This window comes from Pseudohaliea rubra DSM 19751 (genome assembly GCF_000764025.1).
Taxonomy (GTDB): domain Bacteria; phylum Pseudomonadota; class Gammaproteobacteria; order Pseudomonadales; family Halieaceae; genus Pseudohaliea; species Pseudohaliea rubra.
This window is the reverse complement of sequence record NZ_KN234747.1, coordinates 1-57,671: the sequence shown is the minus strand read 5'-3', so window position 1 is coordinate 57,671 and position 57,671 is coordinate 1. Positions and strand designations below refer to the sequence as shown.

Below are 57,671 nucleotides of genomic sequence, written 5' to 3'. Positions count from 1 at the left end.
GGCAGCCCGGCCGGCTCCCCGCCCTCGTCCCACGCGCGGACCAGCAGTGACACCGTCAGACGCGGAGCCAGATGCCGCGCCAGCGGCGCGTAGCTGAGGTGCCAGCGCTCCGGGGCGACGCCGCCCCGGTCTACCGCATAGGGGCGGTAGAAGCCGTGACTGCCGCCGGCGGCCATGCGTTCGTCCAGCCAGCTATGCAGCGGATCGAAAACGCCGCCCGGCGCGACCTCCGCTGGCGTCAACGCCGGTTTCTGCCCGGCCGGTAGCGCCGACGCATCGTAGATATCGAGGTCTGTTCCCCAATGGTGCCGCGAGGTACCCGGCAGCGCCGAGAAGCGCAGCACCGCCGCGAGCTGCTCACGCGGCGCCAGCTCCCGAAGCGCCAGAGGCCGGCCGCGGTCGTCGTGGAGCGATCGCTCACCGGCCAGCTTGCCGTTCCAGATCGCCAGCTGCCGCGCGTAACCGCGCCAGGCGCTGGCGACGGCGAGGTCGAAGCCGGCGGCGCGCGCCTCGACACACAGGGCTGCAAAGGCAGCGGCCGCCGCCGGATGCAGGGCACCGCCCCCGGCCACAGGCACCAGGTGGCTGTCATCGAGACCGGCGAGCTGGCGGTCGTCGGGCAGGCCGCCGGCCCCGGTCGGGCCCGCGGGACGGGACCTGTGCGTCGCTGGTGCCATGGCCGGCATTGTGACACCGCCCCCCTCCGACGGCTAGCCGGGGCGCCAGTGCACCCGGGTGAGTGCAGGATAGTTCTCTCCACCGCGCCTCGAAAGACGCTTTGTGAGAGAACGTTCCCGTCCACCCCTCGCGTCTCGCATACCTCCGGGGACGAGGCGCCCCGGCAATCGGCGAAGAACCATTTTTTGCTGGAACGGCCCGGCGATATCTGGTAGCTTCTGCGCGCTTCGGTGCCGGCCCTCCGCCGCGGGGGCTCGCCAGGGACCACGTCACTACGTCGATGGAACAGACCATGCCGACCAAAACCGCTCCAAAGAAGCCCGCAGCCACAAAGAAGACGGCCGCCAAGAGCAAGGCGCCCGCCAAGGTGAAAAGCAAGGCCCCCGCCAAGAGCAAGGCAGCCGCCGGCACCAAGAGCCCGGCCTCCGCCCGGAGCAAAGCGCCGGCGAAGCGCAAGACACAGGCCGTCACCTCCGCAAACAGCCAGTTCAAGAACTTCGAGCCGTACCAACCCAAGCGCGGCGAGGAATACATGAGCGACGCGCAGCTGGAGCACTTCAAGCATATCCTGATGAAGTGGAAGTCGGAGTTGATGCAGGAAGTGGATCGCACCGTCACCCACATGAAGGATGAGGCCGCCAACTTCCCGGACCCGGCAGACCGCGCCACCCAGGAAGAGGAATTCAGCCTCGAGCTCCGCACCCGGGATCGGGAGCGCAAGCTCATCAAGAAGATCGACTCGACCATCGAGCGCCTTGAGCAGGAAGACTACGGCTTCTGTGATGCCTGTGGCATCGAGATCGGCATCAAGCGCCTGGAGGCACGGCCCACGGCGACCCTGTGCATCGACTGCAAGACCCTGGCCGAGATCAAGGAACGGCAGGAGCTGGGCTGATCCGGCCCGCCTCTCCCGTTACGGCATGACCCGGGGCGCCGGCTCCTACTGCGGGCGCTTCGCCCCCTCCCCGACCGGCCCCCTTCACCTCGGCTCCCTGCTCGCAGCACTCGCCAGCTATCTGGACGCGCGGGCCCACGGCGGCCGCTGGCTGTTGCGGCTGGAAGACATCGACCCGCCACGCGAGCAGCCCGGTGCAGCGCGGGCCATCATCGCCAGCCTGCGGGCCCACGGCCTTGGCTGGGACGGGTCGGTCTGCTACCAGCACACCCGCAGCGACGCTTATGAGGACGCCCTTGCCGCCCTGGACCGCCGGGGGCTGCTGCGGCGCTGTTATTGCCCGCGGCGGGTGCTGGGGCCGGATGGCGCCTGCGAGGGACGCTGCGGCGGCGCGGGCGATGGACCAGCGGCCCTCCGCGTGCGCGTAGACCCCGCCTGGCCGACTGCCTTTGAGGACCGCTTCCAGGGCACCATTGCGGCCACCCCGCTGCCGGCGGACTTCGTCGTCCGCCGGCGCGACGGCCTCTACGCCTACCAGCTCGCCGTGGTCGTAGACGACCATGCCCAGGGCATCAGCGATGTAGTACGCGGGGCCGACCTCCTGCCCGTCACGCCGCGGCAGCGCTACCTGCAGACCTGCCTCGGCTACCCGTCGCCACACTATGGCCACTGCCCCGTTCTTCTCGGCAACGATGGCCGCAAACTGAGCAAGCAGAATCACGCTCCGGGCCTCGACGACAGCAACGCCGCTGAAAATCTCCGCCGGGGCCTTGCCCTCCTCGGCCAGCCGGTGCCACCGGCGTCCGCCCGGGCCCCGGAGCAGCTGCTGCAGCACGCGGTACAGCACTGGGCGCCTGCTGCACTTGCCGGCACGATGGCGCTGCCGGCAGCCCGGCTTTACCCTCCCCCGGGCATTACGTAGTATCACCTCAGGCCAACGGGATTCACCGCCATGTACCTCGATCGCGGCCTGCTGCTCGCTGTCGCTCTCACTGTCATCCTCTTCCCGGGAATTGAAAGCTGGATGTTCGCCGACCCGGAGCACTGGTATCGGCCCTTCATTGTCTGGGGGGCAGTCATTGCCGGAGTCTACTGGAACCAGCGGCGCCGGAACTTCGATGAGCTTTAGCCCGGACCAGGTCCTCCTCGCCATTATTGCCTACCTGAGCGTTCTGTTCCTGGTGGGCTATTTCGGCGATCGGGGCGCGATTCCGGCGAGGGTTATCGAGCACCCGGCGACCTATGTCCTGTCTCTTGGGGTCATCGGCGGCGGCATGGCCAGCAACGGTGTCTTCACCCTCGCAGCGCTCTACGGCCATCACTACCTTCTCTACTACCTCGGCATTGCGCTCATGTTCCTGCTCGCGGTGCTGCTGCTGCGCCCGATTCTGCGCCTGTGCCGGGTACATCAGCTCGCGTCCCTGGCTGACCTCCTTGCCTTCCGCTTCCGCAGCCCCTGGGTGGGCGCCGCCGTGACCCTGGCCATGTGCGCCACGCTACTGCCGCTCCTGGCCCTGCAGATCCGTACCGTGGCCGACAGCATTCACCACCTCGCCGGCGGTCTGGACCTGCTCCCCGGCGGGGGCCGGCGCGACGGCCTGGCGCTGCTTTTCTGCGTCATCATCACGGTCTTCACCATCCTCTTCGGCACCCGCAATGCCACCAGTCCCAACCGGAACCCCGGGCTCGTGGCCGCTATCGCCTTCGAGTCCCTGGTCAAGCTCGGGGCCCTCATGCTGCTCATGGCGGTCGCCCTGGGGCCGGTCTTCGGCGGCTTCGGCGGCCTCGGGCAATGGCTTCTCGCCAACCCTGGCGTCCTCGGCGGCGAGGAGTCGGCGCTGCCCGCCGGCGCCGCGCGCCTGCTACTGCTGCTGTTCTTCGCCGGCGCCGTGTGCATGCCGCATATCTTCCATATGGCCTTCGCGGAGAACAGCGACAGCCGGCACCTGCGCGCAGCCAGCTGGGGGCTGCCGCTCTACCTGCTGCTGCTGGCGTTACCGGTGCTGCCGATACTCTGGGGCGCGGTCGCCGCCGGCAGTACCCTGCCCGCCTCCTTTGCGGGCCTCGGGCTCGGCGCAGCCCTCGGCGCGCCCTGGGTAAGCGGTGTCGCTTTCGTCGCCGGTCTTTCGGCAGCCAGCGCGGTGATCGTCGTCGCCACCCTGGCGCTGGCGAACATGTGCCTGAACTATCTGGTGCTGCCGAACCGGCTGCTGCGCGCCACAGGCGACCACGGCCTGTACCGGCAGCTCAAGTGGTTCCGGCGGAGCCTGATCACCGCGCTCATCCTGGGCGGCTACGCATTCTTCACGTTCCTCGGCACGGGGCAATCGCTGCCCGAGCTCGGCTTCCTGGCCTTCAGTGGCACGCTGCAGTTCCTGCCGGCGGTCATCGCCACGCCCTACTGGCCCCGTGCCAACCGGGGCGGCCTCCTCGCCGGGCTGGCCCTGGGGCTGGCCATCTGGTTCCTGGCGCTCGTGCTCCCGGTGCTGTCCAACAACACCCTGGGCATCACCGCGAGCCACAGCGACGACTGGACCTTGCGCTGCATGCTCGCTCTCCTTGCCAATACCGCAGCCTTCATCATCGGCTCGCTCCTGACCCGGCGCTCCCGGGAGGAAGAGGTGGCGGCGGAGATCTGCTCCATGGATTCCGGCAGCCGACCGCACCGGCGGACCCTGCCGGTAAATGCCGCGGCGGACTTTGTGCCTGCGCTGGCGCGGGCGCTCGGCGAGGACACAGCGCGGGCGGAGCTGGACCGGGCGCTGCGGGAGCTGCGCTTCGAAGAGACCGAAAACCGCCCCTACGCCCTGCGTCACCTGCGCAGCCGCATCGAAGCGAACCTGTCCGGCATGCTCGGGCCGGCCCTGGCCCTGGAAATCGTCGACCGCTGCCTGCCCTACAGCAAGAGTTACCCTGGCGAGGCCGGGGACTTCGCCCTCCTCGAGCAACGCCTGGAGAAGGTCACCGGGCGCTTCACCGGTCTTGCTGCCGACCTCGACTACCTGCGCCGTCACTACCGCCAGACCCTCGAGGCGCTCCCCGTGGGGCTCTGCTCCCTGGGCGTGGACGGCGAGGTGCTGCTGTGGAATCGGCGCCTCGCCGAACTTACGGGAATCGCCGCGGCAGAGGCCGTCGGCGCGCGCTGGACAACCCTTGCCGAGCCCTGGCATGCAGTCTTCGCCGAGGCCCTGGCAGCGGAGCCCGGCACACTGCTCAAACGTGAGCTGGCCGGCGGCGCCCCGGCAGCGCCCCGCTGGATCACCCTGCACTGCAGCGCGCCGACGGCGGACGCCGACCGGCTGCTGCTGGTGGAGGACATCACCGACTACCAGCTGCTCCAGGACGAGGTGCTGCACAACGAGCGCCTCGCCTCCATCGGCCGCCTCGCCGCCGGTGTGGCTCATGAGATCGGCAATCCGATCACCGGCATCGCCTGCCTGGCGCAGAATCTTGCCGCTTCCTGCGACCCGGCGGAGGTGCGCGAGACCGCCGATGACATCCTCACGCAGACCGGCCGGGTCAGCCGCATCGTCGAGTCACTGGTGAACTTCTCCCACCTCGGCTCCGGGGCCGGCGATACCCGGCTCGAGCCCTGCAACCTGGCCGACTGTGTCGACGAAGCCATCAGCTTGCTCTCCCTGGACCGGGACGCGCGGCCGGTAGCCTTTGTCAACGACTGCCGTCGCGACACCCTGGTCCTCGCCGACTGCCAGCGCCTGCTTCAGGTCTTCATCAATCTTCTCGGCAACGCCCGGGATGCCTCCGGCGACGGCGCGGCTGTGACCGTCGGTGATACCGCGACAGGCGGCAGCGCGGTAGAGATCCACGTCGATGATTGTGGGCAGGGCATCGCCCCGGAGCTGCTGCCGCGGGTTTTCGAACCCTTCTTTACTACCAAGGAGCCGGGCCGGGGCACAGGGCTGGGCCTGCCGCTGGTCTACAGCATCCTCGAAGACATGGGCGGCAGCGTGCGCATCGAGAGCCCGGGCCCGACCGCTTCTGCGCGCGGAACCCGGGTCACCCTGGCCCTGCGCGCCGCACACTATGACGCCGCCTTTGCGGGGCTGGTCGACACTGCCGGGAGCCGGGTGACTGGATAATTCGTCGCCGTGCAGGTATGTTGTGGGGCTCGCCGGATAACGGGTCACGCGATGCAGCAGATTCTTGTCGTCGAGGACGAGGCGGTCATTCGGTCCGCCCTCCGCCGCTTGCTCGAGCGCTCGGGCTATGCCGTTGCCGAGGCCGGCTCTGTAACCGAGGCCGAAGGCAATCACGCCCTCGGTGAGTTCGACCTCATCATCAGCGACCTGCGTCTCCCCGGAGCGCCAGGCACGGACCTGATCCGCAAGGCAGGCAAGGTGCCCGTGCTCATCATGACCAGCTATGCCAGCCTGCGCTCTGCCGTCGACTCCATGCGTATGGGCGCCGTGGACTATATCGCCAAGCCCTTCGACCACGGTGATATGCTAAATGCGGTCAAGCGCATCATCAACGATCATCCCCGGCAGGACGCGACGGCCATGCAGACCGTCTCCGCCGGCACCGGGGACGGCCCGGCGATTGTCGGCGACTGTCCGTCCATGCAACGGCTGCTGGAACACGTTGCCAAGTTTGCGCCCACAGACTCCACCGTGCTCGTCCTCGGCGAGACCGGGACCGGCAAGGAACTGGTTGCGCGGGCCATCCACCGGCAGAGCAGGCGGGCCGGGGAAGCCTTGATCTGCGTAAACTGCGCCGCCATTCCGGAGACGCTCATAGAATCGGAGCTTTTCGGCTACGAGAAGGGTGCGTTCACCGGCGCCAACACCAACCGCATGGGCCTCATCGAAGCAGCCGACGGCGGGACACTGTTCCTCGACGAGATCGGCGAACTTCCCATGGAGGCCCAGGCGCGACTGCTGCGCTTCATCCAGGAGGGAGAAATCCGCCGCATCGGCTCCGTCCACTCGCGCAAGGTCAACGTCCGTCTTATCTGCGCCACGCACCGGGACCTGCAAACCCTTGCGGCGGAGGGGCGCTTCCGTCAGGACCTCTTTTACCGTATCAACGTCCTGCGTCTGAACCTCCCCGCTCTGCGGGACCGCGGCAAGGATATTCTTTACCTGGCCGAGACCCTCCTTGCCCGGCAGACCGAGCGTTTCGGTCGCGGCACCATGTACCTTTCGCCCCGGGCCATCCAGGCCATCACGACCTACCAGTGGCCAGGCAACGTGCGCGAGTTGGAGCACGCCATTGAGCGTGCGGTCATCCTCACCGAAGGGGAGGAGATCGACAACGAAACGCTGGGCATCGACCTCGAGCTGGTGAACATTAATCGCCTGCGCGGCGAACGCATCGGCAGCCCGAAAAAACGTCAGGCCAGCCACAGCAACTCCGATCCCCAGGAAGATCTGTCTCTCGAAGACTACTTCCAGCGCTTTGTCATCGAGCACCAGGACTCCATGAGCGAGACCGAACTCGCCCAGAAACTGGGGATCAGCCGCAAATGCCTCTGGGAGCGCCGCCAGCGCTTCGAGATCCCGCGCAAGAAGAGTGCCCCCCGCGGGAAAAAGGCCGCGTCCTGAACCTGCCGGGGGCGTTACCCAGCCCCCATTCTGTAACAAACCGTAGTGGCCAAAGGTAACAAACCAGCCCCTTGACCCATTACCGCCCTCCTCACAAAAAATCACAACTCATTGTTTATAAAAGATTTATTCATTGATGGCACAGGCTCTGCAATTCTACGGGGGCGCAACAATAAAAATAAAACAGCGGCAATAAGAATAAGCTCAAGAAAAAAAATGGACCTGGATGGGGAAGCACGCTTCCCCGTCGTTCATTTATGCCACCCATCCGGGTACTGGCCAGGCCGACCCGGTTGCGCCCGCTAAAAATAATGGTAATGATAAGAATAATTGTCCCGGGGTGGACGTGTGCGGGGGAGGTATCTCCCCCGATCTCCCCGGTTACTACGGGGACTGTGCTACCATCTCGCTTTTCAACCATGAGAGATGCTCGCGCTTGAAGGTCATTCCCCGGGACCAGCACTGCATTTCCCGCAAGAACATCAGTCCCAGTGCTCTGAAAGTCATGGCCCGGCTACGCGGTCAGGACTTCCAGGCCTATCTCGTGGGCGGTGCCGTGCGCGACCTGCTCCTCGGTGGGCATCCGAAAGACTTCGATGTCGCTACGGACGCAACGCCTGAAGAGGTGCACGGACTGTTCCGCAACTCACGGATCATCGGCCGGCGCTTTCGCATCGTGCATGTCCGCTTCGGCCGGGAGATCATTGAAGTCACTACCTTTCGGGGCCACCACGATGGCGAGGGCGAAGGCCGGCGCGGCGAAAGCGGCGTTCTCCTGCGCGACAATGTCTACGGCACCCTCGAGGAGGACGCGGTGCGCCGCGACCTCAGCATCAACGCCCTCTACTACAACGCCGGCGACTTCGCGGTCCATGACTATGCCGACGGCCTCGCTGACCTGCAGGCACGACTCATACGCATCATCGGCGACCCGCACGAGCGCTACCGGGAAGACCCGGTGCGCATGCTTCGTGTGGTGCGCTTCGCGGCCAAGCTGGGCTTTCGCATTGAGCATCACACCGCCGCGGCCATCAAGGAGTCGGCAGGGCTGCTCGATGCCATCCCCGCACCGCGCCTCTTTGACGAGATTCTGAAGCTTTTCCTTGCCGGTTACGGCGCGGCCACCCTGACGCTCCTGCGCCGGCATCACCTCCTAGAGCACCTGTTCCCGGAGGCCGAAGAGCATATGAAGCGGGATGTCCGCGCCGCAGATCTCCTGGCCGCGGCCATGGCCAGCACCGACCAGCGCGTGGCGGAAGACCGGCCCGTGACCCCGGCCTTCATCCTCGCAGCGCTGCTCTGGCCCGCGGCCAGCCTGCGCGCAGAGCAGCTCCGGGATCGGGGCGAGCCGCCCACACAGGCCATGCACAGTGCGGCCCAGCAGGTCATCGCCGAGGCCTGTCACCGGATCGCCATTCCGAAACGCTTCAGCCAGCCCATGCGCGAGATCTGGGAACTCCAGCACCGGCTGGAGAGTCCGCGGGGCAAGCGCGCAGCCGAGCTGCCCGACCAGCGCCGCTTCCGGGCCGCCTATGACTTCCTCCTGCTCCGCGAGATCGCCGGCGAGGACACCGGCGGCGTCGGCGAATGGTGGACGCGCTTCCAGGAACTGGACCTCGAGGCGCGTAGCCGCGAGCTGGCGGCCCGGGACCCGGGCGACGGCAAACGCGGCCGCCGGAGCGGGCGACGCCGACGCAGCCCCGATTAGCGCCCTGGCGCTCAGGACGACAGCGGTGCAACGCTGCTATATCGGTCTCGGTGCCAACCTCGGCGATCCGCCGGGTCAGCTCCGGGGCGCGATTCGCGCGCTCCGGGCCCTTGCTGACTGCCGGCTCGGGCCCCTGTCTCCACTTTATCGCAGTAGCCCGCTGGGTCCGCAGGATCAACCGGACTTCTTCAACGCCGTGGCCGCCCTCGACAGCACCCTCCCCCCGCTCGATCTCCTCGACGCGCTGCAGCGCATCGAGGCACAGGCCGGACGGGTACGCGGCCGGCGCTGGGGCCCGCGCACCCTCGACCTGGACCTGCTGCTCTACGGCAACCGCGCCATGGACACGCCCCGGCTCACGGTACCGCACCCGGGCCTCTATGAACGTGCCTTCGTGCTCTGGCCCCTGGCAGACCTCTGCGGCGAGAATTACCGGCTGCCCCGGGGCGAGGATATTGGTACATTGAAACGCGCCTGTCCCGGCCCCGCTCCGGTGCGGCAGGCGGAGGCGCTGGGGGCAGTGGAGGGGAGCGGCGAGCGTGACGGCGACAAGTGAGGTACTGAGCATTGACCTCAAGGGGCGGACACCGCCCGGCTATATTGCCGTGGAGGGGCCGATCGGCGTCGGCAAGACCACGCTCGCCAACCGCCTGGCCGCGACCTTCAACTACCAGTTGATGCTTGAGGACGCCGAGGAAAATCCGTTCCTCGAACGTTTTTACCAAAGCCGCAAGCAGGCGGCGCTGGCCACGCAGCTGTTTTTCCTCTTCCAGCGCGCTCAGAAAATCCAGGACCTCCGGCAGTCGGACATCTTTCAGCCCGTACGGGTGGCGGACTTTCTCATCGAGAAGGATCCCCTCTTTGCGCGCATCAATCTGGACCCGGACGAGTATCAGCTCTACGAGAAGGTCTACCGCCAGCTCACCATCGATGCGCCGACACCGGACCTTGTAATCTACCTGCAGGCCTCGCCGGATGTACTGCTGTCGCGCATCGAACAGCGGGGCATCGCCCACGAGCGTCGGATCGACCGGGCTTATCTCGAGCAGCTGAACGAAGTGTACAGCGAATTTTTCCTGTATTACGATGGCGCGCCGTTGCTGATCGTCAACGCCAGCGCCATCGATCTGGCCCAGGGGGAGCGCGACTACAGCCAGCTGGTCGACTATCTTCTCGACGTGCGCAGCGGGCGCCACTACTTCAATCCCACCTTTTTCGGATAGGTCTATGGGCAAGGTCACTATCAGCACCCTCGACAGGATGAAAGCGGCGGGGGAAAAATTCGTCTGCATCACAGCCTACGATGCGACCTTTGCCCGGCTGGTCAACGAGGCCGGCGCCGAGACAATTCTTGTCGGCGACTCCCTCGGCATGGTGCTGCAGGGGCACGACAGCACCATCCCCGTGACCGTTGACGACATGGCCTACCACACCGCCTGCGTTGCCCGCGCCGGCGGCGACGCTCTGGTGATCGCAGATCTGCCCTTCATGAGCTACGACCGGCTGGAGACCGCTCTCGACAGCGCTACCGCACTGATGCAAGCCGGTGCCCAGATGGTAAAGCTCGAGGGGGGCGTCTGGCTCTCGGACACGATCAGCGCGCTCGTGGAGCGCGGCATCCCGGTCTGTGCGCACCTCGGCCTCACCCCGCAGTCGGTCAACGCCTTCGGCGGTTTCAAGGTCCAGGGCCGCACCCCGAAAGAGGCCAAATCCATCCTCGCCGATGCGGTCGAGATCCAGGACGCCGGCGCCGCCGTGCTGGTGCTCGAGTGTGTGCCGGCACCCCTGGCCGCAGACATCAGCAGCAAGCTCGATATCCCGGTAATCGGTATCGGCGCCGGCGCCGGTACGGATGCCCAGGTCCTGGTACTGCATGACCTCCTCGGTCTGAGTCCGCGGGTACCCCGCTTCGTGCGCAACTTTATGACCGACGGGGCGAGTGTCCAGGGCGCCCTTGCTGCCTTCGTCGCCGCCGTGAAGGCCAGCGAATTCCCCGCCGAGGACCACACCTACGCCTAAGCCGGGATACCCTGCGGGCAGGCGCGGCGACCAGTCGCGGAGCAATCACTCACTAGTGGTATGCGTTTATAACCAAACCCTCCAGCAAGTGCTTCCTTTCGTAACAAAAAGGTGTGTTGTTGCGTGACACTTTTGTTGCTGGTCCCAGAACCATGGGGCATACTCGGTCTCCCTTGACGGGACCCGAGGGTCACCGAAGAGGGCCGAGCGTATAGACAAGAACCGCCGATAGCAGCGGTTCGTCCCTGACCGCAAGCGGGGGTGTACGTCATGAAGACAACCGGTGACCGGCAGCGGCTGCGTGCGCAGCTCGCCGAGTGTAGAGCGCGGGGGCAACGTATTGCCTTCGTGCCGACTATGGGCAATCTCCACGATGGCCATTTGCAGCTGGTGCGCCGCGGCCTTGAGCTGGCCGACATCGTCGTCGTCAGCATCTTCGTCAACCCGCTGCAGTTCGGAGCCGGCGAAGATCTGGACGCCTATCCCCGCACTCTTGCAGCGGACAAGGAAAAGCTCTTCGCCGAGGGGGTCAAGTTTCTCTACACCCCGGACGCCACCGATATCTATCCGGAAGGCCTCGAGCGGCATACGCAGGTGCTGGTGCCCGACCTGTCAGAAACCCTCTGCGGCAGCAGCCGGCCCGGCCACTTCAACGGTGTGGCTACGATCGTTGCCAAGCTATTCAACATCGTTCAGCCGGATGTCGCGATCTTCGGAGAAAAGGATTTCCAGCAGCTATCCATTGTGCGCAAGATGGTGGCTGATCTGTGCCTGCCCCTGGACGTTATCGGCGTCCCCACGGTACGCGACCGCGATGGGCTCGCCCTGAGCTCTCGGAACGGTTACCTGTCGCCGACGGAACGCCGCATCGCGCCCCTGCTCCATGAAACCCTGGGGAGCTGCCGCGATGCCATCGCCTGCGGGTTCGACAACTTCCTGCAGCTTGAGTCCCATGCCCGCATGCGCCTGCTTCAGGCGGGCTTCGAACCCGACTACTTCGCAATCCGCGACGCGCGGACCCTGCGCCAGGTCACCGAGGACACCGAGGAGATCGCCATCCTCGCCGCGGCCCGCCTCGGCAGCACGCGCCTCATCGACAACCTGCGGCTGAGCCTGAACCCGGCCAGCGACTGGGGTATGCTCGCCACGCCCTGAGCTGCGCGTGCCGGACGCAACCTAGACTATGGTCGCCTTGCCCTGCGCCGCGGCAGGGCTACCATCAGCAGCTAAGTCTGACGTTGCGGAGGTCCGTCCATGTCCGAATTCCCTATCCACCCGGTACCCGCGAACTTTGCCGATGCTCATATCGACGCGGAGCGCTACGCCGAGCTCTACCGGCGCTCTCTGGAAGAGCCGGAGGCGTTCTGGAGCGAACAGGCCGAGGCCTTCCTCGACTGGCTGGCTCCCTGGGAGACCGTCTGCAGCTACGACTTCACAACCGGTGACGCCAGCTGGTTCAGCGGCGGCAAGCTCAACGTCAGTCAGAACTGCATTGACCGGCACCTGCCCGCGCGGGCCGAACAGGCCGCTCTGCTGTGGGAGGGCGACGACCCGGCTGACTCCCGGACCATCACCTACGCCGAGCTTAAGGATGCCGTCTGCCGCCTGGCCAACGCGCTCAAAGCCCGCGGCGTCGGCAAGGGCGACCGGGTATGCATCTATATGCCGATGATCCCGGAGGCGGCTTTCGCCATGCTCGCCTGCGCTCGTATCGGCGCTATTCACTCCGTTGTCTTCGGCGGTTTCTCCCCGGAGGCGCTCAAGGACCGCATCATCGACGCCGACTGCTGTGCCCTCATCACCGCCGATGAGGGGCTTCGCGGCGGCAAGCCCATCCCCCTGAAGGCGAATGCTGACAAGGCGCTGACCCACTGCCCCGGCGTGCACAGCTGCATCGTAGTCCGTCGCACCGGTGGCGACATCGGCTGGGATGCCGAGCGCGATGCCTGGTACCACGAGCTGGTGGCGACGGCACCGGCCGAGTGCGAGCCGGAGCCCATGGATGCCGAGGACCCGCTGTTCATTCTCTACACCTCCGGCTCCACCGGTAAACCCAAAGGCGTGCTGCACACCACCGGCGGCTACCTGCTGCAGGCGGCCATGAGCTTCAAGTATGTCTTCGACTACCGCGACGGCGAGGTGTACTGGTGCACCGCGGACGTCGGCTGGGTGACCGGTCACACCTACATCGTATACGGCCCTCTCGCCAACGGCGCCATCTCTCTGGTCTTCGAGGGCGTTCCGACCTACCCGGACGCCGGCCGCTGCTGGGAAGTGGTCGACAAGCACAAGGTCAACACCTTCTACACCGCACCTACGGCGATCCGCGCCCTGCAGGCGGTAGGCGATGAGCCCGTCAAGCGCGCATCCCGGGAAACACTCCGACTCCTGGGCACCGTCGGCGAACCGATCAATCCGGAGGCCTGGGAGTGGTACTACCGGGTCGTCGGTGACGGCCGCTGCCCGGTGGTCGACACCTGGTGGCAAACGGAAACCGGCGCGCACATGATCACCCCCCTCCCCGGTGCCACGGCTCTGAAGCCGGGTTCCGCGAGCTTCCCCTTCTTCGGCGTGGAGCTCGCCCTCCTGGCCGAGGACGGCAGCGAAATTGAGGGGCCGGGTGCCGGCTACCTCGTAGTGAAGCGCTCCTGGCCGAGCCAGATCCGCAGCGTCTACGGTGACCACCAGCGCATGGTGGATACCTACTTCAGCCACTATCCGGGCTACTATTTCACCGGGGACGGCGCCAGCCGCGACGAGGATGGCTACTATTGGATAACGGGCCGTGTAGATGACGTGCTCAATGTCTCCGGCCACCGTATGGGCACCGCCGAGGTGGAGAGCGCCCTGGTGCTGCACGACAAGATCGCCGAGGCCGCCGTGGTAGGCTTCCCCCACGATATCAAGGGCCAGGGCATCTACTGCTACGTGACGCCCATGCAGGGCGTGGAGCCGGACGAACAGCTCAAGGCCGAGCTCATTGCACTCTGCGTGCAGGAAATCGGCCCCATCGCCAAGCCGGATGTCATCCAGTGGGCGCCGGGGCTGCCGAAGACACGCTCGGGCAAGATCATGCGCCGGATCCTGCGCAAGATCGCCGAAAACGAGCTGGACGGCCTCGGCGACACGAGCACCCTCGCCGACCCCGCGGTCGTCGACAACCTGGTCGAGAACCGCCCGGGCTAGGGCCCGGGCCAGAGACGGCGCTGCCGGGAGCGGGTAGACTGCGCCCATGGTGGAATCCGTCCAGGCCCTGCACCGGCGCGCCCAGCGCCATCTGAACCGGGGGGAGTACGCCCCCCTGGCGGCCTGCTGCAAAGCGATCCTCCGCCAGCAGCAGGACTTCGCAGACGCCTGGTTCCTGCTCTCTGTGGTCGCCGAGGCAGCCGGGGACCTGCCCAGAGCCCGTGACCTGCGCACCCGTGCCCTCGAACTTGACGAGGGCAACGCTGAATATCTTGCCCAGCAGGCGCGACTGCTATCCCGCCTCAACCACAGTGCCGAGGCCCTGGTGGCTGCCCGCGCGGGCCTCGCGGCGGGGCCGGCGAACGCCCTCGGCTTCGACACCCTTGGCGTGGTGTTCTCCCGCCTTGCCCGCTACGAGGAGGCGCGCGAGGCCCTGGCTGAGGCCGTGCGCCTGGCGCCGGAGAACCCCCAGTACCGCTTCAACCTCGCCGCCGCGGAGCAGTTTCTCGGTGACAGCGCGGCCGCCGAAACGCACTACCGGGCCGCCCTCGCCCTCCGTCCGGACTTCGCCCGCGCCTGGTGGGCTCTTTCCGAACTGCGCAAGACCGGCGCCACCGGGGATGTCTTGCCGACCCTGGAAGAGCAGGCCGCGCGGCCGGATCTGTCCGCCGAGGATGCGCTCTACCTGGGCCACGCGCTGGCCCGGGAGTATGAGCTGCGCGGCGCTTACACCGCCGCCTTCACCGCCCTGGGCCGGGGCAAGGCGGCACGGCGCGAACGCGCGCTCGCGGGGAAGGCGCGGGATGCGGCGCTCTTCCGTGCCCTGGGCGACGCCTTCCGCAGCGCGGCACCGGAGCGACCGCCGCGCAGCGTGGATGGCGGCACACCACTGTTCGTCGTTGGCATGCCGCGCACCGGAACGACCCTCGTGGAGCGTATCCTCACCTGCCATGAGGCGGTGCGCAGCCTCGGTGAAATCCAGGATCTGGCGCACGCGGTGCGGCGCAGCGCCGGCGACTGCGGTAGTGCGGACGTCCTCGATCCGGCCGTGATCGAGGGCGCCCTCGCGGCAACCGCGGGCACCGCCGCTGCGTACTATCAGCAAGCCACGGCCGAGCGGCTGGAGCAGGCGCCGGCCCCCGGCCATTACGTCCTCGACAAGATGCCCCTGAATGCCCTCTATATCGGCTTCATTCTTCGCAGCCTGCCCGAGGCGCGCATCGTCCTCCTGCGCCGGGACCCGCGGGACACCTGCCTCAGCAACTACCGGCAGCTGTTTGCCGTGGACTACTCCTATTACGACTACCACTACGATCTCGAGGCCACGGCACACTACGTCGCCGCCTTCGAAGAGCTGATGGCGCATTGGCTAGCGCTCTATGGAAAACGCATCCACAGCCTGTCCTACGAGGCACTGGTGGCGGAGCCGGAACGGGAAGTACGGGCACTCCTTGATTACCTCGAACTGCCCTGGGAACCGCGCTGCCTGGCTTTTCACCTGAACGCGGCGGGAGTGGCGACGCCGAGCGCCCTGCAGGTGCGCAAGCCCCTGTACCGGGATGCGCTCGAGCGCTGGCGACTCTATGAGAAGGAGTTGGCTCCGGCGACGGCGATCCTCGCCGCCGCCGGTGTCCTGCCACCGGCCCCCGGCGCCTGAGCACCGGGAGCCTCGGCTTCCACGACAGTCAGAAGCTGTAGGTGGCGCGGATGCCGGCGGTACGCGGCGCCCCGACAAAGTTGCCGTAGGACCGCACCGTGAAGCCGCCGATCTGCGTGCCCGGGCCGACGCCGTTCTGCAGGAAGCGGCGGGTGTTGCGGGTACCGGTGACGTAGTACTCGTCCCAGAGGTTGTCGACGAAGGCCTGCAGCGTCCACTGGTCCTTGCTGAAGGTGGCAGAGAAGTGGTGCACGTCCCACTCCGGGATCGCCTCACCACCGAAGTCCGCGGCAGCGCCGGTGGCCGGATCGATAAGCGCGCCAAGCTGGTCGCCGCCGGTGATGTTGTACACCTCGCTTGAGAACACGATGCCGTAATTCACCGCCAGGTCGATACCGTCGAGAACCATCGTGCTATACGTCACGTTGAAGGTGCCCTGGTGCTCGGCATGGCCGGGCAGGCGGGCGCCCTCGGTCCCGGTGAAGTCGTCCACCAGGCCCGGCGCGTCCTCCACCAGCTCCGCGTCCGTGTAGGCGTAGCTGAGCTGCACTTCCCAGTTCTCGTTGATCAGCCAGTTGCCCTGGAGCTCCAGGCCCTGACTCTCGGCCGCCGACCCGTTACCGACGATCGGCAGCTGGCCGAAGGTCGTCACCGTGTCGACCTGCAGGTCTGTCCAGTCGATGAAGAACAGGGCGGCATTCAGCGACAGGCGGCCGTCCAGGAGCAGGCCCTTGTAGCCGATCTCGTAGTTCTCGATCTGGTCCGGCGCGATGAAGACCTCGTCCGGCAGGGCGCAGAGGTTCTGCGTGTCGCTGGCCGACACGTCCGGCGGGCACGCGGGTACGGCGTTGACGCCGCCGTTGCGGTAACCCTCGGAGTAAGTGGCGTAGATCATGTTGTCGTCGTCGATATCGAAGGCGGCGTTCAGCTTGATCAGGTCGCCCTCGTCGTCGCCGACGTTCTCGCCGAACTCGATGTTGATGGCATCCTGCGGCTCGCCGAAGAAGACCGTCTCCAGCAGCGGCAGACCGAAACCACTGCGGTTATCAACTTCGAAGGTGTAGTCCCGGTAGCCTAAGGTGAGCTCAAGGCGGTCGAAGAGCCGGTAGGAGATCTCGCCGTACCAGGCCTCTTCCTTCTGGGTGTCGAAGCTCTGGGAGATATACTCGAGGCTGTCAGGCCGCAGCGCCACGCCGCCGAAGTTGTCCACGGCAAACTGGTCGAACCCCGGCGTGAACTCGCGGCTCTCGCTTTCGCTATCGATCTCGTTATTGAAGTAGCCGAGCACCCAGGACAGCGGGCCCTCGTAAGTCGACACCAGCCGGATCTCGATGGTCTCCGTTTCTTCCTCGGCAACTTCCCGGGTAAAGGAAGAGAAACTCGGGAAGGCCTCGTAACCGTACTCGAAGTTGAGCAGCAGGTCCGTCTGGTCGCGCTGGCCCTCCTCCTCGTACTCCGTCTCACCGTAGATGAAGGTCGCCTCGGCGAAACCGAGGTCCGCCTTCACTTCGAGGCTGTACAGCTCGTTGGTATATTCGTTCGGCTCCTCGTAGCGGTAGGCGGAGACATAGTCCCCGGTGCCGAAGGCCTGCTTGTGGTTGATCTGCCGACCCTCCGCCTCCGTGTCCTGGTAGAGCCACCACAGGTTCACATCGAGCCAGTCCGTGGGCAGCCAGCGCAGATTGGCGCGGGCGGCGAGAGTGTCCTCACCGTTGGCGTCTTCGACCCGGCGCAGGTTCGCGTTCACATCGTCGGGGTTGGCGAAATCGGGCTCGGGGTTGGACACGCCGGCCTCGCGGACCACAAAGTCGTAGTCGATGAAGCCCGGGTCGTCGACACGGTCGAGATTGACCCGCAAGGCGAGGGTATCGCGAACGATGGGCAGGTTGAGGGTAACGCCCACATCGTTGTACATGTCGTCACTTTCAAAATTCTGGCTCAGGGTGCCGCGGAGATCAACGCCGAAGGCTTCCGGATCGGCGCGGTTCGGCAGGTAGCGAATGGCGCCGCCCATCGTGCCCTGGCCGTAGAGTGTGCCCTGCGGACCGATCAGCACCTCGACGCGCTCGAGGTCGACGGGACGGATATCCAAGGGCAGGGGAATATCCCCGAAGTAGGTGGCAACCGTGTCACTGGTGTAGCCCGGGCCGAGCTGCGACGTGTTCAGACCGCGAACCAGAATATCCGGTACCTCGTCCCGGGCGCCGCGGTCGATGACCGTGAGACCGGGCACATAGCGCGCAATCTCGTTGATCCCCGTAAGGCGGTACTTCTCAATCTTCTCAGCGCTGACGGCGGAGATGTTGATGGGAATGTCCTGGACCGTGGAGGCGCGGCGGGAGGCGGTCACCATGACCTCCTCGAGGCGAGCACCCTCCTGGGCCAGGCTGGCGCCGGCGCCGCCGCCCAGCAGGGGCAGCGAAGCCAGGGCCACCGCCCGGGAGAGACGGGAACGCGGATAGTCAGACTGGTTGCATTGCATGATTCTTCCCCTCTTGGACGGCAGTCGCCGTCTTCTTGAATTGTGCGACCTATTGTCCGGTCCAGTTGCAATCGCACAATAGGAAATAATACCCAAGCAAAGTTCACACCAATGGCATCACAGAAAGCACCACAGAACGCGGCACCGGAAGCGCCCGACTGAAACGCCCGGCTCAAACGCTCTCCGCCGAACTGCCGCGCCCGCTACTGCACCAGAGCGGGGCACCGCAAGCCGCTTATGCACCCTCCAGGTGCTTGATGTTCCGCTCGATGACGTCATTGACGGCCGGCCCGAGGCCACCGAGGGCAAGGCATTCACGCAGCAGACCAAGGGCCCCGGAGCGATCCCCACGGCGCACGGCGAGGTTCGCCAGGTTGAGGCACAGGGAAGCTGTGCGGTACCCGTCGCGGTAGAGGCGCTGGTAAAGGTCGCCGGCCGCGCCGAAGTCACCATCGCGGTAGCAGGCCTCGGCGGCGCCCTCCAGGCACCGCTGCGGCTCGTAGCCTAACGCTGCAGCGCGTAAGAAATAGTCCTTGGCCCGGCGGTAATCACCCTTCGAATGCATGGCGCCGGCGGCGGCAATGCCGTAGAGCCGGCCGTCGGCATCGCCGGCAAGCTCGCGCTCGAGCATGGCCTGATAGCGCTCACCGCGCGCCCGACGGGGCCGCTCGCTGTTGGCATGGCAATAATGATGCAGCGGCACCGGGAGCTCGCTCCGGCGCCCCTCGGCGATGGTGCCGTCGACGATCTCGTGGATACGACCCTGGTAGCAGATCCCGTCCTTGCGACGAAAGAGCCGGAGAATCGGATTGATCGTGTAGCCACTGTAGCCGCGGGCCAGGGCCCTGTGCTCACCGACCGGGCGCCAGCCCCAGGCCGTCTGGTCATCGCCGTAGTTGTGCTGGGGCAGGTAGTAACCATCCACGGTATCGTCAGCCATGGCCTCGCGCAGCCGCGGGTAGTCGGCCGGGGCGATTCGCTCATCGGCATCGAGGACGAGGATCCAGTCGCCGGTGGCGGCGTCCAGCCCATGGTTGCGCGCGGCGGCGAAGTCATCGCACCAGCTGAAGTCCAGCAGCCGATCGGCGTGGGCCGCGGCGATCTCGCGGCTGCCGTCGACAGAGCCCGTATCCACCACCACCAGTTGGTCCACCTGCGGCCGCGCCGCGGCGAGGCACTCCTCGAGGATCCAGGCCTCGTCACGGACGATCATGCAAAGGGAAAGGGTCGCCATCGGTACCTCAACAGAAGCTGCGGGCCCACCTTAGCAAAGTCCCGGGGAAAACGGTCACCTGCTGACCGGGCGCATCGCAGCATGTCGGGGCGGCGGCGGGAGAGTGCCCCCAGTCGCTCCCCGATACACGCTTTGTGGGGGCACGCTCCAGCCGCCGCCCTACCGCCCTGGAAATGTGCGAGGCGGCAGGGGTGAGTACGGGAGACCTCTCTCACAAAGCGTGTATCGGGGAGCGACCCGGCCAGGTTAGGCTGAGAGAGGTCTCCCGTACTCACCCCGGAATTTGGCAACAGCCTCTCCAGAGAGACTCTCGAGGGAGAAGTAATAAAAAGGGCGCCGAAGCGCCCTTTTCATCAAGCCGCGGCGCCTTACTCCGTGGCTTCTTCATCCGCCGGGGCCTGCGCCTCGGTGACTTCCTCTTCGATTTCCTCGTCGAGGAGCTCCTTGATGGACAGCTTGATACGACCGCGCTGGTCCACGTCCAGGACCTTAACGCGCACCTCCTCGCCTTCCTTCAGGTAGTCAGAGACATTCTCGACACGCTCGTTGGCGATCTGCGAGATGTGCACCAGACCATCTTTGCCCGGAAGGATATTGACGAAGGCACCAAAGTCGACGATGCGGGCCACGCGACCCTCGTAGATCGCGCCGATTTCCGCCTCGGCGGTGATCTCCTCGACCATGGCGACGGCCGCGTCACGGGCCGCCTGATCCTGGCCGAAGATACGCACGGTGCCGTCATCGTCAATATCGACCGTGGCGCCGGAGGCTTCGGTGATGCCGCGGATCGTCGCCCCACCTTTGCCGATGATGTCGCGGATCTTGTCTGCGTCCACCTTCAGCGTGACCATGCTGGGCGCATTCTCGGAGGTTACTTCGCGAGCCTCGGAGATGACCTCGTTCATCTGCCCGAGGATATGCAGCCGCGCCTGCAGCGCCTGCTCCAGGGCGGTCTCCATGATCTGCTCGTTGATACCCTCGATCTTGATATCCATCTGCAGGGCGGTCACGCCGCCGGCGGTACCGGCGACCTTGAAGTCCATGTCACCCAGGTGGTCCTCATCACCGAGGATGTCGGTGAGCACGGCAAACTGGTTGCCGTCCTTGACCAGACCCATGGCGATACCGGCGACCGGCGCCTTCAGGGGCACGCCGGCGGCCATGAGCGCCAGGGAGCCGACGCAGACCGACGCCATGGAGCTGGAGCCGTTGGACTCGGTGATTTCGGAAACCACGCGCACCGTGTAGGGAAACGCCTCTTCACCGGGCAGTACCGCGGCGAGGCCGCGGCGGGCGAGGCGACCATGGCCGACTTCACGACGATTGGTGAAGCCAACGCGGCCCGCTTCACCGACCGAGTAGGGCGGGAAGTTGTAGTGCAGCATGAACGGATCGCGGCGCTCACCCTCGAGGGCGTCAATGATCTGCGCATCGCGGGTGGAGCCGAGGGTAACGGCACCGATGGCCTGGGTCTCGCCGCGGGTGAACAGGGCTGAACCGTGAGCCTTGGGCAGCACGTCGATCTCACAGGCGATGGGGCGCACGGTGCGGTTGTCGCGACCGTCGATGCGCGCTTCGCCATCGAGAATGCGCTTGCGCACGAGCTGCTTCTCGACGCTCTTGAAGACATCCTTGATGTCCTCCTCGCTCGGGCCGCCCTCTGCGGCCAGGGCCTCGACGCAGGCCTTGCGGACCTCGCCGACGCGCTCGTAACGGGCGGCCTTCTCGGTGATGCGATAGGCCTCGCCGAGGGCATCCTTCACCTGGGCCTCAACGGCAGCGATGAGCTCCCCGTTGACTGCCGGCGGCTGCCAGTCCCAGCGCGGCTTGCCCGCTTCGGCGACGAGCTCGTTGATGGCATGAATGACGGCCTGCATTTCCTGGTGCGCGTAGAGCACGGCGCCCAGCATCTGGTCTTCCGTAAGTTCGGCGGCCTGGGACTCGACCATGAGCACGGCATCCTTTGTGCCGGCAACGACCATATCGAGCTTGCTGGAAGCGAGCTGTGCATAGGTCGGGTTGAGGAGGTAGCCGTCCTGTTCCGTAAAACCCACGCGGGCACCGCCGATGGGGCCGTTGAAGGGGCAGCCGGAGATCGCCAGGGCTGCAGAGGTGCCGATCATCGCGGGGATGTCCGGGTCGATGTGCTTGTCCGCGGACATGACCGTGCATATGACCTGCACTTCGTTCATGAAGCCATCGGCGAAGAGCGGGCGGATCGGCCGGTCGATCAGGCGGGAGGTCAGCGTTTCCTTCTCGCTGGGGCGACCTTCACGCTTGAAGAAGCCGCCGGGTATCTTGCCGACGGCGTAGGTCTTCTCCTGATAATGCACGGCAAGCGGGAAGAAGGGCTGGCCCGGCTTGCAGGATTTTTCTGCGACCACGGTGCACAGCACCGAGGTGTTTTCGACGGTCACGAGCACGGCACCGCTTGCCTGGCGGGCGATACGCCCGGTCTCCAGCGTGACGGTCTGGCCGCCATACTGGAAAGTCTTGGTTACTGGGTTCACTGTCTTTCTCCGATTCTTTAAACGACAACCGGGGCCCTGGGCCCCGGTGCGGTTGGCCTAGCGGCGCAGGCCGAGGCGCTTGATCAGTTCCGCGTAGCGCGATGCATCCTTGCGCTTGAGATAATCAAGCAGGTTGCGGCGCTGGTTGACCATGCGAATGAGGCCGCGGCGGGAGTGGTGATCCTGCTTGTGCGACGAGAAGTGGTCCCGCAGCTGTTCGATATTTGCCGTCAGCAGCGCCACCTGGACTTCCGGCGACCCGGTGTCGCCCTCTCCGCGCTGATAATCCTTGACGATTTCCGCTTTCTTTTCGGCAGTCAATGCCATGTGATCATCCTCTTGTTAACCTGCGTGACCGCAGCGCTACCCGCGCGGCCTGTTCAAAAAAGAGCCTGTCCGTGCAGATTTACAGACAGGTTCGCGTCACCGCCTGGTGACCATCAGTCGACGCGGCGCGACGCGCCCATCGTCCAATATTTCGCCGACACCGAGCAATTCCCCGCTCTGCGCGGCGACGCGCACCATACCATCACAGGGCGCGTTTGGCACTAGTACCGCCTGGCCCTGACGCAGGTAGAAACCCGCGGATTCGCTGAGCGTTACCAGCGGCATGTCGGCGAGGGCGAGCTCCGCCGGGAGCAACTGCCGATCCAGCGCCGCCTCGTCACCGGCGTCCCGGAGCGCCTGCAGGGCTTCCAGCGTGAGGGCCTGTTCGATGCGGAAAGGGCCGGACTGGAGTCGACGCAGCCGCGACACGTGGGCGCCGTACCCCAGGGCCGCGCCCAGGTCCTCGGCCAGGGAGCGCACATAGGTGCCCTTGCTGCAGTGCACGCGGACATCGGCCTCGGCCTGCTCACCGGGCCGGAAGGCCAACAGCTCAAAGGCATGCACCGTGATCCGCCGCGCTTTGCGCTCCACTTCCACGCCCTGGCGCGCCAGTTCGTAGAGCGGACGGCCGCCCTGCTTGATGGCGGAGAACATGGAGGGCACCTGCTCGATCTCGCCGCGGAAGGGGACCAGGGCCGCTTCCACCTCGGCCGCAGCCAGGGCACCCGCATCGCTGCGGCCGGTCTCCGTGCCCTCGGCATCACCGGTGTCAGTGCTAACGCCAAAGGTAAAGGTGCTCTCGTAGACCTTGTCAGCCTCAAGAAGATACTGCGAGACCTTCGTCGCCTCACCGAAGCACAGCGGCAGCACGCCGGTAGCAAGGGGATCGAGGCTGCCCGTGTGCCCGGCCTTGGCGGCACGGTAGAGGCCCTTGACTCGCTGCAGCGCACGGTTTGAGGACAGACCCGGGGGCTTGTCCAGAACCAGGATGCCGCTGAGGGGGCGACCGTGTCGACGCCGGGCCACTTCAGCCCTCACCGTCCGACGGGTCATCGGCGCCTTCGCGCCCGGCGTCGAGGGCCCGATCTCGTTTACCGGCCTCGCGGATCAACTCTTCCATGTGTCGACCACGGCCGACGCTGCCATCAAAGACAAAACGGAGCCGGGGCACGCTGCGCATGGACGCCTCGCGGGAAAGCAGTGTTCTCAGGTAGCCGGCCGCGCCGTTGAGGGCGACGGCGGCCTCCCGTGCCTCTTCGGCGCTGTCGCTACCAAGGCGCGTAAACCAGACTTTGGCATGGGCCAGATCGCGGCTCACGTCGACGCCGGTCAGACTGACCATACCCACACGCGGATCGTCGACTTCCTGCTGAATCAGGAGCGCCAACTCCCGCTGCAGGTAATCGGCGACCCGCTGGCTGCGACTGAACTCTCGTGCCATGGCGGGCCGCTACAGGGAGCGGGCGACCTCCTTGACCTCATACACTTCGATCTGGTCGCCGACCTGCACATCGTTGTAGTTCTTCACACCGATGCCGCACTCAACACCGTTGCGGACCTCATTGGCATCGTCCTTGAAGCGACGAAGGGACTCGAGCTCGCCCTGGTAGATAACAACGTTGTCACGCAGGACGCGGATCGGCTTGCTACGGTAGACAGTGCCTTCCGTGACCATACAGCCGGCGATCTGGCCAAGCTTGGGCGAGTTGAAGACCTCGCGCACCTCGGCGATACCGACGATCTCCTCGCGCATCTCCGGCGCGAGCATGCCGGACAGGGCCTGCTTGACGTCGTCGATGAGGTCATAGATGACATTGTAGTAACGCAGGTCCACGCCCTCGCTCTCGACCAGCTGCCGGGCGGCAGCGTCTGCGCGGACGTTGAAGCCGAAGATCACGGCACCGGAGGTCATGGCCAGGGTGACGTCGGTCTCGGCGATACCGCCGACACCACCGGTGACGATGTTGACCTGCACCTCGTCGTTGCCCAGCTCCAGAAGTGCCGCCTGGATCGCCTCCAGGGAGCCGCGCACATCGGCCTTCACGACCACATTGAGGGTCTTCCGCTCGCCTGCCGTCATGCTCTCGAACATGTTATCGAGCTTGGCAGCCTGCTGCCGTTGCAGCTTGTTCTCGCGCATCTTCGCCTGGCGGTAATCGGCCAGATCCCGGGCCTGCTTCTCGTTTTCGACCACGGCAAACTGGTCGCCGGCGTCCGGCGTGCCGTCAAGGCCGAGGATTTCCACCGGGATGCTCGGGCCTGCGGTATCGACCGGCTTTCCGTTCTCATCAAGCATCGCCCGAACACGGCCATACTGCAGGCCAGCGAGAACAATCTCGCCCTGACGCAGCGTGCCGCTCTGCACGAGGAGGGAGGCCACCGGGCCACGGCCCTTGTCCAGCCGCGACTCAATAACGATGCCCTGGGCCGGGACGTCCCGCGGTGCCTTCAGCTCAAGGAGATCGGCCTGCAGCAGCACTGCGTCCAGGAGCGTCTCGATGCCATCACCCGTGATTGCCGAGACGTGCACGAACTGCGTGTCGCCGCCCCACTCCTCGGGAATGACCTGCTGGGCCGAGAGCTCGTTCTTGACGCGGTCGGGATCGGCCCCTTCCTTGTCGATCTTGTTGACGGCGACGATCAGCGGCACTTCCGCCGCCCGGGCATGCTGCACAGCCTCGATGGTCTGGGGCATGACACCATCATCGGCGGCCACCACGAGGATCACGATGTCCGTACTCTTCGCGCCGCGGGCGCGCATGGCGGTAAAAGCCGCATGCCCGGGCGTATCGAGGAAGGAGATCATGCCGTGGCCGGTCTCCACATGATAGGCGCCGATGTGCTGGGTGATGCCGCCGGCCTCACCGGACGCCACCTTCGCCTTGCGGATGTAGTCGAGGAGCGACGTCTTGCCGTGGTCAACGTGGCCCATGACGGTCACTACCGGCGCGCGCGGTTCCGGCGTGCCGCCGTGCTGGGCCAGGGTCTCCGTGAGATCCTCTTCCAGCGCATCGGCGCTGATGTACTTGGCCACGTGGCCGAGTTCCTCAACCACCAGCGTTGCCGTATCGCGGTCGATCATCTGATTGATGGTCGCCATTACCCCGAGCTTCATGAGCTCCTTGATCACAACGCCGGACTTCACGGCCATGCCTTCTGCCAGGCCGCCAACGGAGATCATGTCGGCGATCTCGACCTCATAGACCTTGCGCTCCGTGGGCATTTCGAAGCCGTGACGACCGTGTTCTTCGTGGGTCGCCTTCATCTTCTTGCGGCCACCGCGGCGACGCGTGCGCCCCTCGGCAGCGTCGAGATCGGAGAGGGACAAATTGTGTCCCCGCTGCTTGCCGCGGCCCAGGGAATCATTGCGGCTGAGCCGGCCACGGGTCTTGCGCTTCTGGTCGTCCCGGGGCGGCTGCTCCGCGGGCGCCGCATGCAGGCGCTTGGGCCGCTTGGGGGCTTCTTCCCGTGCCTTGGCGGCCGCCTCAGCGGCCTTGCGCTGCTCTTCCTCGGCCTGGCGCGCAGCGATGGCGGCCGCGCGGGCCGCGGCCTCTTCTTCTTCCTTTTGCTTCCGGCGCAACGCGGCACGCTGCCGGAGCACCTCCGGATCGAGGTTGGCGAGATCTTCCGGTTCTTCCTCTTCCTCCGGAAGGGGTTCGAACTCCGGCTCTTTCTTCGGCGCGGGTGCCTCTTCAACGGGTGCGGCCTCAACGACCGGCGCTTCGTCCGGTACCGTTTCCGGCAGCTCGGCGTCCGCGCTTGCGGCCGTCACCGCCAGCTCTTCTTCGGCCGGCGCTTCCGACTCCTCACGCTTCACGTAGGTGCGCTTCTTACGCACCTCGACGTTGACAGTCTTCTTGCCCGAAGAGCCGCCGGTGCGCAGCGTGCTCATGGTCTTGCGCTTCAGGGTGATGCGCTTCGGCGCCGCCGTCGACTCACCGTGGCTCTGCTTAAGGTAGGTCAGAAGCGTCTGCTTGTCCTCATCGGACACCGGTTCTGCGGCGTCCTTGTGGGGCAGACCTGCATCCCGCATCTGGTTCAAGAGGCGCTCTACCGATGCGCCTACGGACTTCGCCAGTTGCTCTACTGTCACCTGCGCCATGCAAATACTCTCCTAGCTACCCTGAATCCCTGCCTTACCGTGGTACTGACCAGTGCTTTCAGGACTGGGCTTCCTCTTCGGCAAACCAGGGGGCACGCGCGGTCATGATCAATTCACCGGCGCGCTCTTCTGTCATGTTCTCGATGTCCATCAGGTCGTCGACGCCCTGCTCGGCGAGGTCTTCCATGGTGACGATACCGCGGCTGGCCAGGAGGTAGGCGAGGTGCCGGTCCATCCCCTCCACGGTCAGCAGGTCTTCGGCGGGCTCATTGGCACCGAGCTGTTCCTCGGAGGCAATAGCCATAGTCAGCAGCGCGTCCTTGGCCCGGGCGCGCAGCTCCTCGGCGATGTCCTCGTCGAAACCCTCAATGGACAGCATTTCGTCGAGGGGCACATAGGCCACCTCTTCCAGCGTCGTGAAACCTTCCTCGACGAGGATCTCCGCTACGTCCTCGTCGATATCGAGCTGGTCCATGAACGCCTGGATGACCTGGCCCGCCTCGGCCTCGTGCTTTTCCGCGGCCTCTTCGTTGCTCATCACGTTGATGGTCCAGCCCGTGAGCTCACTGGCAAGGCGAACGTTCTGCCCCGCGCGGCCGATCGCCTGGGCCAGGTTGTCCTCGGACACCGCCACATCCATGGCGTGGGCGTCCTCGTCGACAACGATGGACTCCACCTCTGCCGGGGACATGGCGTTGATCACCAGCTGTGCCGGGTTATCGTCCCAGAGCACAATATCCACGCGCTCGTTGTCGAGTTCGTTGGAAACGGCCTGGACACGGGAACCACGCATGCCCACACAGGCACCGACCGGGTCGATACGCTGATCGTTGGTCTTCACGGCGATCTTGGCGCGGGAGCCCGGATCACGAGCGGCAGCGCGGATCTGAATTACGCCCTCGGCGATCTCCGGGACCTCGATCTTGAACAGCTCAATGAGCATCTCCGGACAAGCGCGGCTGAGGATGAGCTGCGGACCGCGCGTCTCGGTGCTGATCTCGATAAGAATGGCGCGCACCCGGTCGTTGACACGAAAGGTCTCGCGGCCTACCAGCGCGCCCCGGGGGAGCAGACCCTCCGCATTATTGCCAAGATCGACGATGATATTGTCGCGGGTGACTTTTTTCACGGTGCCGGCCACGAGTTCACCCACGCGGGTCTCGTATTCTTCAACGACCTGCGCGCGTTCGGCGTCGCGGACCCGCTGCACAATCACCTGTTTGGCAGTCTGCGCGGCAATGCGGCCGAACTCGACATTCTCTACTTGCTCTTCAAAAATATCACCGGGCTTGAGCGACGGATCCTTCTCGACGGCCTCCTCGGTGGTGAACTGGGTACCGAGCAGAGCAATCTCATCATCCGGCACCACAAGCCAGCGACGGATGGTGTCGTAATCACCGGATTCGCGGTCGATGGTGACGTGGATATCGGCGTCCTCGTCGTAGCGCTTCTTGGCGGCCGTAGCCAGCGCCAGTTCGATTGCCTCGAAGATAATGTCCTCGGAAACGCCCTTCTCGTTAGAGACGGCTTCCGCGACCATCAGGATTTCCTTGTTCATGAGCCTACCTTGCCTCGCGCCCGTCGTCGCCGGTCTCTGCCGGCAGTTCCACCCGCGCCTTGTCGATAGCGTCAAAGGGCAGGAGGTACTCGTGATCGTCGACCTGCACCACTACGTCCTCACCCTCAACTCCCTTGAGCTGCCCCCGGAACTTGCGCCGGCCCTCGAAGGGCATGCGCAGGCGCAAGTCAATGATCTCGCCGAAAAAACGGCCATACTGCGCCAGGGCGAAGAGCCTGCGATCCAGCCCCGGCGACGACACCTCCAGGGTGTATTCACCGCTTATGGGGTCCTCGACGTCGAGGACCGCACTGACCTGTCCGCTCACCAGGGCGCAGTCATCAACACTGATTCCCTCGGGCCGCTCGATGTACACCCGCAGTACGCTGTGGCGCCCCTGCGCCAGGTGCTCAACACCCCACAGCTCGAAGCCCAGGGCTTCGACGGTCGGCTCGAGCAAATCACGCAGCTTGTTTTCCCTGCCGCTCACGCGTCTCCCGCGAAAACTTTTCCGGTACAAACGAAAAAGCCCCAAAAAGGGGCTTTTCACGCCGCATCACCTTGTTTCGGAGCAGGTGATACGTATTTGGTAGCGGGGGCCGGATTTGAACCGACGACCTTCGGGTTATGAGCCCGACGAGCTACCAGGCTGCTCCACCCCGCATCAAAACGCTCATGGCAAGCTTGCTTGCCCGGAACACACCCTCAAGAGTGCCCCCAAAGAGGTCGCGTATTATAGATAGGCCTTAAAGCGCGGTCAACCACCTTCTTGCCTTTCTATCGGCCCGCACCCGGGCCTGTTTGGTGCCGAAGGGGGGACTTAACGCGCCCGGCCAGGGCCCCACGAGCACTCCGCGCAGCGGAGCATATCCCTCGACTTGTTGTGTTTGGTGCCGAAGGGGGGACTTGAACCCCCACGAGCATAGCTCACTACCCCCTCAAGATAGCGTGTCTACCAATTCCACCACTTCGGCTTGTTCAACTTGTCTAGTCTACCGTGCTACTTACGCTTCGGGAATGTCTGCGCCGGGGAAATCTCCCTCTGCCGGCGCCGCTGACGGCACGTCACCCGTCTCCACCGCCGGCAGGTCATCAGCGGGCGCATCCTCAAGCGCCGGCCGCTGCTGCGACGCCGGTACAACGATATCCACGTCGTTGACGCTTCGCGTCTTTCCCGTAGCGATGATCGCGAGACCGAAACTGGTAGCGAAGAAAGCCGCCACCAGCCAGGCCGTGGTCCGGGTCAGCACATTGGCGCTGCCCGTACTGCCGAGGAGCGTCTGTGACGCCCCGGCACCAAAGGACGCACCCATATCTGCGCCCTTGCCCTGCTGCAGCATGATCAGGCCGATGATGGCCAGCGCCAGCAGCAGATGCACGATCAGAACAATCTGTTCCATAACTCCCCTGCCCGTGTCCGGGCTTCAGTCTTCGGCGGCGGCGCAAACGATCGCGGTGAAAGCCTCCGCGTCAAGCGAGGCGCCCCCCACCAGCGCGCCGTCAATATCCGGACACGCAAATAAAGCTGCTGCGTTGTCGGCCTTTACGCTGCCGCCGTAAAGCAGCCGAACCGCCTGGGCGTTCTCCACAAGGTCGGCCAGGCAGTCGCGGATAAACGCATGCATGCCCTGCGCCTCGCCAGGGCTCGCGGTAAGCCCCGTGCCGATGGCCCACACGGGCTCATAGGCGATTACCAGTCCGGGTGCCCGGGGCTCGTCGGCCAGGGCACCCTCAAGCTGCGCGGCCACGACGGCTTCGGCTTCGCCACCCTCGCGCTGCTCCAGCGTCTCTCCGACGCAGACAATGGGCGCAAGGCCCGCCCTGGCTGCAGCGCTGAGCTTGGCAGCGATCAGCGGCGACGTCTCCCGGTGGTACTGGCGCCGCTCCGAGTGACCCAGGATCACCCAGCCACAGCCCAGGTCAGCCAGCATGGGGGCCGACACCTCACCAGTGTAAGCGCCTTCCGCCATATGGCTGCAATCCTGAGCACCAACGGCAAGGGCACCGCCGGCGCAGAGCGCAGCCACCTGCTGCAGATAGGCATAAGGCGGGCACACCAGCGCCTCAACGGCGTCCGGCAACCCGGCCGCTACCAGCCCTTCAAGCAGGCTACGGTTCGCCGCCAGCGACCCGTGCATCTTCCAGTTTCCAGCAACCAAGGAACGTCGCATCGCTAGCACCCGGCTCGGAAAGGGGCGCAATGGTACCCAAGACCACCTGGGGAGACAAGCGCGAATCCGCCCTCAGGCAAGGCCGCGCGCCACTTCCGCCGCCAGGCGCTCGCAAAGCGACGCCACCTGGGCCGCATCGCGGCCCTCGACCATGACCCGCACAACCGGCTCCGTACCCGACGGTCGCAGCAACACGCGACCCGCATCACCGAGCTCCGCCTCCACCGACGCCACGGCGGCGGCCACCCGGCCGTTGCCCTCGAGGGCACCGTCGCCTTCCCGGCGCACATTGACCAGACACTGGGGCAGGCGACTCATGCCGGCAGCGAGGGCCGACAGGGGCCTGTCGGCGGCGCGAACGGCCTGGAGCACCTGCAGGGCGGCCACGATGCCGTCGCCCGTAGTTGTCACGTCGCTGCAGATGATATGCCCGGAACCTTCGCCGCCCAGGTGCCAGCCCTCGGCGGCCATGCGTTCGCGCACGTAGCGATCGCCGACCGGCGTACGTGCGAAATCGAGCCCCGCAGCGCGCAGGGCGAGCTCCAGACCGAGGTTTGACATCAGCGTACCGACCACGCCGGCATCGGCCGTCCCCAGGGCGAGACGATGCATGGCGATAATAAAAAGAAGCTCATCACCGTCCACGACCGTGCCCCGCTCATCCGCGAACAGCACACGGTCGCCATCGCCGTCGAAGGCGATCCCGAGGTCAGCGCCCTGGGCGCGCACCAGGGCGGTGAGGGACGCCATGTCCGTGGAACCAACGCCCTCGTTGATATTGAAGCCATCGGGCGTGGCACCCATGGGCAAGACCTCGGCGCCGAGTTCGGCAAACACCGCCGGCGCAATCGCATAGGTCGCGCCGTGGGCGCAATCAACGGCAATGCGCAGACCGCGGAGGCTGAAGCCCTCGGGCACTGTACTCTTGCAGAACTCGATGTAGCGACCGGCGGCATCAACAACGCGCACCGCCTTGCCGATGAACCGCGGAGGCACCGTCTCCAGCGGCCTGTCGAGCATGGCCTCGATGGCCAGCTCCACGTCATCGGGCAGCTTGGCGCCCTCGGCGGAGAAAAACTTGATGCCGTTGTCTTCGAAAGCATTGTGCGAAGCGCTGATGACAATGCCCGCGTCGGCCTGCTGGGTGCGGGTCATGAGCGCAACTGCAGGGGTCGGCATGGGGCCGAGCAGCTTCACATCCACACCGGCAGCCACGAGACCGGCCTCCAGCGCCGACTCGAACATATAGCCGGACACCCGGGTATCCTTGCCGATGATGACCGTGCAGCGGCCCGGCCCGGGAGAGCGGTCCGAGAACACCCGACCACAGGCCCAGCCAAGCTTGAGCATGAAATCGGGCGTGATCGGTGCCGTGCCGACGGTACCGCGAATACCGTCGGTACCAAAGTAGCGTTTGCTCATGGGCCTCCTGCCTCTGCGAGCGCCGCCACCATGGCGAGCGCATCTGCCGTTTCTGCAACGTCGTGGACGCGGATGATCCGGGCACCGCGCTCTGCGGCAAGCACCGCGAGGGCGAGGCTGGCCGGCAATCGCTGGTCAACGGAACGGTCGAGGAGCTTAGCAATGAGGGACTTGCGCGACAATCCGACCAGGAGGGGGAAACCCAGCGATCCGAGACGCGGCAGCGCCTTTAACAGCGACAGATTGTGCGCTACGGACTTACCGAAGCCGAAACCCGGGTCGAGCAGGATGGCATCACGCTCAATCCCCGCCGCCAGGCATGCGGCTGACCGACGCTCCAGAAAGGCCTCCACGTCCGCGACCACGTCCACGTAACGGGGGTCAGCCTGCATCGTTTCCGGGGTGCCCTGCATATGCATCAGGCAGACCGGCAGGCCGCTCGCCGCAGCCGCTGCCAGGGCACCGGGGCGCTGGAGCGCGCGAACATCATTGATAAGGTGGGCACCTGCAGCCGCCGCAGCATGCATCACCGCCGCGGTGCTGGTATCCACTGAGAGCATGGCGTCGACGCGCCCGGCGAGAGCCTCGACGACGGGCACCACCCGGGCAAGCTCCTCGTCCTCGGACACTGGCGCGGCCCCGGGGCGGGTCGATTCGCCACCGATATCAAGCAAGGCAGCACCGGCGGAGACCATGGCCTCCGCTCGCCACAGGATTGCATCGAGATCAGCGCAACCCTCGCGATAAAGCTGGCCACCGTCTGAAAAGGAATCGGGGGTAACGTTCAGAATCCCCATGACGCGGGGACGGGCGAGGGACAGGCTGCGCCCCCCGCCGAGAAGTACCGGTGCGGTACTCACCGCCGCGCCGACGGGCTCACGGCCCCGGGGGGCCGATCAGTGCTCGCTCGCGGGGCCGCCTATGGGCGTGGTCGGCTTGTCACCATCCGTCGCGCGATCGTCACCATCGACGGCACTCGGGCCGCTGGGGCCGCCACTGCTGCCGCCCCAGCCCTCGGGCTCGCGCGGCTGCCGGCCGGCCATGATGTCATCGATCTGGCCCGCATCGATGGTCTCGTAGGTCATCAATGCCTCAGCCATGACATGCAGCTTATCGATGTTTTCCTCAAGAATCCGCGTCGCCGTGGCGTAGCACTCATCGATGATCGAGCGCACTTCCGCATCAATCTGCTTGGCGGTCTCGTCGGACATGGCGTTGTGCGGCTGCGCGGCACTGCGGCCGAGGAAGGGTTCATCGCCGCCCTCGTCGTAAAGGAGCGGACCCATCTTCTCGGACAGGCCCCACTTGGTGACCATGTTCCGGGCCAGCTCCGTAGCACGCTGAATGTCGTTGGACGCCCCGGTAGTAATCCCGTCCTTGCCGAGGGTCATTTCCTCGGCGATGCGGCCACCGAAGAGGCTGCAGATCTGGCTGACGATGTGCCGCCGGCTATGACTGTAGCGGTCCTCCTCAGGCAGAAACATGGTTACACCCAGCGCGCGGCCCCGGGGAATGATGCTGACCTTGTAGACAGGATCGTGCTCGGGAACAAGCCGCCCGACAATGGCGTGACCGGCTTCGTGATAGGCCGTATTCCGCTTTTCGTGCTCGGACATGACCATGGACTTGCGCTCGGCGCCCATCATGATCTTGTCCTTGGCGAGCTCGAACTGGGTCATGCCCACGGTACGGACGCCGGCACGGGCAGCAAAGAGCGCAGCCTCATTAACCAGGTTGGCGAGATCCGCGCCGGAGAAGCCAGGACAACCGCGGGCAATACGTGAGGCATCCACGTCTTCGGAAAGAGGCACCTTGCGCATGTGCACTTTGAGAATCTGCTCCCGGCCGCGGATGTCAGGAAGCCCCACGACGACCTGGCGATCAAAGCGGCCCGGGCGCAACAGCGCGGGATCGAGGACGTCCGGGCGGTTGGTGGCAGCAATAACGATGACGCCATCGTTGACCTCGAAGCCGTCCATCTCTACCAGCAGCTGGTTCAGCGTCTGCTCACGCTCGTCGTGGCCGCCGCCGAGGCCGGCGCCCCGGTGTCGGCCGACAGCATCGATCTCGTCGATGAAGATGATGCAGGGCGCCTGCTTCTTCGCCTGCTCGAACATGTCGCGTACCCGGGAGGCACCCACACCCACGAACATCTCGACGAAGTCGGAACCGGAGATGGAAAAGAAGGGCACCTTGGCCTCGCCTGCAATCGCCTTGGCAAGGAGCGTCTTACCGGTGCCGGGCTGGCCTACCATAAGCACGCCGCGGGGAATGCGACCGCCCAGCTTCTGGAACCGGCTCGGGTCACGCAGGAATTCAACGAGCTCCTGAACATCCTCCTTGGCCTCGTCGCAGCCGGCGACGTCGGCAAAAGTGGTGGTGATCTGGTCTTCACCCAAAAGCCGGGCCTTGCTCTTGCCAAAGCTCATCGGCCCGCCGCGACCGCCGGCGCCGCCCTGCATCTGGCGCATGAAGAACATGAACACCGCAATAATGATGAGGATCGGGAAGCTGGCGACGAGCAGCTGCGTCCAGACAGACTGCTGCTCCGGCTCGCGGCCCTCGACTTCGACGTTGTGGGTAAGGAGGTCATCGATAAGCTTCGGATCCTCGACCATCGGCCGGGTCGTCTCGAAGTAGGAGCCGTCATAGCGGGTGCCGTTGATCGTCAGGCCGTCAATGACCACCTTCTCAACGCGATCCTGCTGGATCTCCTCGATGAATTCGGAGTAGACGAGACGCTCCGTGGGGCTCTGCATATTGAAATTGTTGAAGATCGACAGCAGGACCGCCGCGATCACGAGCCACAGGAGCAGATTTTTTGCCATGTCGTTCAATGCCGTTACCTCTCGTTGCCGGCGCCAGCGGCGCCGCGCGGCGGGCACCGCCGCGTGATTTCCACCCCAGTATAGCGCATGAGCTGGCCGGCCCCAGCCGCCACCTGCAGTCTGTTGCTACGCATTTCAGGCCGCAGCGTCTCTGACCTCTATGATGTCGGGGCATCCAGCGGGTTTTCAATGGCGCCGATGGCCACGAGGTAAACTTCCCGCGAGCGCGGCCGGGACGCCGCCGGCTTGCGCGTATGCACCCGCTCGAAGCCGCTACGGGCGCTGGCAAGCAGCGTATCGAAGCCCTCGCCCTGAAAGACCTTGCAGGCGAAGGCGCCGCCGGGGCGCAGCATGCGCCGGGCGAGGTCAAGGGCCAGCTCGGCGAGCAGCATGGCCCGAGGTTGATCCACGGCGGTCATGCCGCTCATGTTCGGGGCCATATCGGAAAGCACAACGTCTGCCCCCTTGCCCGCAAGTTCGCCACAGATCGCATCAAATACCGCGTCTTCCGTGAAGTCCCCCTGGATGAAAGTCACGCCTGCCAGGTTGTCCATGGGCAGGATATCCGAGGCCACCACACGCCCGCTGTCACCGACCAGCTCCGCCGCCACCTGCGACCAGCCGCCCGGCGCGCTGCCGAGATCCACCACGGTCATGGCACGCCGGATGAGCCGGTCCCGCTGCTGGAGTTCAAGCAGTTTGTAGCAGGCCCGGGAGCGGTAACCCTCGCGCTGCGCGCGCTGGACGTAAGGGTCTTCCCGATGTTCCCGCAGCCAGGCCTTGCTCGACGAGCGCTTTTTAGCCATCAGCGGCCACCCTTTCCGTCGTGGGCGCGGCTCGTGTAGACTGCGCCGCCCCGGCGCGAGAGACCTCCAACGATGGCAACGCCTTCACCCAGCAAGCAGCAGCTGCGCCAGTGGCGCGCCCTCGGGCACCGGCTGAAGCCCGTGGTCACGGTGGCCGGCAAGGGCGTGAGTGACGGTGTTCTGGCGGAGCTGGAGCGCGCTCTGGCTGACCACGAACTGATCAAGGTCAAGGTCGCCGCCGGCGATCGGGATGCCCGGGCCGCTGTTGCGGCTGCGCTCTGTGAGGCCAGCGGCGCCCTGCTCGTGCAATCCATCGGCAATGTCCTGCTGCTACTGCGGAAGAACCCCGAGGCAGATCCGCGCCTCTCCAACCTCCAGCGCACACTCTGACGAGCGCACGCCACCGGCCGCGGTGCTGCGCCCGGCTGGCCCGGGCCTCAGACGTGCCGGACCTCGTCGATCTCGTACTCGATATCGCCGCCCGGCGCCCGCACCACGACCACATCGCCCTCCTCTTTGCCGATGAGGGCCCGGGCGATCGGTGAACTCACAGAGATGAGGTTCTGCTTCACGTCTGCCTCATCGTCGCCGACGATACGGTAGGTAACGGTGTCGTCGCTCTCGGTGTTGATCAGGGCAACGGTGGTACCGAAGAGGACCTTGCCGGTCCGGGGGAGTCTGGTCACGTCGATGACCTGAGCGTGAGAGAGCTTGTCCTCGATGTCCATGATCCGACCCTCGACGAAGCTCTGCTGCTCCCGGGCCGCATGGTACTCGGCGTTTTCCTTGAGATCACCGTGTTCCCGGGCCTCGGCAATAGCCTGGGTAATGCGTGGACGCTCGGTTTTTTTCAGGTGCTCAAGCTCCGTGCGCAGCGCCGCCTCGCCCTGGACGGTCATCGGTACCTTGTTCATCGGTGCATGCTCCCGTGGAGATCCTGCAGCCGCCGCACGGCCTTGTCACTCCCCTGCTTCAGCGCCAGGCAGATCGCTTCGGCGGCCGCAAGCGTCGTCGTGTAGAAGACCCGGTGCGCCTCGGCGCTTGCCCGGATCGGTGCCGAGTCGGCGATGGCCCGCCGACCCTCGGTCGTGTTGATAATAATGTCTGCCTCGTCGTTCTTGATCATGTCGACGATATGCGGACGACCCTCGAGGACCTTGTTGACGCGGCGCACTGTCAAACCCGCAGCCTCCAGGGCGCGGGCGGTGCCGCCGGTGGCAACAAGCTCGAAACCGAGCTCCGCCATCTGCCGGGCCACTTCCACAGCGCCGGGCTTGTCCACGTCGCGGACACTGACCAGCAGCGTGCCACTGCGCGGCGGCGGATCACCCGCGGCCAGCTGGGCCTTGGCGAAAGCGCCGGCGAAGGTCTCACCGGTGCCCATGACCTCCCCGGTGGACTTCATCTCCGGGCCCAGAATCGGATCGACGCCCGGGAATTTGTTGAAGGGCATTACCGCCTCCTTCACGCTGAAGAAGGGCGGCACGATCTCCTCCGTGAAACCCTGGTCGGCGAGGGAGGTGCCGGCCATACAGCGAGCTGCCACCTTGGCCAGAGACACGCCGATACACTTGGAGACAAAAGGCACCGTCCGCGACGCGCGCGGGTTGACCTCAATGACGTAACTCTCGCCATCCTGCCACGCGAGCTGAACGTTCATCAAGCCGCGCACCCCGAGTTCCAGCGCCATACGCCGCACCTGCTCGCGCATCGCGTCCTGGACCGCCGGCGGCAGGCTGTAGGGCGGGAGAGAACAGGCGGAATCCCCCGAGTGCACGCCGGCCTGTTCGATGTGCTGCATGATCGCGCCGATCACCACCGTCTCCCCGTCGGAGACCGCGTCGATATCCACCTCGATGGCCGCGCTGAGGAAGCTGTCCAGCAGTACCGGCGAATCGTCGGACACGGATACCGCGTCCTTCAGATAACGCAGCAGGTCCTCCTCCCGGTAGACGATCTCCATGGCGCGGCCGCCGAGCACATAGGAGGGCCGCACGACCAGCGGGTAGCCGATGCGTTCCGCCGCGGCCAGCGCCCCGTCGACGCTGCGCACGGTGGTATTGGCCGGCTGGCGCAGGTCCAGCTTGGTGATCATCTGCTGGAACCGCTCCCGGTCCTCAGCGCGGTCGATCGCGTCCGGTGTGGTGCCGATGATCGGCACGCCCGCCGCCTCCAGGGCGCGGGCCAGCTTGAGCGGCGTCTGGCCACCGAACTGCACGATGACTCCGGTCGGCCGCTCCAGCTGGACGATCTCCAGCACATCCTCGAGGGTCACGGGCTCGAAGTAGAGCCGGTCGGAGGTGTCGTAGTCCGTCGATACGGTCTCCGGATTGCAGTTGACCATGATGGTCTCGTAGCCGTCTTCGCGCATGGCGAGTACGGCGTGCACGCAGCAGTAGTCAAACTCGATACCCTGGCCGATGCGGTTCGGGCCGCCGCCAAGCACCAGGATCTTGGGCCGATCCGAGGGCGCCGCCTCGCACTCCTCCTCGTAGCTGGAATAGAGATAGGCGGTGGCCGTGGCGAACTCGGCCGCGCAGGTATCGACACGCTTGTAAACGGGGCGCACGCCCTGCTCCTGCCGGTGATTGCGCACCTCCGCCTCGCTGACGCCAAGCAGCACCGCAAGGCGCGCGTCGGCGAAGCCCTTGCGTTTGAGGGCAAAGAGCCGCGCGGCGTCGAGGTCACGCAAGGCCTCCGCCTTCAGGCTGTTTTCCGTACGGACGATATCCTCGATCTGCACCAGGAACCAGGGATCAACGCCGGAGTAGCCATGGACCTCTTCCACAGCCATGCCCGCGCGGAAAGCGTCGCCCAGGTACCAGATTCGATCCGGGCCCGGGTTGGTCAGCTCGCCGATGAGTTCGTCACGCAGGTCCGGATTGTCGACGTCGATGCGGTGCTCAAAACCAACGGAGCCCACCTCGAGACCGCGCAGCGCCTTTTGCAGGGACTCCTGAAAGGTGCGCCCCATGGCCATGACCTCACCCACAGATTTCATCTGCGTGGTCAGCCGCGAATCCGCGGCGTTGAACTTTTCGAAGGCGAAGCGAGGGATCTTGGTGACAACGTAGTCGATAGAGGGCTCGAAGGAGGCCGGCGTGGCGCCACCGGTGATCTCGTTCTGCAGCTCGTCCAGGGTGCAACCCACGGCAAGTTTGGCAGCCACCTTCGCGATGGGGAAACCGGTGGCTTTGGAGGCCAGCGCGGAGGAGCGGGACACCCGCGGGTTCATTTCGATCACAACCATGCGGCCGGTTTTCGGATCGAGGCCGAACTGTACGTTGGAACCGCCGGTTTCCACGCCGATCTCGCGCAACACCGCGAGGGAGGCGTTGCGCATGATCTGGTATTCCCGGTCGGTAAGCGTCTGCGCCGGCGCCACGGTGATGGAGTCACCGGTGTGCACGCCCATGGCGTCGAAGTTCTCAATAGAACAGACAATAATGCAGTTGTCCTTCCGGTCCCGGACCACCTCCATCTCGAACTCTTTCCAGCCGATAAGCGACTCGTCGATGAGCAGTTCGCTGGTCGGTGAGAGGTCCAGGCCCCGGTTGCAGATCTCCTCGAATTCGTCGCGGTTGTAGGCGATCCCGCCACCGGAGCCGCCCATGGTGAAGGACGGCCGGATAATGCACGGGAAGCCGATGTCCTCGAGCACCGCATAGGCCTGCGCGAGGGTATTCGCGGTCTGGGCGCGCGGCGTCTCGAGGCCGATGCGGCGCATGGCCTGGTCGAACAGCTCGCGGTCCTCAGCCTTGTCGATGGCCTCCTTGCTGGCGCCGATCATTTCCACGCCATGGGCCTCGAGAACCCCTTCCCGCGCCAGATCCAGCGCGCAGTTGAGAGCCGTCTGCCCGCCCATGGTGGGGAGCAGCGCATCGGGCTTCTCGGCCTCGATGATGCGCTCCACCGTCTGCCACTCAATCGGCTCGATGTAGGTGGCGTCGGCCATGGACGGATCCGTCATGATCGTAGCCGGGTTGGAATTTACCAGGATGACCCGGAAGCCCTCCTCCCGCAGCGCCTTGCAGGCCTGGGCGCCGGAGTAGTCGAATTCGCAGGCCTGGCCGATGACGATGGGACCGGCGCCGAGGATGAGAATACTTTGAATGTCTGTACGTTTCGGCATGGCGTCAGTTCCCCGCGCCGCGCGCGGCCATAAGCTCGATGAAGTGATCGAAGAGCGGAGCCGCATCGTGCGGCCCCGGACTCGCCTCCGGGTGCCCCTGGAAACTGAAGGCGGGCCTGTCGGTGCGATGGATGCCCTGTAGAGACCCGTCAAAGAGGGAACGGTGCGTGACCCGCAGGCAGTCCGGCAGCGCGGCGTCGTCAACGGCGAAGCCGTGATTCTGGCTGGTGATCAGCACGGTGCCGGCCTCGAGGTCCTGCACCGGGTGATTGGCGCCGTGATGGCCGAACTTCATCTTCACCGTGCGCGCGCCACTGGCCAGGGCCAGCAGCTGGTGGCCGAGGCAGATACCGAAGATAGGGACTTCGCTTTCGAGCAACTCCCGGATCGCAGTGATGGCATAGTCGCAGGGCTCCGGATCACCGGGGCCGTTGGACAGGAAAACGCCATCCGGCGCCAGGGCGAGGACTTCACTGGCCGGGGTCCCGGCCGGCACGACCCTGAGCCGACAGCCGCGATCCGCCAGCATACGCAGGATGTTGCGCTTGACGCCGAAATCATAGGCGACGACGTGGAAGCGCTGTTCGCTCTCCTGAAACTGACGGAAGCCGCTGCCAAGCGCCCAGCCGCCCTCGGTCCAGCGATAAGCAGCAGCCACGGTGACTTCCCGGGCGAGGTCCGCACCGGCAAGCCCCGAAAAAGCCTGCGCGGCGGCAATGGCCCCTGCCTCATCCGCAGCGGCCTCACCGGTCACAAGGCATCCCCCCTGCGCGCCCTGCTTGCGCAGGTGGCGGGTCAGCCGACGCGTGTCGATGCCGGCGATGGCGACGACACCCTGATCGCGCAAGTACTGGTCCAGAGGCCGCGTACTGCGGAAACTGCTCGCCATGAGCGGCAGGTCGCGGATTATCAGGCCCGCGGCCCAGACAGCGCGGGACTCCTCGTCCTCGGCATTAGTGCCCGTGTTACCGATGTGCGGATAGGTCAGGGTGACCAGCTGCCGGGCATAGGACGGGTCGGTGAGGATTTCCTGATAGCCGGTCATGGCGGTGTTGAAAACCACCTCGCCGACGGCACTGCCCTCGGCGCCGATGGCGCTGCCGCGGAACAGGGAACCGTCGGCGAGGGCAAGAAGGGCAGGGCTGGACAATGAAACCTCCGCTCAGTGGGGCCTCGGCACCCGTCGAGCGGCCGCAAAAAAGCGAGATGAGTTGCCCTGCATCTCGCTTCCCGTGACGTGCTCCGACGCAGCGCGGCGATGGCACGGCTTGTGATCTATCTGGAGAACCAGAGCGCTGGCAAGACCAGCGCGCTTAGCCCGCGGATTGTAGGGGATGGCCCTCCCGGTGTCCAGAAGAAGCCGCCTGCGGCAGGGCCGTCCCGTCCCAACGCGACCCGCGGGCCCGCTCAGGCTGTCGCCGGGGGTGCCGCCGCTGCCCAAAGCGCTGTGCCTACAAGGCCGGCGGCGCATGCCCTATCATGCATGAGTCCCTCCCCAGGAAGTCGCAAGGAACTGCCATGGCGTACGTCGACGGTAAACGGGCCGCAGTCACCGGCGCCGCGCCCACCCTGGGCGGCCGCGACCTGGCCATCCTGCTGTTCGCGCTGATCGCCACGGCGATCGGCCAGTCGCTGGTATTCGCAGTACTCGCGCCCCTCGGCCGGGAGGTCGATCTCTCGGAGCTGCAGATAACGTCCATCATCGCCATTTCGGCGCTGGTTTTCGCCCTCGGTTCGCCGCGCTGGGGGCGCTTTTCCGATCGCGCGGGCCGCAGGCCGGTGATTATCACCGGCCTGGTCGGCTACACCATCGGCACGGTGCTTTTCTCTTCTGTGTTCTGGGCTGGCCTCGCCGGCCTCCTCAGCGGGATCGGGCTGTACACAGTGGCCCTCGTGGCCCGCTGCGCCCAGTCCGTGATCATGTCGGCGACCACTCCGGCCTGCACCGCCTATGCAGCAGATCACACCACGCCCGCGGCGCGCACCCGGGCCATGGCCAGGCTCGGTACCGCCAACAGCATAGGCATGATCCTGGGCCCGGCCATGGGCGGCGCCTTCGCCGCCCTAGGCCTCCTCGCCCCGCTCTACTTCGCCGGCGCGCTCACCGCCGTCGCCGCCATCGTGGTCTGGCGACTGCTGCCGAAGATTCCCGCCGACGAGCGGCGCAGCCACCGCCGCGCGCGGCTGCGCTTCACGGACCCGCGGGTTCGGCTTTATATTTTCACGGCCGTGGCGCTGTTCACGGGATTCTCGGCGATCCAGCAGACCCTGGGCTTTCTGCTTCAGGATGCCCTGGATCTCGACAGCATCGGCACCGCCCAGTACTCGGGCGCGGCAATGATGATCTCTGCCCTCTGCGCCTTCGCCATCCAGCTCACGGTAATGCAGCGGCTGAAACTGGCGCCGGGCACGTTTATGCGCCTCGGGCTCCTCGCTACCCTCGCCGGCGCCGCTTTCATCGGCTCAGCGCAGGGTTTCGGACTCATTGCCGCCGGCATGGGCTGCCTCGGTGCCGGCCTGGGGCTGACCATGCCCGCGGTCACAGCCGGCGCCTCTATTGCCGTCGGGCCCGAAGAACAGGGAGGGGCGGCAGGGCTCGTGGGCGCCTGCCCGGCCATCGGCTTCGTCAGCGGCCCGCTCATCGGCGGCGCCCTCTACCAGGTCTCGCCGGCACTGGCGCCGCTGTTCAGCGCAGTGGTGTTTTTCCTGAGCCTGGTGACCCTGGCCCTGGCGGACCGCTGAGGGCCTTACGCGGCGAGCCGATCCAGCGCCGCACGAAGGCCCCCGGGAATAGCGACAGCCCGGCTGGACGCCCGCTCTACGAACACGTGCACAAAATGACCGTGGGCGCAGGCGGTGTCCTCACCGGCACGGAAGATCGCCACACCGTAGCGCACGGAGCTGTTGCCAAGGCGGTCCACACGCATACCAACCTCGATGGCTTCGGGGTAGGTGACCGGGGCGAGATAATCGCAGCCGGAGCTGACCACGAAGGCCACGATGGTGCCGCCGGCGATGTCCAGACCGCCCTCCTCGATAAGATAGCGATTTACTGCGCTATCAAACCAGGCGTAATAGACAACGTTGTTCACGTGCCCGTAGATATCGTTGTCCGCCCAGCGCGTGCTCACCGGGTAGAAGACCCGGTAAGCGCCGCGCCGCGGCTGCTCCCGCTCACTCACGCCGCCGCCCCGTGCGCCGCCCGGTAGATGGCCAGCGCATCCTCCCGCGCCACCTCCCGGGGATTGTTCACCAGCAGACGCTGCTGCAGCATGGCGTCGTCGGCGAGCATGGGGAGGTCGTCGGCCGACACCCCGGCCTCCGCCAGCGTAGCCGGGAGGGATACGTCGGCGATGAGCTGGCGCAGGCCGGCAACGAGGATCTCGGTAACGGCCTCGGGGCTACCCTCCACGGGCCTGCCGAGGACGAGCGGAGCCAGCTCTGCATAGAGCGGCGCCGCCACAGGGGCATTGAACGCAAGCACACTGGGCAGCACCAGGGAGTTACTCAGGCCGTGGGGGATGTGATAGTGCCCACCGAGCGGGTAGGCCAGGGCGTGCACCGCCGCCACCGGCGCATTGGCAAAGGCCTGTCCAGCCTGGAAAGCGCCGAGAAGCATCGCCGAGCGTGCCTCGAGATTGTCACCGTCGAGGACCGCTGTGCGCAGATTGCCGGCGAGGAGTTTCAGAGCGCTGCGCGCGAGGTGATCGGATACGGGATTTTTCCTGTGCCGCGAGGTGTACGCCTCGATAGCGTGCACCATGGCGTCAATACCGGTCATGGCTGTCACTCGCGGCGGCAGGCCGAGGGTAAGCGCCGGATCGAGGATCGCTCTATCGGGCAGCAGCACCGACGAGGACACGCCGGCCTTGGTGGTCTCGCCGGTGGTGATCACCGCCACCGGCGTTGCCTCCGAGCCCGTGCCCGCTGTCGTCGGCACGAGCAGCAGCGGCAGCCGACCGCCGCGGACCTGGTCGACGCCGTAGAGCTCCGCGAGCCCCTGGTCGCCGCCAAGGAGCACGGCCACGACCTTTGCCGTGTCCATGGAACTGCCGCCACCCACAGCGATCACGCCATCTACCCCCGCGGCCCGGGCCTGCTCGACACAGGCGAGCACCACCGCCTCCGGCGGGTCCTCACACACCTCAGCAAAGCGCGTAACCACAAGGCCGTCGCCCGAAAGCAGGGCCTCAAGGGGGGGCACGAGGCCGAGCCCGACGAGACCCGGGTCGGTCACCAGCAGCGGCCTCGCAACGCCCAGGGCGCGGCAGTGGACGGCAAGCTCCCGGGCAGCGCCCGGGGCGAACACCAGCTGCGGCACCGTAGTGAAGGTGAAGGCGTCCAAGGTCAGCCGCCCAGGGTGAGGATAACCTTGCCGCGCGCGCGGCGTTCCATCATGCAGGCGTAGGCGTTCTGGAAGTCCGCCAGGGGGAAGACATCGGTCACTGCGGCCTTCAGCTCGCCGCGGGCGAAGAGCGCCCAGACCTCCTCGGTGTTCTGCCGGGCAACCGCCGGCTCCTCGCCCAGAAAGCGGCCCCAGAACACACCGACGATAGCGCAGCCCTTGAGCAAAGCCAGGTTCAGGGGAATGGAGGGAATCGGTCCGCTGGCAAAGCCGATAACCAGGTAGCGGCCGTTCCAGGCCATGCCGCGCAGCGCGGGCTCGGCGTAGTCGCCGCCGACCGGGTCGTAGACCACATCGACGCCGCGACCGCCGGTCAGCTCCCGGATAGCCTGCTTGAGGTCCGTGTCGCTGTAGTTGATGGTCTCGTCGGCGCCGAGCTCGCGGCAGAACGCGAGCTTGTCGTCGGAGCTGGCGGCCGCGATGACCGTCGCGCCCATCTGCTTGCCCAGCTCGACGGCGGTGCTGCCGACGCCCCCGGCGGCGCCGAGCACGAGCATGGTCTCTCCCGCCTTGAGCTGCGCGCGCTGCTTGAGCGCGTGGTAGGAGGTCAGGTAGGTCATAGCGACACCGGCGGCCTGCTCGAAGTCGAGGCCCTCGGGCACGGGAAACACCGCGTTCTCGTTAGCCGCTACCTGCGCACAGAAGGCGCCGTGGCCGGTCATGGACAACACCCGGTCTCCGACCTTGAAGCGCGTGACCTTGTCACCTACGGCGAGCACCTCGCCGGCACACTCGCCGCCGGGCACGAAAGGCAGCTCCGGCTGGAACTGGTATTTGCCCTGGATGATGAGTACGTCGGGGAAGTTGAGGCCGGCGGCCTTCACGCCGATAAGCACATCGTGCTCACCGACCTCGGGCTCGGGCCAGTCGTCGACCAGCTCGAGCTTCTCGGGGAGACCGTGCTCCCGGCATAGCAGTGCCTGCATATTATCTTCTCCTGCCTGAGCGCGACCAAACCACCAGGGCGCCGCCGCGCGGGGGTTTCGCCGCTAGAGTACCTCGAAGAGGCCTGCGGCTCCCATGCCGCCGCCCACGCACATGGTAATCACCACATACTTGACGCCGCGGCGGCGCCCCTCGAGAAGCGCGTGGCCGATCATGCGCGAACCGCTCATGCCGTAGGGATGTCCGATAGAGATGGCCCCGCCGCTGACATTCAGCTTGTCGTTGTCGATGCCAAGCTGGTCGCGGCAGTACAGCACCTGCACAGCGAAGGCCTCGTTCAGTTCCCACAGTCCGATATCGTCCATAGTGAGACCGTGCTGCTTGAGCAGCTTCGGCACGGCGAAAACCGGGCCGATGCCCATTTCGTCGGGCTCGCAGCCGGCGACAGCAATACCGCGATACAGCCCCAGTGGTTCCAGGCCCTGCTGCTCGGCGAGCTTCGCCTCCACGAGCACCTGCGCCGACGCGCCGTCGGAGAGCTGAGAGGCATTGCCAGCGGTAATGGTCCCGCCATCGATTACCGTCTTCAGGCCCGCCAGTCCCTCGGCAGTGGTAGCGCGGACACCCTCGTCGGCACTCACTGTGACCTCGGCCTCGGACTGCTCGCCGGTTTCCTTGTCCCAGGTGATGCGCCGGCAGGTGACCGGCACCAGCTCGTCGGCGTAGCGACCGGCCTCGTAGGCTGCGGCGGTGCGCTGCTGGGACTGCAGCCCGTACTCGTCCATGGCATCGCGGCTGATGCCGTAGCGCCGGGCCACGATCTCGGCCGTCTGCAGCATGGGCATATGAATATCCGGGTGCATGGCGACCAGTTCCTCATCGACCATCCTGTGCACGTTCATGTGCTCGTTCTGCACCAGGGAGATGGACTCGAGGCCGCCACCGACAACACAGTCCATGCCGTCGTGCTGGATCTGCTTCGCCGCCGTAGCCACGGCCATAAGCCCGGAGGAACACTGACGGTCGATGGTCATGCCGGCCACGGTGACCGGCAGACCGGCGCGCAGAGCAATCTGCCGGGCGATATTCTGGCCCGTGGCGCCCTGCTGAAGGGCCGCACCCATGATCACGTCGTCCACGGCGGCCGGGTCGATGCCGGCACGGCGCACCGCCTCGGTAACGGCCGCTGCACCGAGGCTCGCGCCGGCCAGATTGTTGAAGCCACCCCGGTAGGCCTTGCCGATCGGGGTTCTTGCGGTGCTGACGATAACCGCGTCTCTCATGCTGTTCTCCCTGCGGGGTGCGCCCGCATCAATCGAGTTTGATACCGAGGCCTTCGGCGGCCTGGGTAAGCATCTTCGCGGTCTGCTCGAAGCCGGCGTTCAGAGCGCGCTCACCGGCCGTGGCGGTGATCTCGTCCCAGTGGGCGGCGATTCCCTCAGGCGTCTGTTCAGCCTCGGGCAGCCAGCGTCCCTCGGTCTCGACGATCTTGGCGACCGCGTAGCTGCCGGCGCCAGCGGCAAGGATGGTGCGTGCGGGGCTGTCCTCGCTGACCAGGTACAGGACCGCCGGGGTAACCGTTTCCGGGGTGAGCAGCTCGAAGGCCTTCTCCGGCATCAGCCCCTCCGTCATACGCGTGCCGGCGGTCGGCGCCAGGGCATTGATGCGGATGTTGTACTTGGCGCCCTCCTGGGCCAGCGTGTTCATCATGCCGATGACGCCCATCTTCGCCGAGCCGTAATTCGCCTGGCCGAAGTTGCCGTAGAGACCCGAGGACGAGGTAGTGACCACGATACGGCCGTACTCCTGCGCCTTCATGATGTCCCAGACGGCCTTCGTGCAGTAGACCGTACCCAGAAGGTGCACGTCGAGCACCAGACGGAAGTCCTCCATGGAGCCCTTGCCGAAGCTCTTGTCGCGGAGGATGCCCGCGTTGTTCACCAGGATATCCACCCGGCCCCAGGCGTCCATCGCCTGCTGCACCATGGCTTCGACCTCGTCAAACTTCGCGACATTGGCGCCGTTGGCGATGGCCTCGCCCCCGGCTGCCTCGATTTCCGCAACCACGGCCTGCGCCGCCTCGCTGGAACCCCCGGTGCCGTCCTTGGCACCGCCAAGATCGTTGATCACGACCCTCGCGCCGCGCGCAGCCAGTGCCAGCGCGTGGCTGCGCCCGAGCCCCTGGCCGGCGCCGGTCACGATAGCCACCTTGCCGTCATAGCGAATCGTCATTGCCTCTGCTCCTTGTCTCGTTGCCGGTCGCGGGCGCGCCTAGCCGCATACCATCATGGAAAGCCACTCGGCGACCAGCGCCGGCGTATCCTCACCTTCTATCTCCACCGACACCGCCTGCTTCATGAGGAAGCGGTTGTCGTCCTTCTGGCTGACATCGACCACCTCGGCGTGCACGCGCACGCGCCTGCCGGCGCGCACCGGCGCCAGGAAGCGGATCTTGTCGAAGCCGTAGTTGATGCCCATGACCATGCCCTCGGGGTAGACACCCTGCCCCTCGCACAGCTTCACCAGCATGGACAAGGTCAGGAAGCCGTGGGCGATGGTACCGCCGAAGGGTGTCTGTGCAGCCTTTTCCTCGTCGATATGGATGAACTGGTGATCTTCGGTGCAGTCGGCGAAGGCGTTGATCCGGTCCTGGTCGATGGTCACCCACTCGCCCGGCGGAAACGTCGTGCCGACCTGGGCAAGCATCTGGTCTTTCGGTACTACATTCACAGCCATGACTCAGCTCCTGTTATCAGTTGTCGGGCGCGCAGCGCAGACTCAGCCGTCGCGGAAAGTCGCGTTGACATCATCCTGCCTGGCGTACTTCCTGAGTTCGTGACGCCCCACTACCATGCGGTGGACAGCGTCCGGACCGTCGGCAAGGCGCAGCGTGCGCTGCCCCATGTACAGGGTCGCCAGCGGCGTATCCTGAGAGACACCGAGGCCACCGAACATCTGGATGGCCTCGTCAATCACGCGCAGCGTCACGTTCGGCACGGCGGTCTTGATCATGGAGATCCAGATCCGCGCTTCCTTGGGATCGCGGTGGTCCATCATCCAGGCCGCCTTGAGCGTGAGCAGGCGCGCCTGCTCGATGTCCATGCGCGCATCAGCGATGATGTCCACGTTGCCGCCGAGGCGCGCCAGGGGCTTGCCAAAGGCCACGCGGGTGGTTGCGCGCTCGCACAGAAGCTGCAGTGCCTTTTCGGCAGCGCCAAGGGCGCGCATGCAGTGGTGGATGCGACCCGGGCCGAGGCGACCCTGGGAAATCTCGAAGCCCCGGCCCGGACCGAGGATGATGTTGTCTTTGGGCACGCGCACATTGTCGAAGCGCAGATGCATGTGCCCGTGGGGCGCATCGTCCATGGAGAAGACATGCATCGGGCGCAGGATCTTCACACCGGGCGTAGCCAGCGGCACCAGGATCTGGGACTGCTGCTGGTGCTTCGACGCATCGGGGTCAGTCTTGACCATCACGATCATGATCTTGCAGCGCGGATCGCCGGCGCCGGAGATCCAGTGCTTCTCGCCGTTGATCACCCATTCGTCGCCATCGAGCTCGGCACGGGTGCAGATGTTGGTGGCGTCCGAAGAGGCGACGTCCGGCTCGGTCATGGCGTAGGCGGAGCGAATCTCGCCCGCGAGCAGCGGCTCCAGCCATTGCTTCTGCTGCGCCTCGCTGCCGTACTTCGCCAGCACCTCCATATTTCCCGTGTCCGGCGCCGCGCAGTTGAACACCTCCGAAGCGATGTGAGACTTGCCCATCTCCTCGGCGAGGTAAGCGTACTCCACGGTGCTCAGCCCCGAGCCGCGCTCGCCCTCGGTGAGAAAGAAATTCCAAAGACCCCGCTCCCGGGCCCTGGCCTTCAGGCCCTCCATGATTTCTGTCTGCCGCGCCGTGAACTGCCAGCGATCGCCGCTGGCAACTTCCGCGAGGTATTCCTCCTCGAGGGGCGCAATCTCCTCAACGATGAAAGTCTTGACCTGCTCAAGCAGGGGGGCCAGTCGTTCCGTAATACCGAGATCCATGGTGCTCTCCTTGTGTCAGTGCCCGCCGGCGACGGGGCTCAGAAACCGCTCAGAGCCGCGAAACGGTCGAGGTGGTAATGACTGTCGCCGTAGAGGTGCTGCAGTACGCGGGCGCGCTTGATGAAAAAGCCGATGTCGTATTCGTCGGTCATGCCGATGCCACCGTGCAGCTGGATGCCCTCATTGGTCGCGAGCTCCGCCACCTGGCAGAGCTTGGCCTTGGCGGCGCTGGCGCGCAGGGGAAGTTCCTCCCCGGCATCGATGGCGCGCAGGCCGTCGAGCACCACGGAGCGGGCGAGTTCGAGCTCAGCAAAGAGCACCGCAGCCCGGTGCTGCAGCCCCTGGAAACTGCCGATGACCCTGCCGAACTGCTTGCGTTCCTGCAGGTAGGCCACAGTCCGCTCGAAGGCCTCCGTCGCGAGGCCCAGGAGCTCCGCTGCCAGGCCGATGTTGATCATATCGAGCGCACGCTCAAGACCGGGCCAGGCCTCGCCGGGAGCACCAAGGCAGCAGGCCTCGGGCACCTGCACATCGCGCAGGATCAAGGCGCCGGCGTTGCGCGAGTCGACAACGCTTCGCCGCTCTATCTGGAGACCCTCGCTGCCGGCCTCCACGAGGAAAGCGGAGAGCCCGTGGTGATCGGCGTGATGGCCGTCCAGGCGGGCGACCACGATGAAGGCGTCGGCCACATGAGCGTCGAGGACCAGGCACTTGCTGCCATCGAGCACGTAGTGGTCGCCGACCCGGGTGGCCTTCATGGCCGTCTGCAGCGGCGCATGATGCCGGCGCTCCTGCAGCGCGAGGGTCACGATACGCTCACCGGCAGCGATCGCCGGCAGCCACTGTTCCTTCTGTGCCCCGCTGGCCAGCTCCGTGATGACCGTAGCCCCGACCAGCACCGCCGCCTGCAGCGGCGAGGGACTGAGGTGCCGGCCCGCCTGCTCGAGAACAACACCGAGGCCTGTATAGCCATAGCCGAGGCCACCATACTGCTCGCCGATAGCGATACCGGTCCAGCCCATCCCGGCCATCTCACGCCAGACGGCCGGCTCGTAGCCAACCTCGTCGTCCCGGTCGCGCAGGGCGCGCAGATGGGCCACGGTAGCCCGGTCCCCGAGGAAGCCGGCGGCGGCGTCACGGAGCATAAGCTGTTCTTCATTAAGTACGAGAGTCACGGTGCGCTCCTTCTGCTCAGGCGTCGGGCAGGCCGAGCACGCGCTTGGCCACAATGTTCAGCTGCACCTCGCTGGTGCCGCCCTCAATGGAGTTGCCCTTGGAGCGCAACCAGGCCCGGGCTGTCTGGCCACCGTGGTACACGTCGCCGTCCCAGCCAAGCGCCGGCTCGCCGCCCACGGCGAGGTTCAACTCGTTGCGGCGCTTGTTCAATTCCGTGCCGTAGTACTTGAACATTGAAGAGGCAGCGCCAAGGCCCTGACCGGCCTTCACTTCATCACCGGCCCGGGCCATGGTGCGGGCAAAGCAGTGGGCGTCGAGCTGGTACTGGGCGATGGCCTGGCGCAGGCTGCTGCTGGCGAGCCGCCCGTCGCTGTCTGCGCCGATGAACTCAAGCGCCTGCTCGCCCAGGGGCCGGCCCGTGGCGGCGCCGAAGCCGGAGATCATTTCCCGTTCGTGAGTGAGCAGGTACTTGGCAATGGTCCAGCCCTTGCCAACCTCGCCGACGAGGTTGCGCTTCTCGGCGCGGGCGTCATCAAAAAATGTTTCACAAAAAGGCGAGGCGCCGCTGATCAGGCGTATCGGGCGGGTGGTCACGCCAGGCTGGTCCATGTCAAAGAGCAAGAAGCTGATACCCTCGTGCTTGGGGCCGCTGTTGTCCGTGCGCACCAGGCAGAAGATCCAGTCGGCCTTGTCGGCGTAGGAGGTCCACACCTTCTGGCCGTTGATGAGGTAGTGATCGCCCTGGTCCTCGGCGCGGGTCTGCAGGCTGGCGAGGTCCGAGCCGGCCCCCGGCTCGGAATAGCCCTGGCACCAGCGGATCTCGCCGCGGCAGATAGGCGGCAGGTGCTCCCGCTTCTGTTCTTCCGTGCCGAACTGAAGCAGCGCCGGGCCGAGCATGGAGATGCCGAAGCTGTCCAGAGGCTTGCGGGCGTTGATGCGCGCCATTTCCTCCCGGAGCACGCGCAGTTCTTCGCCGGCGAGGCCGCCACCGCCGTATGCTTTCGGCCAGTGCGGCACAGTCCAGCCGCGCTCGGCCATGCGGTCGCACCAGCTTTTCTGGTCGGGGTGGGCGATTTCCGGGTTGCGCCCGCCCATGTAGTAGTCCTCGAAGCTGCGCACCGGCTCACGCATGCTGGCCGGACAGTTCGTCTCCAGCCATTCCCGGGTTTCCTGGCGGAAGGTATCGATAGCGGTCATGGGCACGGGCTCCGTTTTCGAGACTGCTGGACACATAACGGGCCCAAAGCATGCAGCAGCCCCGGAGCTGGCTCAAGTATTTTTTTGAACTTTAAGTATGTTTTTGCATCTCTTAGGTATTTCTTCAAAATCGGCATCAAGGCAGAAGAAACCTAAAAGACATTGCATAAATGTAATGCGCCTCGCAAAACGCAATGACCGCGATTTTCTTGTTTTTTTTGTGATATAGCTCACGCAAAACAATGGCCTGGCGGGGATGATGGTTCTAAATTCTGTCTGCAAGTGCGGGCACGACACCCGAACTAAGGTAAAGAAATTCGGCTGAAAACCTTAAAATGTGTCGTGGCACCGCAGCAGCTCAGACACAGCATCGCAGGTGACCATGCGCACGCTACTGATCGACGCCAGAACCAACCAGCTCTGCCACCGTGGCCAGCGCAGCCGCGTGCGCCCTCTGATCGTGGAGCTGGCGCTCTACATCGGCCGGCGCGGCGCCGGCTCCGTGATTCCCAAAGAGGAGATCGCCAGCCACGTCTGGCCACGCAAACTCGTTTCCGATGAATGCGTGCTGCAGGCTATCTCTGAGCTGCGCAAGCACCTGCGCAGCCTCGGGCTGGAGGCTCCCCTCAGCACCATCCGCAAACGCGGGCTGCTGCTGGAGCCGGGCCACCGCTTCGTGCCCATGGCGGCCGGCAGCAGCTGCCCGAAGACGCCCGAGGGGCGACTGCCGGAAGGGGTCAACGGCTGTCCCTGCAACCGCTACGTGATCGATCCACAGCTGGAGCGCAAGGCGCGGGAACTGGAAGCGTCCGTCGAGCCCCTGGGCCAGCCGTTCTTCAAGTTGGCCTGAACAATGGACAACCACCCCGAAATCGTCGTCAACGAACTCCCGGCATCCTGGCCGGAGGATTACGGCCCCCGGCAACGGGACATCCTGCGCACCCTGGGCGCCTGTGGCCGTGAACGGCACGACCGGCGCTGGCTCGACGCGGCGACTCGACGCACGCTGGACAACTTCGCAGTGCAGTACTTTCTTCGCCTGATGCATATCCTGGGCGTCGAAGACAGCGCCTATCTGGATCGTCTCGGGGCGCTCTCCGCCGCCCTTGCCACCGCAGCGGGCATGGTCGACGCCTTCGTGAGCAATATCCAGCTGGCTGCGCCCCTTCACGACATCGGCAAAATCGGCGTGCCCGACGCCACTCTCAGCAAGGCCGGCCCACTGGACCAGGACGAGCGGAAAATCATGCGGCAGCACTGCGAAACCGGCTACGATCTGCTCTACGACGAGAGCCTGCCCGTCATGAAGATGGCCGCGGTCATCGCCCGGCACCACCACGAACGCTGGGATGGCGGCGGCTACCCCGACGGCCTCGCGGGCGACAGCATCCCCCTCGCCGCACGCATAGTCAGCATCTGCGAGGCCTGGCTCGCCCTGGTGAGCGAGCGCCCCCACCGCCCCGCCTGGACCCGCGAAGACGCCCTGGCTCACATCCGTGAAGAAGGGGGCAAGCAATTTGACCCCTACCTGGCACGCCATTTCGCGCGCCTGCCTGCCGTCATCGGCACCCTCTGAGCAACCGCTGGAGGCAGACGGCTCGCGCCGGAGGAGCCGCTGGGCTATGATCGTCGTTCTGCAAGCGTTCGCTACCGGACACCATGACCACACCGACCAAGCCCGACCGCGCCCTGCTCGAGCGGTGGCTGCGGGACTGCCACGTTGCCTTCGAACACTGCGGCGAATGTGAGGCCCTGCATATCGTCGCCATCCAGAACCTTGACGGCGTCGTCGACAGCCGGCTGTTCCTCGAGCATTACGGCCTGCTGTTCACGACCGAGCTCGAAATCCGGCCCATGGCCATGCTGGCGCTGACCGCGGATATCGGCCGTCTCAGCCTCGACTACCCGACGCTGAAGCTGTTCCTGGACATCGTCGATGATGCCACGCCGCAGCTGGTGATCGCGGGGGTGCTGCCCGCGGGCGCAGGCCTGACCAGCGCCCAGTGCGCCAACTTCCTTTCCCTGACCATGGAGGGCACGCGGCAGCTCGCCGCCGAGTGCCTGGACCTCGACTACCTGTTCCCACAGAGCAGCAAGGCACGCAGCGGACCCAGCCGGGCGCTGCACTAGCGCTACCGAACACCTATAAAAGCTACCCGCTGGTAGCATTGACTCACTCTGTGCTAGGGTTTTGTGCTGAGCTATAAAAAGGACAACGCTCGATCATGCACAGCTTTTCTGTGGACCGCGTCGCGATCCACCACGGCGACAAGTGGCAGCCCCCCTTTACGACCCCTGCGGCACTCTTCGCCGGCTTCGACCCCAGCCACTTCGAAAGCGTTCGACACGAACTCCCGGCGGCCACTTACCCGGCAAGCAACGACCGGCTCCTGGTCCCCCTACGCTTCGGCGGCTGTCCTTACGCCTCAATAGATCGCGACCGGGACCAACACCACCCCCGCTACGACGCCGCTCGACAGCAAGGAGAAACAGCATGACGGAAGCCCTCGCCACCAGCGCGCTGCGAGACAGCAGCAGTGGGACGCCGGTCAACTTCGACGCCACGGACCCGACAATCCTCGCCGACCCGTACCCGGCCTTTGCCGCCCTGCGGGCACGGGAGCCGGTGGCCTTCACGGACGGTGGCTTCTGGATTGTCACCCGCCATGAGGATGTGCGCGGGGTCATCATCGACAAGCGAAACTTCGGCCAGGGGGACTTCGTGCGCAACATCCAGCTCCACTACGGACCGGAGTTCGATGTGCTCGCCCAGCCCGGCTACCGCTGGCTGTCAGAAGTGTTCGTATACCAGGACCCACCGCAGCACACGCGCATCCGTGGACTGGTGACCCAGGCCCTCACGGCGCGGCGCGTGCGCGCCATGCGCCCGGACGTCGAGGCCATCACACACCGGTTGCTGGACCGGGTGATCGACGACCGGCAGATGGAATTCATCCACGACTTCGCCTATCAGCTACCGACGCTGGTCATGTGCGACATGCTCGGCATCCGCGAGGACGAGATGGCGCCAGGGCTCCTTGAGCAACTGAACCAGGCCATCGCAGACTCCTTTCTCGTGTTCGAGATGCGCGCCCTGCCCGCCGCGGAGCTGGCGCTGGCGAACCGGCAGATCGAGTTCCTGGAGTCCTTCTTCGGCGAGGTTCTTGAGGCGCGCCGCCGGCGTCCCGGCGACGACCTCGCCACCGGCCTGCTACAGGCCCGGGACGGTGACAGCCAGCTCACGGAGCGGGAGATCATCACCGTCGCCATCGGCCTCTTCGGCGCAGGCTTTGAGACCACGGCGCACATGCTCGGTAACGGCCTGCTGGCCTTTGCCCGCAACCCCGCCGAGTGGAGCAAGCTCGTCGCCAACCGGGAGCTTGCACCATCCGCCGTGGAAGAGATCCTGCGCTACGAGAGCTCTCTCATCGCGACCTACCGCACGGCCTTCCACGACACGCCCGTGGGCAACCGGCTAATCCGTGGCGGCGAGCGGGTGCTCGCACTGCTCGCTGCTGGCAACCGGGACCCGGACGTCTTCCCGGAGCCGGACCGCTTCCACATCGAGCGTGAGGGTGCCCGTCACCTCACCTTCGGCGGCGGCATCCACTACTGCGTCGGCGCCGAGCTCGCACGGCTCGAGGGCGACGTGGCCTTCCGCGCCCTCGCCGAGCGCCTGCCGCGGTTGGAAGCCGACAGCAGCGACCCGGCATGGCGGCCGGGCTTTCTGTTCCGCGGCCTCGAGCGCCTCCCGGTGGTCTGGTAAGCCGCCGGGGCCAGCCTCCCCGGGCCGGGCACGGCACCGCCGGATCGCCCCCGGGACAACCCTTGATGCACATCAACGCTCCCGGGCGCGGGGCGCGCCCCGCTGCGCTATGCTGGCGGAAGACAACGTCGCTCGAGGAAGGAGCTACCATGACTGACAGCCTGCGCGAGCGAGCCCCCGCCCCCGCCGCCGAGCCCCTGCCAGCGGATGCTCTCTACCGATCCTGCCCGCTGGAGCCGCTCGGCTTCGACAGTACCGCGGAGCTCGAACCGCTGGCCTTCGAGCTGGGCCAGGAACGGGCTCTGGAGGCCCTGGACTTCGGCCTCGCGGTCGACGGCCACGGCTTCAACATCTTCCTTGCCGGCAGCACCGGCAGCGGCCGCCGGGAGCTCCTGCAAGGCCTCCTCGAACGGCAGCGCGCCGCCCGCGCCGAAGCGCCGGAGGACTGGTGCTACGTCAACAACTTCGACGATCCGGGTAAACCCCTCGCCCTGCGCCTGCCCCCGGGCCGGGGCCGGCAGCTGCGCAGCGCCATGGCCGAAGCCGTGGAGGAGCTGCTGACGATCCTCCCGGCGACCTTCCAGGGCGACGAGTACCAGACGCGGGTGCAGGAACTCGGCGAGCACTTCCAGGAACGCGAGTCCGAGGCCTTCCAGGCCCTGGCCGAAAAGGCCTCAGAGCAGGGCGTGGCAATGCTGAAGACGCCCTCAGGCTATACGCTCGCCCCCCTGAAGGACGGTGAGGTTCTGGCGCCGGCAGCTTTCGAGAAACTGCCCGAAGCGGAGCGCAAGGCCACCCTGGAGGCCATCGACAGGCTGAAGGAGGAACTCAAGAGCGTGGTGCGCCAGCTGCCCGGCTGGAAGAAAGAGAGCCTCGACCGCTTCCGGGAATTGAACAGCGACTTCTGCCGCCAGGCGGTCGCACCGGTATTCGAGCGGCTTCGTGCTGACTACCGGGACCTCCCCGCGGTGCTTGCGTGGCTGGCCACGGTGGAAGCCGCCGCCATGGAGGAGGCGGAATCCTTTACGCAGCAGCGCGAGGATTCCGCCATCCCGGACAACCTTCACCAGCGGGTACGGGAGTTCCCGCAGTACAGCATAAACGTGCTCATCGACCACGCTGACAGCGACGGGCCGCCGGTGGTGCACGAGGACAATCCGACCTTCGCCAATCTCCTCGGCCGCGCCGAACAGGTGGCAAAGATGGGCACCCTGGTGACCGACTTCACCATGGTCAAGGCCGGCGCCCTGCACCGGGCGAACGGCGGCTACCTGGTGCTCGAGGCCGAAAAGGTGCTCAGCAGCCCCTTCGCCTGGACAGCCTTGAAGCGCACGCTCCGCGCCCGGGAGATCCGCATCCAGTCGCTGGACCAGGCCTTCAGCTTCGCCACCACCGTACAGCTCGAGCCCGAGCCGATCCCCCTGGCCGTCAAGGTCATCCTTCTTGGCGACTACCTCACCTGGTTCCTCCTGCAGGAATACGACCCGGAGTTCGCCACTCTGTTCAAGATCACCGCAGATATGGCACCGGACGTCGCCCGCTCGCAGGACAGCACCCGGCTGTTCGCACGTTTGCTGGCGACGGTGCAACGGCGGGACGGGCTTCTGCCCATCGAGCGCGACGGCGTCGCCCGCTGTGTGGAGCTGGCCGCGCGCCTCACCGGCGACGGTGGTCGCCTGGACCTGCACCAGGGGCGTCTCGGCAAGCTGCTGGCCGAGGCAGACTTCCTCGCCCGTCGCGCGGGCGCAGAGGCAGTCCGCGCGGAGCATGTCAGCGCCGCCGTCGCAGCCGCCGATCGCCGCCTCGGGCAATGGCAGGAGCGGGCCCGGGAACAGATCCTCCGCGAGCGCACCCTGGTCGCCACCGACGGCGACGCCGTAGGGCAGGTCAATGGCCTTGCCGTGCACGCGCTCGGGGAATACCGCTTCGGGCTGCCCACACGGATCACCGCGACCGCACGCCTCGGCAGCGGCAAGGTTCTCGACATCGAGCGCGAGGTCGACCTCGGTGGCAAGGTCCATTCGAAAGCCGTACTCATCATCAGCGCGCTTCTGGCCAACCGCTGGGCCCGGGAACGACCGCTGCCGCTGGCGGCGACGCTGGTCTTCGAGCAGTCCTACGGCGGCATCGAGGGCGATTCCGCCTCCGTGGCCGAGCTCGCAGCGCTGGTCTCGGCCATTGCAGAGGTTCCCCTGCGCCAGGACCTGGCCGTTACCGGGTCTCTGAACCAGCATGGTGCTGTGCAGCCGATCGGCGGCATCAACGAGAAGATCGAGGGTTTTTTCGACCTCTGCGCCGCCCGCGGCCTCAGCGGCAGCCAGGGCGTTGTGATGCCGGCGGCGAACCGGGACCACCTGATGCTCGCCGACCGGGTGCGCGCAGCCGTGGACGACGGCCGCTTCCATGTCTACGCCGTGGCCAGCGTCGACGAGGCCCTCGCCCTGCTCACCGGGGTAGCCGGCGGGGCCCTCGATGCCGCCATGGACGAGCGCATCGATGCCCTCCTCGCACGGGCCCGGTACTACGCGCGGAACAGCCCCGGGGAGCAGGACGATGACTGACCACCGGCCGCTGCTGGTGCCCGTCGATGACTTCGGGATCGACCCCGAGGCTCTCGCCTTCCTGGTAGAGACCGCAGCGCTGCTCGAGCGGCCGCTGCAGGTACTGCTGCTGGAGAGTACCCGCCTCTACGGCGTCGCCGATCTCACCTTCACCCGGGAGGTCACCCTGTCCGGCGCCGATGAGCGCAACCTCGAGCGTCAGCTTCTGTGGCGTCATGGCGGCCGCGCCCGTAGCGAGACCCGGGAACGGCTCGTGGAACTGGCGGCCCTGCGCCGGGTCGGCCTGGCCTTCGAGCTTCGCGAGGGCGACCGGCTTGACTGCGTCCTGCGTCCCGGGCCCGACGCCGACGGCTGGCTCGCCCGGCGCCCGGCC

At 66.0% G+C, this 57,671-nt stretch carries 49 protein-coding genes and 2 tRNA genes (1 of these 51 running past the window's edge); 21 read left to right on the top strand and 30 right to left on the bottom strand.

The window, feature by feature from the left end:
- Positions 1-677 carry the 5' portion of a M15 family metallopeptidase gene (locus HRUBRA_RS02165; RefSeq protein ID WP_084592403.1) on the bottom strand. It extends 73 nt beyond the left edge of the window, so the window shows 677 of its 750 coding nt (coding positions 1-677); its start codon is at positions 675-677; its stop codon lies off the left edge, out of view.
- 368 nt (positions 678-1,045) lie between these two features.
- Between HRUBRA_RS02165 and dksA the strand changes: the two genes are divergently transcribed.
- The 12 genes from dksA to HRUBRA_RS02110 all read left to right on the top strand — a co-directional run bounded on the left by dksA (position 1,046) and on the right by HRUBRA_RS02110 (position 15,707).
- Complete coding sequence (gene dksA, locus HRUBRA_RS15530) at positions 1,046-1,573, top strand: RNA polymerase-binding protein DksA (protein WP_236629758.1); 528 nt, start codon at positions 1,046-1,048, stop codon at positions 1,571-1,573.
- Positions 1,574-1,598: 25 nt separating this feature from the next.
- Positions 1,599-2,495, top strand: coding sequence for a tRNA glutamyl-Q(34) synthetase GluQRS (gene gluQRS, locus HRUBRA_RS02155; protein ID WP_035514109.1), 897 nt, complete (start codon positions 1,599-1,601; stop codon positions 2,493-2,495).
- A 30-nt stretch (positions 2,496-2,525) separates the two neighbouring features.
- Complete coding sequence (locus HRUBRA_RS15260) at positions 2,526-2,702, top strand: hypothetical protein (protein WP_154664292.1); 177 nt, start codon at positions 2,526-2,528, stop codon at positions 2,700-2,702.
- Positions 2,692-5,673, top strand: a complete 2,982-nt coding sequence (locus HRUBRA_RS02150) for an ATP-binding protein (RefSeq protein ID WP_052094285.1) — start codon at positions 2,692-2,694, stop codon at positions 5,671-5,673. Before HRUBRA_RS15260 ends, HRUBRA_RS02150 begins: the two co-directional genes overlap by 11 nt.
- A gap of 51 nt (positions 5,674-5,724) precedes the next feature.
- Entirely contained in the window at positions 5,725-7,137 is a 1,413-nt protein-coding gene (locus HRUBRA_RS02145) for a sigma-54-dependent transcriptional regulator (protein WP_035514107.1), read from the top strand.
- A 436-nt stretch (positions 7,138-7,573) separates the two neighbouring features.
- The gene (pcnB, locus tag HRUBRA_RS02140) at positions 7,574-8,845 is read left to right on the top strand and encodes a polynucleotide adenylyltransferase PcnB (RefSeq protein ID WP_035514104.1); all 1,272 of its coding nucleotides are present in this window, start codon (positions 7,574-7,576) and stop codon (positions 8,843-8,845) included.
- Between the two features lie 25 nt (positions 8,846-8,870).
- Positions 8,871-9,401, top strand: a complete 531-nt coding sequence (gene folK / locus HRUBRA_RS14825; protein WP_201771507.1) for a 2-amino-4-hydroxy-6-hydroxymethyldihydropteridine diphosphokinase — start codon at positions 8,871-8,873, stop codon at positions 9,399-9,401.
- Positions 9,385-10,068: a deoxynucleoside kinase gene (locus HRUBRA_RS02130; RefSeq protein WP_035514102.1), complete on the top strand. Its 684-nt coding sequence runs from the start codon at positions 9,385-9,387 to the stop codon at positions 10,066-10,068. The genes folK and HRUBRA_RS02130 overlap by 17 nt, the downstream gene beginning before the upstream one ends.
- A gap of 4 nt (positions 10,069-10,072) precedes the next feature.
- Positions 10,073-10,864, top strand: coding sequence for a 3-methyl-2-oxobutanoate hydroxymethyltransferase (gene panB, locus HRUBRA_RS02125; RefSeq protein WP_035514100.1), 792 nt, complete (start codon positions 10,073-10,075; stop codon positions 10,862-10,864).
- Between the two features lie 270 nt (positions 10,865-11,134).
- Positions 11,135-12,019 carry a pantoate--beta-alanine ligase gene (gene panC, locus HRUBRA_RS02120; protein ID WP_035514221.1) on the top strand — a complete coding sequence of 295 codons (885 nt, stop codon included), beginning with the start codon at positions 11,135-11,137 and terminating at the stop codon, positions 12,017-12,019.
- A gap of 99 nt (positions 12,020-12,118) precedes the next feature.
- Positions 12,119-14,050 carry an acetate--CoA ligase gene (acs, locus tag HRUBRA_RS02115; RefSeq protein WP_035514097.1) on the top strand — a complete coding sequence of 644 codons (1,932 nt, stop codon included), beginning with the start codon at positions 12,119-12,121 and terminating at the stop codon, positions 14,048-14,050.
- A 46-nt stretch (positions 14,051-14,096) separates the two neighbouring features.
- Positions 14,097-15,707 (top strand): tetratricopeptide repeat-containing sulfotransferase family protein, encoded by a 1,611-nt coding sequence (locus HRUBRA_RS02110; protein ID WP_052094284.1) that lies wholly within the window; start codon positions 14,097-14,099, stop codon positions 15,705-15,707.
- 28 nt (positions 15,708-15,735) lie between these two features.
- Here the strand turns inward: HRUBRA_RS02110 and HRUBRA_RS02105 are convergent, their stop codons facing one another.
- The 17 genes from HRUBRA_RS02105 to rlmE form a co-directional block, all read right to left on the bottom strand.
- Complete coding sequence (locus tag HRUBRA_RS02105) at positions 15,736-18,189, bottom strand: TonB-dependent receptor (protein WP_035514096.1); 2,454 nt, start codon at positions 18,187-18,189, stop codon at positions 15,736-15,738.
- 235 nt (positions 18,190-18,424) lie between these two features.
- Positions 18,425-19,423, bottom strand: coding sequence for a tetratricopeptide repeat-containing glycosyltransferase family 2 protein (locus tag HRUBRA_RS14565; protein ID WP_052094283.1), 999 nt, complete (start codon positions 19,421-19,423; stop codon positions 18,425-18,427).
- Between the two features lie 368 nt (positions 19,424-19,791).
- A complete protein-coding gene (gene pnp, locus HRUBRA_RS02095) occupies positions 19,792-21,933 on the bottom strand; it encodes a polyribonucleotide nucleotidyltransferase (protein ID WP_035514094.1) in 2,142 nt (713 codons plus the stop codon).
- Between the two features lie 57 nt (positions 21,934-21,990).
- Positions 21,991-22,260 carry a 30S ribosomal protein S15 gene (rpsO, locus tag HRUBRA_RS02090; RefSeq protein ID WP_035514092.1) on the bottom strand — a complete coding sequence of 90 codons (270 nt, stop codon included), beginning with the start codon at positions 22,258-22,260 and terminating at the stop codon, positions 21,991-21,993.
- Between the two features lie 96 nt (positions 22,261-22,356).
- Positions 22,357-23,286: a tRNA pseudouridine(55) synthase TruB gene (gene truB / locus HRUBRA_RS02085; protein WP_236629755.1), complete on the bottom strand. Its 930-nt coding sequence runs from the start codon at positions 23,284-23,286 to the stop codon at positions 22,357-22,359.
- Between the two features lies 1 nt (position 23,287).
- Positions 23,288-23,701: a 30S ribosome-binding factor RbfA gene (gene rbfA / locus HRUBRA_RS02080; protein ID WP_035514087.1), complete on the bottom strand. Its 414-nt coding sequence runs from the start codon at positions 23,699-23,701 to the stop codon at positions 23,288-23,290.
- Between the two features lie 9 nt (positions 23,702-23,710).
- Entirely contained in the window at positions 23,711-26,362 is a 2,652-nt protein-coding gene (gene infB / locus HRUBRA_RS02075) for a translation initiation factor IF-2 (RefSeq protein WP_035514084.1), read from the bottom strand.
- A 58-nt stretch (positions 26,363-26,420) separates the two neighbouring features.
- Positions 26,421-27,920, bottom strand: a complete 1,500-nt coding sequence (gene nusA, locus HRUBRA_RS02070; protein ID WP_035514082.1) for a transcription termination factor NusA — start codon at positions 27,918-27,920, stop codon at positions 26,421-26,423.
- Between the two features lie 4 nt (positions 27,921-27,924).
- Entirely contained in the window at positions 27,925-28,410 is a 486-nt protein-coding gene (rimP, locus tag HRUBRA_RS02065; protein WP_035514081.1) for a ribosome maturation factor RimP, read from the bottom strand.
- A gap of 97 nt (positions 28,411-28,507) precedes the next feature.
- Positions 28,508-28,584 (bottom strand) — tRNA-Met (locus HRUBRA_RS02060).
- Positions 28,585-28,808: 224 nt separating this feature from the next.
- A tRNA-Leu gene (locus tag HRUBRA_RS02055) sits at positions 28,809-28,894 on the bottom strand.
- 30 nt (positions 28,895-28,924) lie between these two features.
- Positions 28,925-29,320 carry a preprotein translocase subunit SecG gene (gene secG, locus HRUBRA_RS02050; RefSeq protein ID WP_035514079.1) on the bottom strand — a complete coding sequence of 132 codons (396 nt, stop codon included), beginning with the start codon at positions 29,318-29,320 and terminating at the stop codon, positions 28,925-28,927.
- A 24-nt stretch (positions 29,321-29,344) separates the two neighbouring features.
- Positions 29,345-30,091: a triose-phosphate isomerase gene (tpiA, locus tag HRUBRA_RS02045; RefSeq protein WP_035514078.1), complete on the bottom strand. Its 747-nt coding sequence runs from the start codon at positions 30,089-30,091 to the stop codon at positions 29,345-29,347.
- Positions 30,092-30,163: 72 nt separating this feature from the next.
- A complete protein-coding gene (gene glmM, locus HRUBRA_RS02040; protein ID WP_035514077.1) occupies positions 30,164-31,513 on the bottom strand; it encodes a phosphoglucosamine mutase in 1,350 nt (449 codons plus the stop codon).
- A complete protein-coding gene (gene folP, locus HRUBRA_RS02035; RefSeq protein ID WP_084592402.1) occupies positions 31,510-32,310 on the bottom strand; it encodes a dihydropteroate synthase in 801 nt (266 codons plus the stop codon). Before folP ends, glmM begins: the two co-directional genes overlap by 4 nt.
- Before the next feature lie 99 nt (positions 32,311-32,409).
- Complete coding sequence (gene ftsH / locus HRUBRA_RS02030) at positions 32,410-34,341, bottom strand: ATP-dependent zinc metalloprotease FtsH (RefSeq protein ID WP_201771506.1); 1,932 nt, start codon at positions 34,339-34,341, stop codon at positions 32,410-32,412.
- A gap of 158 nt (positions 34,342-34,499) precedes the next feature.
- Positions 34,500-35,147 carry a 23S rRNA (uridine(2552)-2'-O)-methyltransferase RlmE gene (rlmE, locus tag HRUBRA_RS02025; RefSeq protein ID WP_035514074.1) on the bottom strand — a complete coding sequence of 216 codons (648 nt, stop codon included), beginning with the start codon at positions 35,145-35,147 and terminating at the stop codon, positions 34,500-34,502.
- Positions 35,148-35,219: 72 nt separating this feature from the next.
- On the opposite strand from rlmE, the gene HRUBRA_RS02020 reads away from it, so the two are divergent.
- Positions 35,220-35,537, top strand: a complete 318-nt coding sequence (locus tag HRUBRA_RS02020; protein WP_035514072.1) for a YhbY family RNA-binding protein — start codon at positions 35,220-35,222, stop codon at positions 35,535-35,537.
- A gap of 47 nt (positions 35,538-35,584) precedes the next feature.
- Here HRUBRA_RS02020 and greA read toward each other — a convergent pair whose 3' ends face one another.
- The 3 genes from greA to carA are packed head-to-tail and all read right to left on the bottom strand — an operon-like array spanning position 35,585 to position 40,429.
- Positions 35,585-36,061, bottom strand: coding sequence for a transcription elongation factor GreA (greA, locus tag HRUBRA_RS02015; RefSeq protein ID WP_035514069.1), 477 nt, complete (start codon positions 36,059-36,061; stop codon positions 35,585-35,587).
- Complete coding sequence (gene carB / locus HRUBRA_RS02010; protein ID WP_035514068.1) at positions 36,058-39,279, bottom strand: carbamoyl-phosphate synthase large subunit; 3,222 nt, start codon at positions 39,277-39,279, stop codon at positions 36,058-36,060. Before carB ends, greA begins: the two co-directional genes overlap by 4 nt.
- 4 nt (positions 39,280-39,283) lie before the next feature.
- Entirely contained in the window at positions 39,284-40,429 is a 1,146-nt protein-coding gene (gene carA / locus HRUBRA_RS02005) for a glutamine-hydrolyzing carbamoyl-phosphate synthase small subunit (RefSeq protein ID WP_035514066.1), read from the bottom strand.
- A 368-nt stretch (positions 40,430-40,797) separates the two neighbouring features.
- Here carA and HRUBRA_RS02000 point away from each other — a divergent pair, with 368 nt between their 5' ends.
- Complete coding sequence (locus tag HRUBRA_RS02000) at positions 40,798-42,021, top strand: MFS transporter (protein WP_052094282.1); 1,224 nt, start codon at positions 40,798-40,800, stop codon at positions 42,019-42,021.
- Positions 42,022-42,026: 5 nt separating this feature from the next.
- Here HRUBRA_RS02000 and HRUBRA_RS01995 read toward each other — a convergent pair whose 3' ends face one another.
- The 9 genes from HRUBRA_RS01995 to HRUBRA_RS01955 all read right to left on the bottom strand — a co-directional run bounded on the left by HRUBRA_RS01995 (position 42,027) and on the right by HRUBRA_RS01955 (position 50,971).
- A complete protein-coding gene (locus HRUBRA_RS01995; protein WP_035514064.1) occupies positions 42,027-42,461 on the bottom strand; it encodes an acyl-CoA thioesterase in 435 nt (144 codons plus the stop codon).
- The gene (locus HRUBRA_RS01990) at positions 42,458-43,624 is read right to left on the bottom strand and encodes an iron-containing alcohol dehydrogenase (RefSeq protein WP_035514062.1); all 1,167 of its coding nucleotides are present in this window, start codon (positions 43,622-43,624) and stop codon (positions 42,458-42,460) included. The genes HRUBRA_RS01995 and HRUBRA_RS01990 overlap by 4 nt, the downstream gene beginning before the upstream one ends.
- A 2-nt stretch (positions 43,625-43,626) precedes the next feature.
- Positions 43,627-44,610, bottom strand: coding sequence for an NADPH:quinone oxidoreductase family protein (locus tag HRUBRA_RS01985; RefSeq protein WP_035514058.1), 984 nt, complete (start codon positions 44,608-44,610; stop codon positions 43,627-43,629).
- 63 nt (positions 44,611-44,673) lie between these two features.
- Positions 44,674-45,852: an acetyl-CoA C-acyltransferase gene (locus tag HRUBRA_RS01980; RefSeq protein WP_035514055.1), complete on the bottom strand. Its 1,179-nt coding sequence runs from the start codon at positions 45,850-45,852 to the stop codon at positions 44,674-44,676.
- A 28-nt stretch (positions 45,853-45,880) separates the two neighbouring features.
- Positions 45,881-46,801, bottom strand: coding sequence for an SDR family NAD(P)-dependent oxidoreductase (locus HRUBRA_RS01975; RefSeq protein WP_035514053.1), 921 nt, complete (start codon positions 46,799-46,801; stop codon positions 45,881-45,883).
- Positions 46,802-46,840: 39 nt separating this feature from the next.
- Complete coding sequence (locus tag HRUBRA_RS01970) at positions 46,841-47,305, bottom strand: MaoC family dehydratase (protein ID WP_035514051.1); 465 nt, start codon at positions 47,303-47,305, stop codon at positions 46,841-46,843.
- A gap of 42 nt (positions 47,306-47,347) precedes the next feature.
- Entirely contained in the window at positions 47,348-48,598 is a 1,251-nt protein-coding gene (locus HRUBRA_RS01965) for an acyl-CoA dehydrogenase family protein (RefSeq protein WP_035514050.1), read from the bottom strand.
- Positions 48,599-48,636: 38 nt separating this feature from the next.
- Positions 48,637-49,773 carry an acyl-CoA dehydrogenase family protein gene (locus HRUBRA_RS01960; protein WP_035514048.1) on the bottom strand — a complete coding sequence of 379 codons (1,137 nt, stop codon included), beginning with the start codon at positions 49,771-49,773 and terminating at the stop codon, positions 48,637-48,639.
- A 16-nt stretch (positions 49,774-49,789) separates the two neighbouring features.
- Positions 49,790-50,971, bottom strand: coding sequence for an acyl-CoA dehydrogenase family protein (locus HRUBRA_RS01955; RefSeq protein WP_035514045.1), 1,182 nt, complete (start codon positions 50,969-50,971; stop codon positions 49,790-49,792).
- Positions 50,972-51,353: 382 nt separating this feature from the next.
- On the opposite strand from HRUBRA_RS01955, the gene HRUBRA_RS01950 reads away from it, so the two are divergent.
- The 7 genes from HRUBRA_RS01950 to HRUBRA_RS01920 form a co-directional block, all read left to right on the top strand.
- Positions 51,354-51,821: a winged helix-turn-helix domain-containing protein gene (locus tag HRUBRA_RS01950; protein ID WP_035514042.1), complete on the top strand. Its 468-nt coding sequence runs from the start codon at positions 51,354-51,356 to the stop codon at positions 51,819-51,821.
- Between the two features lie 3 nt (positions 51,822-51,824).
- Positions 51,825-52,547: an HD-GYP domain-containing protein gene (locus tag HRUBRA_RS14560; protein WP_052094281.1), complete on the top strand. Its 723-nt coding sequence runs from the start codon at positions 51,825-51,827 to the stop codon at positions 52,545-52,547.
- An 83-nt stretch (positions 52,548-52,630) separates the two neighbouring features.
- Complete coding sequence (locus HRUBRA_RS01940; protein ID WP_035514039.1) at positions 52,631-53,101, top strand: YbjN domain-containing protein; 471 nt, start codon at positions 52,631-52,633, stop codon at positions 53,099-53,101.
- Positions 53,102-53,196: 95 nt separating this feature from the next.
- On the top strand, positions 53,197-53,469 hold the full coding sequence (locus HRUBRA_RS01935; RefSeq protein ID WP_035514037.1) for a hypothetical protein: 273 nt from the start codon (positions 53,197-53,199) through the stop codon (positions 53,467-53,469).
- Positions 53,466-54,737 (top strand): cytochrome P450, encoded by a 1,272-nt coding sequence (locus tag HRUBRA_RS01930; protein WP_084592395.1) that lies wholly within the window; start codon positions 53,466-53,468, stop codon positions 54,735-54,737. Before HRUBRA_RS01935 ends, HRUBRA_RS01930 begins: the two co-directional genes overlap by 4 nt.
- A gap of 149 nt (positions 54,738-54,886) precedes the next feature.
- Entirely contained in the window at positions 54,887-57,298 is a 2,412-nt protein-coding gene (locus HRUBRA_RS01925) for a Lon protease family protein (RefSeq protein WP_052094280.1), read from the top strand.
- Positions 57,291-57,671 (top strand): hypothetical protein (locus HRUBRA_RS01920; RefSeq protein ID WP_035514032.1); only part of this gene is annotated, 381 nt, incomplete at its 3' end. The genes HRUBRA_RS01925 and HRUBRA_RS01920, both read left to right, overlap by 8 nt.

Coding starts and splice junctions, on each gene's coding strand:
- gluQRS (WP_035514109.1), top strand. CDS start 1,599: ATGACCCGGGGCGCCGGCTCCTACTGCGGGCGCTTCGCCCCCTCCCCG.
- HRUBRA_RS15260 (WP_154664292.1), top strand. CDS start 2,526: ATGTACCTCGATCGCGGCCTGCTGCTCGCTGTCGCTCTCACTGTCATC.
- HRUBRA_RS02150 (WP_052094285.1), top strand. CDS start 2,692: ATGAGCTTTAGCCCGGACCAGGTCCTCCTCGCCATTATTGCCTACCTG.
- HRUBRA_RS02145 (WP_035514107.1), top strand. CDS start 5,725: ATGCAGCAGATTCTTGTCGTCGAGGACGAGGCGGTCATTCGGTCCGCC.
- panB (WP_035514100.1), top strand. CDS start 10,073: ATGGGCAAGGTCACTATCAGCACCCTCGACAGGATGAAAGCGGCGGGG.
- panC (WP_035514221.1), top strand. CDS start 11,135: ATGAAGACAACCGGTGACCGGCAGCGGCTGCGTGCGCAGCTCGCCGAG.
- acs (WP_035514097.1), top strand. CDS start 12,119: ATGTCCGAATTCCCTATCCACCCGGTACCCGCGAACTTTGCCGATGCT.
- HRUBRA_RS02110 (WP_052094284.1), top strand. CDS start 14,097: ATGGTGGAATCCGTCCAGGCCCTGCACCGGCGCGCCCAGCGCCATCTG.
- HRUBRA_RS02105 (WP_035514096.1), bottom strand. CDS start 18,189: ATGCAATGCAACCAGTCTGACTATCCGCGTTCCCGTCTCTCCCGGGCG.
- HRUBRA_RS14565 (WP_052094283.1), bottom strand. CDS start 19,423: ATGGCGACCCTTTCCCTTTGCATGATCGTCCGTGACGAGGCCTGGATC.
- rpsO (WP_035514092.1), bottom strand. CDS start 22,260: ATGGCATTGACTGCCGAAAAGAAAGCGGAAATCGTCAAGGATTATCAG.
- rbfA (WP_035514087.1), bottom strand. CDS start 23,701: ATGGCACGAGAGTTCAGTCGCAGCCAGCGGGTCGCCGATTACCTGCAG.
- infB (WP_035514084.1), bottom strand. CDS start 26,362: ATGGCGCAGGTGACAGTAGAGCAACTGGCGAAGTCCGTAGGCGCATCG.
- nusA (WP_035514082.1), bottom strand. CDS start 27,920: ATGAACAAGGAAATCCTGATGGTCGCGGAAGCCGTCTCTAACGAGAAG.
- secG (WP_035514079.1), bottom strand. CDS start 29,320: ATGGAACAGATTGTTCTGATCGTGCATCTGCTGCTGGCGCTGGCCATC.
- tpiA (WP_035514078.1), bottom strand. CDS start 30,091: ATGCGACGTTCCTTGGTTGCTGGAAACTGGAAGATGCACGGGTCGCTG.
- glmM (WP_035514077.1), bottom strand. CDS start 31,513: ATGAGCAAACGCTACTTTGGTACCGACGGTATTCGCGGTACCGTCGGC.
- folP (WP_084592402.1), bottom strand. CDS start 32,310: ATGGGGATTCTGAACGTTACCCCCGATTCCTTTTCAGACGGTGGCCAG.
- ftsH (WP_201771506.1), bottom strand. CDS start 34,341: ATGGCAAAAAATCTGCTCCTGTGGCTCGTGATCGCGGCGGTCCTGCTG.
- rlmE (WP_035514074.1), bottom strand. CDS start 35,147: ATGGCTAAAAAGCGCTCGTCGAGCAAGGCCTGGCTGCGGGAACATCGG.
- HRUBRA_RS02020 (WP_035514072.1), top strand. CDS start 35,220: ATGGCAACGCCTTCACCCAGCAAGCAGCAGCTGCGCCAGTGGCGCGCC.
- greA (WP_035514069.1), bottom strand. CDS start 36,061: ATGAACAAGGTACCGATGACCGTCCAGGGCGAGGCGGCGCTGCGCACG.
- carB (WP_035514068.1), bottom strand. CDS start 39,279: ATGCCGAAACGTACAGACATTCAAAGTATTCTCATCCTCGGCGCCGGT.
- HRUBRA_RS02000 (WP_052094282.1), top strand. CDS start 40,798: ATGGCGTACGTCGACGGTAAACGGGCCGCAGTCACCGGCGCCGCGCCC.
- HRUBRA_RS01985 (WP_035514058.1), bottom strand. CDS start 44,610: ATGCAGGCACTGCTATGCCGGGAGCACGGTCTCCCCGAGAAGCTCGAG.
- HRUBRA_RS01980 (WP_035514055.1), bottom strand. CDS start 45,852: ATGAGAGACGCGGTTATCGTCAGCACCGCAAGAACCCCGATCGGCAAG.
- HRUBRA_RS01975 (WP_035514053.1), bottom strand. CDS start 46,801: ATGACGATTCGCTATGACGGCAAGGTGGCTATCGTGACCGGCGCCGGC.
- HRUBRA_RS01970 (WP_035514051.1), bottom strand. CDS start 47,305: ATGGCTGTGAATGTAGTACCGAAAGACCAGATGCTTGCCCAGGTCGGC.
- HRUBRA_RS01965 (WP_035514050.1), bottom strand. CDS start 48,598: ATGGATCTCGGTATTACGGAACGACTGGCCCCCCTGCTTGAGCAGGTC.
- HRUBRA_RS01955 (WP_035514045.1), bottom strand. CDS start 50,971: ATGACCGCTATCGATACCTTCCGCCAGGAAACCCGGGAATGGCTGGAG.
- HRUBRA_RS01950 (WP_035514042.1), top strand. CDS start 51,354: ATGCGCACGCTACTGATCGACGCCAGAACCAACCAGCTCTGCCACCGT.
- HRUBRA_RS14560 (WP_052094281.1), top strand. CDS start 51,825: ATGGACAACCACCCCGAAATCGTCGTCAACGAACTCCCGGCATCCTGG.
- HRUBRA_RS01940 (WP_035514039.1), top strand. CDS start 52,631: ATGACCACACCGACCAAGCCCGACCGCGCCCTGCTCGAGCGGTGGCTG.
- HRUBRA_RS01935 (WP_035514037.1), top strand. CDS start 53,197: ATGCACAGCTTTTCTGTGGACCGCGTCGCGATCCACCACGGCGACAAG.
- HRUBRA_RS01930 (WP_084592395.1), top strand. CDS start 53,466: ATGACGGAAGCCCTCGCCACCAGCGCGCTGCGAGACAGCAGCAGTGGG.
- HRUBRA_RS01925 (WP_052094280.1), top strand. CDS start 54,887: ATGACTGACAGCCTGCGCGAGCGAGCCCCCGCCCCCGCCGCCGAGCCC.